At 53.1% G+C, this 55,557-nt stretch carries 68 protein-coding genes, 1 tRNA gene and 2 pseudogenes (1 of these 71 only partly in view); 1 reads left to right on the top strand and 70 read right to left on the bottom strand.

Annotated elements, in window-relative coordinates; genetic code table 11:
- From glmM to TCARDRAFT_RS07250, 16 genes are all read right to left on the bottom strand, one after another.
- On the bottom strand, positions 1-818 hold the 5' portion of the coding sequence (gene glmM / locus TCARDRAFT_RS07325) for a phosphoglucosamine mutase (protein ID WP_007289355.1). Its footprint begins 523 nt before the window's first position; only the first 818 of its 1,341 coding nucleotides appear in the window; it begins with the start codon at positions 816-818; its stop codon lies off the left edge, out of view.
- A gap of 32 nt (positions 819-850) precedes the next feature.
- Complete coding sequence (locus TCARDRAFT_RS07320; protein WP_007289354.1) at positions 851-2,443, bottom strand: NAD(P)/FAD-dependent oxidoreductase; 1,593 nt, start codon at positions 2,441-2,443, stop codon at positions 851-853.
- 15 nt (positions 2,444-2,458) lie between these two features.
- Positions 2,459-3,379 (bottom strand): CdaR family protein, encoded by a 921-nt coding sequence (locus TCARDRAFT_RS07315; protein WP_007289353.1) that lies wholly within the window; start codon positions 3,377-3,379, stop codon positions 2,459-2,461.
- Positions 3,369-4,193: a diadenylate cyclase CdaA gene (gene cdaA, locus TCARDRAFT_RS07310; RefSeq protein ID WP_007289352.1), complete on the bottom strand. Its 825-nt coding sequence runs from the start codon at positions 4,191-4,193 to the stop codon at positions 3,369-3,371. The genes TCARDRAFT_RS07315 and cdaA overlap by 11 nt, the downstream gene beginning before the upstream one ends.
- Before the next feature lie 189 nt (positions 4,194-4,382).
- Positions 4,383-5,456: a branched-chain amino acid aminotransferase gene (locus TCARDRAFT_RS07305; protein WP_007289351.1), complete on the bottom strand. Its 1,074-nt coding sequence runs from the start codon at positions 5,454-5,456 to the stop codon at positions 4,383-4,385.
- 42 nt (positions 5,457-5,498) lie between these two features.
- Positions 5,499-6,914 (bottom strand): argininosuccinate lyase, encoded by a 1,416-nt coding sequence (gene argH, locus TCARDRAFT_RS07300; RefSeq protein ID WP_007289350.1) that lies wholly within the window; start codon positions 6,912-6,914, stop codon positions 5,499-5,501.
- Positions 6,911-8,128: an argininosuccinate synthase gene (locus TCARDRAFT_RS07295; RefSeq protein ID WP_007289349.1), complete on the bottom strand. Its 1,218-nt coding sequence runs from the start codon at positions 8,126-8,128 to the stop codon at positions 6,911-6,913. Before TCARDRAFT_RS07295 ends, argH begins: the two co-directional genes overlap by 4 nt.
- Positions 8,129-8,148: 20 nt before the next feature.
- Positions 8,149-9,081, bottom strand: coding sequence for an ornithine carbamoyltransferase (gene argF / locus TCARDRAFT_RS07290; protein ID WP_040683173.1), 933 nt, complete (start codon positions 9,079-9,081; stop codon positions 8,149-8,151).
- 60 nt (positions 9,082-9,141) lie between these two features.
- A complete protein-coding gene (locus TCARDRAFT_RS07285; protein ID WP_007289347.1) occupies positions 9,142-10,341 on the bottom strand; it encodes an acetylornithine transaminase in 1,200 nt (399 codons plus the stop codon).
- 5 nt (positions 10,342-10,346) lie between these two features.
- Positions 10,347-11,234: an acetylglutamate kinase gene (gene argB / locus TCARDRAFT_RS07280; protein WP_007289346.1), complete on the bottom strand. Its 888-nt coding sequence runs from the start codon at positions 11,232-11,234 to the stop codon at positions 10,347-10,349.
- 18 nt (positions 11,235-11,252) lie between these two features.
- Positions 11,253-12,461, bottom strand: coding sequence for a bifunctional glutamate N-acetyltransferase/amino-acid acetyltransferase ArgJ (gene argJ / locus TCARDRAFT_RS07275; RefSeq protein ID WP_007289345.1), 1,209 nt, complete (start codon positions 12,459-12,461; stop codon positions 11,253-11,255).
- A gap of 48 nt (positions 12,462-12,509) precedes the next feature.
- Complete coding sequence (gene argC, locus TCARDRAFT_RS07270; RefSeq protein WP_007289344.1) at positions 12,510-13,544, bottom strand: N-acetyl-gamma-glutamyl-phosphate reductase; 1,035 nt, start codon at positions 13,542-13,544, stop codon at positions 12,510-12,512.
- Between the two features lie 307 nt (positions 13,545-13,851).
- Positions 13,852-14,841 (bottom strand): AmmeMemoRadiSam system radical SAM enzyme, encoded by a 990-nt coding sequence (amrS, locus tag TCARDRAFT_RS07265; protein ID WP_007289343.1) that lies wholly within the window; start codon positions 14,839-14,841, stop codon positions 13,852-13,854.
- A 9-nt stretch (positions 14,842-14,850) separates the two neighbouring features.
- Positions 14,851-15,366, bottom strand: coding sequence for an AmmeMemoRadiSam system protein A (gene amrA, locus TCARDRAFT_RS07260; protein ID WP_007289342.1), 516 nt, complete (start codon positions 15,364-15,366; stop codon positions 14,851-14,853).
- Positions 15,367-15,368: 2 nt separating this feature from the next.
- A complete protein-coding gene (gene amrB / locus TCARDRAFT_RS07255; RefSeq protein ID WP_007289341.1) occupies positions 15,369-16,208 on the bottom strand; it encodes an AmmeMemoRadiSam system protein B in 840 nt (279 codons plus the stop codon).
- A gap of 35 nt (positions 16,209-16,243) precedes the next feature.
- Complete coding sequence (locus TCARDRAFT_RS07250) at positions 16,244-16,960, bottom strand: N-acetylmuramoyl-L-alanine amidase (protein ID WP_007289340.1); 717 nt, start codon at positions 16,958-16,960, stop codon at positions 16,244-16,246.
- Between the two features lie 131 nt (positions 16,961-17,091).
- Here TCARDRAFT_RS07250 and TCARDRAFT_RS07245 point away from each other — a divergent pair, with 131 nt between their 5' ends.
- Positions 17,092-17,856: a transglycosylase domain-containing protein gene (locus tag TCARDRAFT_RS07245; RefSeq protein ID WP_007289339.1), complete on the top strand. Its 765-nt coding sequence runs from the start codon at positions 17,092-17,094 to the stop codon at positions 17,854-17,856.
- 44 nt (positions 17,857-17,900) lie between these two features.
- Here the strand turns inward: TCARDRAFT_RS07245 and TCARDRAFT_RS07240 are convergent, their stop codons facing one another.
- From TCARDRAFT_RS07240 to rpmG, 54 genes and pseudogenes are all read right to left on the bottom strand, one after another.
- A complete protein-coding gene (locus TCARDRAFT_RS07240; protein ID WP_007289338.1) occupies positions 17,901-18,548 on the bottom strand; it encodes a hypothetical protein in 648 nt (215 codons plus the stop codon).
- Between the two features lie 154 nt (positions 18,549-18,702).
- Positions 18,703-19,095: a 30S ribosomal protein S9 gene (gene rpsI / locus TCARDRAFT_RS07235; protein ID WP_007289337.1), complete on the bottom strand. Its 393-nt coding sequence runs from the start codon at positions 19,093-19,095 to the stop codon at positions 18,703-18,705.
- A gap of 23 nt (positions 19,096-19,118) precedes the next feature.
- Positions 19,119-19,558, bottom strand: a pseudogene (gene rplM, locus TCARDRAFT_RS07230) (50S ribosomal protein L13).
- Between the two features lie 147 nt (positions 19,559-19,705).
- On the bottom strand, positions 19,706-20,458 hold the full coding sequence (gene truA / locus TCARDRAFT_RS07225; protein WP_007289335.1) for a tRNA pseudouridine(38-40) synthase TruA: 753 nt from the start codon (positions 20,456-20,458) through the stop codon (positions 19,706-19,708).
- A gap of 9 nt (positions 20,459-20,467) precedes the next feature.
- Positions 20,468-21,265 (bottom strand): energy-coupling factor transporter transmembrane component T family protein, encoded by a 798-nt coding sequence (locus tag TCARDRAFT_RS07220; protein ID WP_007289334.1) that lies wholly within the window; start codon positions 21,263-21,265, stop codon positions 20,468-20,470.
- Positions 21,259-22,125 carry an energy-coupling factor transporter ATPase gene (locus TCARDRAFT_RS07215; protein WP_007289333.1) on the bottom strand — a complete coding sequence of 289 codons (867 nt, stop codon included), beginning with the start codon at positions 22,123-22,125 and terminating at the stop codon, positions 21,259-21,261. Before TCARDRAFT_RS07215 ends, TCARDRAFT_RS07220 begins: the two co-directional genes overlap by 7 nt.
- Positions 22,116-22,949 (bottom strand): energy-coupling factor transporter ATPase, encoded by an 834-nt coding sequence (locus tag TCARDRAFT_RS07210; protein ID WP_007289332.1) that lies wholly within the window; start codon positions 22,947-22,949, stop codon positions 22,116-22,118. Before TCARDRAFT_RS07210 ends, TCARDRAFT_RS07215 begins: the two co-directional genes overlap by 10 nt.
- 95 nt (positions 22,950-23,044) lie before the next feature.
- A complete protein-coding gene (rplQ, locus tag TCARDRAFT_RS07205; protein WP_007289331.1) occupies positions 23,045-23,383 on the bottom strand; it encodes a 50S ribosomal protein L17 in 339 nt (112 codons plus the stop codon).
- 15 nt (positions 23,384-23,398) lie between these two features.
- Complete coding sequence (locus tag TCARDRAFT_RS07200) at positions 23,399-24,358, bottom strand: DNA-directed RNA polymerase subunit alpha (RefSeq protein WP_007289330.1); 960 nt, start codon at positions 24,356-24,358, stop codon at positions 23,399-23,401.
- 100 nt (positions 24,359-24,458) lie between these two features.
- Positions 24,459-25,085 (bottom strand): 30S ribosomal protein S4, encoded by a 627-nt coding sequence (gene rpsD, locus TCARDRAFT_RS07195; RefSeq protein WP_007289329.1) that lies wholly within the window; start codon positions 25,083-25,085, stop codon positions 24,459-24,461.
- Between the two features lie 24 nt (positions 25,086-25,109).
- Positions 25,110-25,502, bottom strand: a complete 393-nt coding sequence (gene rpsK, locus TCARDRAFT_RS07190) for a 30S ribosomal protein S11 (protein ID WP_007289328.1) — start codon at positions 25,500-25,502, stop codon at positions 25,110-25,112.
- A 17-nt stretch (positions 25,503-25,519) separates the two neighbouring features.
- Positions 25,520-25,888: a 30S ribosomal protein S13 gene (rpsM, locus tag TCARDRAFT_RS07185; protein WP_007289327.1), complete on the bottom strand. Its 369-nt coding sequence runs from the start codon at positions 25,886-25,888 to the stop codon at positions 25,520-25,522.
- Positions 25,889-25,906: 18 nt separating this feature from the next.
- Positions 25,907-26,020, bottom strand: a complete 114-nt coding sequence (rpmJ, locus tag TCARDRAFT_RS07180; RefSeq protein WP_004092858.1) for a 50S ribosomal protein L36 — start codon at positions 26,018-26,020, stop codon at positions 25,907-25,909.
- A 41-nt stretch (positions 26,021-26,061) separates the two neighbouring features.
- The gene (infA, locus tag TCARDRAFT_RS07175; protein ID WP_007289326.1) at positions 26,062-26,280 is read right to left on the bottom strand and encodes a translation initiation factor IF-1; all 219 of its coding nucleotides are present in this window, start codon (positions 26,278-26,280) and stop codon (positions 26,062-26,064) included.
- 23 nt (positions 26,281-26,303) lie between these two features.
- Positions 26,304-26,588, bottom strand: a complete 285-nt coding sequence (locus tag TCARDRAFT_RS07170; protein ID WP_007289409.1) for a KOW domain-containing RNA-binding protein — start codon at positions 26,586-26,588, stop codon at positions 26,304-26,306.
- 16 nt (positions 26,589-26,604) lie between these two features.
- A complete protein-coding gene (map, locus tag TCARDRAFT_RS07165; protein ID WP_007289325.1) occupies positions 26,605-27,351 on the bottom strand; it encodes a type I methionyl aminopeptidase in 747 nt (248 codons plus the stop codon).
- Positions 27,348-28,001: an adenylate kinase gene (locus TCARDRAFT_RS07160; protein WP_007289324.1), complete on the bottom strand. Its 654-nt coding sequence runs from the start codon at positions 27,999-28,001 to the stop codon at positions 27,348-27,350. Before TCARDRAFT_RS07160 ends, map begins: the two co-directional genes overlap by 4 nt.
- Positions 28,002-28,014: 13 nt before the next feature.
- Positions 28,015-29,271 carry a preprotein translocase subunit SecY gene (gene secY, locus TCARDRAFT_RS07155; protein ID WP_007289323.1) on the bottom strand — a complete coding sequence of 419 codons (1,257 nt, stop codon included), beginning with the start codon at positions 29,269-29,271 and terminating at the stop codon, positions 28,015-28,017.
- Positions 29,272-29,712: a 50S ribosomal protein L15 gene (gene rplO / locus TCARDRAFT_RS07150; protein ID WP_007289322.1), complete on the bottom strand. Its 441-nt coding sequence runs from the start codon at positions 29,710-29,712 to the stop codon at positions 29,272-29,274.
- 18 nt (positions 29,713-29,730) lie between these two features.
- Positions 29,731-29,916, bottom strand: coding sequence for a 50S ribosomal protein L30 (rpmD, locus tag TCARDRAFT_RS07145; protein WP_007289408.1), 186 nt, complete (start codon positions 29,914-29,916; stop codon positions 29,731-29,733).
- Between the two features lie 13 nt (positions 29,917-29,929).
- Complete coding sequence (gene rpsE, locus TCARDRAFT_RS07140; protein WP_007289321.1) at positions 29,930-30,430, bottom strand: 30S ribosomal protein S5; 501 nt, start codon at positions 30,428-30,430, stop codon at positions 29,930-29,932.
- A gap of 17 nt (positions 30,431-30,447) precedes the next feature.
- Positions 30,448-30,816, bottom strand: coding sequence for a 50S ribosomal protein L18 (gene rplR / locus TCARDRAFT_RS07135; RefSeq protein WP_007289320.1), 369 nt, complete (start codon positions 30,814-30,816; stop codon positions 30,448-30,450).
- Between the two features lie 26 nt (positions 30,817-30,842).
- Positions 30,843-31,391 carry a 50S ribosomal protein L6 gene (gene rplF / locus TCARDRAFT_RS07130; RefSeq protein ID WP_007289319.1) on the bottom strand — a complete coding sequence of 183 codons (549 nt, stop codon included), beginning with the start codon at positions 31,389-31,391 and terminating at the stop codon, positions 30,843-30,845.
- Positions 31,392-31,416: 25 nt separating this feature from the next.
- Positions 31,417-31,815 carry a 30S ribosomal protein S8 gene (rpsH, locus tag TCARDRAFT_RS07125; RefSeq protein ID WP_007289318.1) on the bottom strand — a complete coding sequence of 133 codons (399 nt, stop codon included), beginning with the start codon at positions 31,813-31,815 and terminating at the stop codon, positions 31,417-31,419.
- Positions 31,816-31,843: 28 nt separating this feature from the next.
- Entirely contained in the window at positions 31,844-32,029 is a 186-nt protein-coding gene (locus tag TCARDRAFT_RS07120; protein ID WP_007289407.1) for a type Z 30S ribosomal protein S14, read from the bottom strand.
- A gap of 15 nt (positions 32,030-32,044) precedes the next feature.
- Positions 32,045-32,584 carry a 50S ribosomal protein L5 gene (gene rplE / locus TCARDRAFT_RS07115; RefSeq protein ID WP_007289317.1) on the bottom strand — a complete coding sequence of 180 codons (540 nt, stop codon included), beginning with the start codon at positions 32,582-32,584 and terminating at the stop codon, positions 32,045-32,047.
- A 26-nt stretch (positions 32,585-32,610) separates the two neighbouring features.
- Positions 32,611-32,943, bottom strand: coding sequence for a 50S ribosomal protein L24 (gene rplX, locus TCARDRAFT_RS07110; protein ID WP_007289316.1), 333 nt, complete (start codon positions 32,941-32,943; stop codon positions 32,611-32,613).
- Positions 32,944-32,965: 22 nt separating this feature from the next.
- The gene (gene rplN, locus TCARDRAFT_RS07105) at positions 32,966-33,334 is read right to left on the bottom strand and encodes a 50S ribosomal protein L14 (protein WP_007289315.1); all 369 of its coding nucleotides are present in this window, start codon (positions 33,332-33,334) and stop codon (positions 32,966-32,968) included.
- Positions 33,335-33,382: 48 nt separating this feature from the next.
- Entirely contained in the window at positions 33,383-33,640 is a 258-nt protein-coding gene (gene rpsQ / locus TCARDRAFT_RS07100) for a 30S ribosomal protein S17 (protein WP_007289314.1), read from the bottom strand.
- A 32-nt stretch (positions 33,641-33,672) separates the two neighbouring features.
- On the bottom strand, positions 33,673-33,876 hold the full coding sequence (gene rpmC, locus TCARDRAFT_RS07095) for a 50S ribosomal protein L29 (RefSeq protein ID WP_007289313.1): 204 nt from the start codon (positions 33,874-33,876) through the stop codon (positions 33,673-33,675).
- Complete coding sequence (rplP, locus tag TCARDRAFT_RS07090; RefSeq protein WP_007289312.1) at positions 33,866-34,321, bottom strand: 50S ribosomal protein L16; 456 nt, start codon at positions 34,319-34,321, stop codon at positions 33,866-33,868. The genes rpmC and rplP overlap by 11 nt, the downstream gene beginning before the upstream one ends.
- Positions 34,321-34,990: pseudogene (rpsC, locus tag TCARDRAFT_RS07085) on the bottom strand (30S ribosomal protein S3). Before rpsC ends, rplP begins: the two are co-directional and overlap by 1 nt.
- Before the next feature lie 21 nt (positions 34,991-35,011).
- Positions 35,012-35,344, bottom strand: a complete 333-nt coding sequence (gene rplV, locus TCARDRAFT_RS07080; protein ID WP_007289310.1) for a 50S ribosomal protein L22 — start codon at positions 35,342-35,344, stop codon at positions 35,012-35,014.
- Positions 35,345-35,364: 20 nt separating this feature from the next.
- Complete coding sequence (gene rpsS / locus TCARDRAFT_RS07075; RefSeq protein WP_007289309.1) at positions 35,365-35,652, bottom strand: 30S ribosomal protein S19; 288 nt, start codon at positions 35,650-35,652, stop codon at positions 35,365-35,367.
- A 24-nt stretch (positions 35,653-35,676) separates the two neighbouring features.
- Positions 35,677-36,504, bottom strand: a complete 828-nt coding sequence (rplB, locus tag TCARDRAFT_RS07070; RefSeq protein ID WP_007289308.1) for a 50S ribosomal protein L2 — start codon at positions 36,502-36,504, stop codon at positions 35,677-35,679.
- Positions 36,505-36,533: 29 nt separating this feature from the next.
- Positions 36,534-36,824: a 50S ribosomal protein L23 gene (gene rplW, locus TCARDRAFT_RS07065; RefSeq protein WP_007289307.1), complete on the bottom strand. Its 291-nt coding sequence runs from the start codon at positions 36,822-36,824 to the stop codon at positions 36,534-36,536.
- On the bottom strand, positions 36,824-37,450 hold the full coding sequence (gene rplD, locus TCARDRAFT_RS07060) for a 50S ribosomal protein L4 (protein WP_007289429.1): 627 nt from the start codon (positions 37,448-37,450) through the stop codon (positions 36,824-36,826). The genes rplW and rplD overlap by 1 nt, the downstream gene beginning before the upstream one ends.
- Before the next feature lie 48 nt (positions 37,451-37,498).
- Positions 37,499-38,152, bottom strand: coding sequence for a 50S ribosomal protein L3 (rplC, locus tag TCARDRAFT_RS07055; RefSeq protein ID WP_007289428.1), 654 nt, complete (start codon positions 38,150-38,152; stop codon positions 37,499-37,501).
- Positions 38,153-38,168: 16 nt separating this feature from the next.
- Positions 38,169-38,480 (bottom strand): 30S ribosomal protein S10, encoded by a 312-nt coding sequence (gene rpsJ / locus TCARDRAFT_RS07050; protein WP_007289427.1) that lies wholly within the window; start codon positions 38,478-38,480, stop codon positions 38,169-38,171.
- A 196-nt stretch (positions 38,481-38,676) separates the two neighbouring features.
- On the bottom strand, positions 38,677-39,879 hold the full coding sequence (gene tuf / locus TCARDRAFT_RS07045; protein ID WP_007289426.1) for an elongation factor Tu: 1,203 nt from the start codon (positions 39,877-39,879) through the stop codon (positions 38,677-38,679).
- 30 nt (positions 39,880-39,909) lie between these two features.
- Positions 39,910-41,988 (bottom strand): elongation factor G, encoded by a 2,079-nt coding sequence (gene fusA, locus TCARDRAFT_RS07040; RefSeq protein ID WP_007289425.1) that lies wholly within the window; start codon positions 41,986-41,988, stop codon positions 39,910-39,912.
- Positions 41,989-42,017: 29 nt separating this feature from the next.
- Positions 42,018-42,488: a 30S ribosomal protein S7 gene (gene rpsG, locus TCARDRAFT_RS07035; RefSeq protein ID WP_007289424.1), complete on the bottom strand. Its 471-nt coding sequence runs from the start codon at positions 42,486-42,488 to the stop codon at positions 42,018-42,020.
- Positions 42,489-42,529: 41 nt separating this feature from the next.
- Positions 42,530-42,904 carry a 30S ribosomal protein S12 gene (gene rpsL, locus TCARDRAFT_RS07030; protein ID WP_007289423.1) on the bottom strand — a complete coding sequence of 125 codons (375 nt, stop codon included), beginning with the start codon at positions 42,902-42,904 and terminating at the stop codon, positions 42,530-42,532.
- A 93-nt stretch (positions 42,905-42,997) separates the two neighbouring features.
- Positions 42,998-43,243, bottom strand: a complete 246-nt coding sequence (locus TCARDRAFT_RS07025; protein ID WP_007289422.1) for a L7Ae/L30e/S12e/Gadd45 family ribosomal protein — start codon at positions 43,241-43,243, stop codon at positions 42,998-43,000.
- A 182-nt stretch (positions 43,244-43,425) separates the two neighbouring features.
- Positions 43,426-47,376 (bottom strand): DNA-directed RNA polymerase subunit beta', encoded by a 3,951-nt coding sequence (gene rpoC / locus TCARDRAFT_RS07020; RefSeq protein WP_007289421.1) that lies wholly within the window; start codon positions 47,374-47,376, stop codon positions 43,426-43,428.
- Positions 47,377-47,398: 22 nt separating this feature from the next.
- Positions 47,399-51,229, bottom strand: a complete 3,831-nt coding sequence (gene rpoB, locus TCARDRAFT_RS07015) for a DNA-directed RNA polymerase subunit beta (protein WP_007289420.1) — start codon at positions 51,227-51,229, stop codon at positions 47,399-47,401.
- Positions 51,230-51,713: 484 nt separating this feature from the next.
- Positions 51,714-52,091, bottom strand: coding sequence for a 50S ribosomal protein L7/L12 (rplL, locus tag TCARDRAFT_RS07010; protein ID WP_007289419.1), 378 nt, complete (start codon positions 52,089-52,091; stop codon positions 51,714-51,716).
- Positions 52,092-52,198: 107 nt separating this feature from the next.
- Complete coding sequence (gene rplJ, locus TCARDRAFT_RS07005; protein ID WP_007289418.1) at positions 52,199-52,729, bottom strand: 50S ribosomal protein L10; 531 nt, start codon at positions 52,727-52,729, stop codon at positions 52,199-52,201.
- Positions 52,730-52,930: 201 nt separating this feature from the next.
- Positions 52,931-53,635, bottom strand: a complete 705-nt coding sequence (rplA, locus tag TCARDRAFT_RS07000; protein ID WP_007289417.1) for a 50S ribosomal protein L1 — start codon at positions 53,633-53,635, stop codon at positions 52,931-52,933.
- A 71-nt stretch (positions 53,636-53,706) separates the two neighbouring features.
- Complete coding sequence (gene rplK, locus TCARDRAFT_RS06995) at positions 53,707-54,132, bottom strand: 50S ribosomal protein L11 (protein ID WP_007289416.1); 426 nt, start codon at positions 54,130-54,132, stop codon at positions 53,707-53,709.
- A 107-nt stretch (positions 54,133-54,239) separates the two neighbouring features.
- On the bottom strand, positions 54,240-54,770 hold the full coding sequence (gene nusG / locus TCARDRAFT_RS06990; RefSeq protein ID WP_007289415.1) for a transcription termination/antitermination protein NusG: 531 nt from the start codon (positions 54,768-54,770) through the stop codon (positions 54,240-54,242).
- 40 nt (positions 54,771-54,810) lie between these two features.
- On the bottom strand, positions 54,811-55,026 hold the full coding sequence (gene secE, locus TCARDRAFT_RS06985; protein WP_040683169.1) for a preprotein translocase subunit SecE: 216 nt from the start codon (positions 55,024-55,026) through the stop codon (positions 54,811-54,813).
- 54 nt (positions 55,027-55,080) lie between these two features.
- Positions 55,081-55,156: transfer RNA gene (locus TCARDRAFT_RS06980), tRNA-Trp, on the bottom strand.
- A gap of 33 nt (positions 55,157-55,189) precedes the next feature.
- Positions 55,190-55,339: a 50S ribosomal protein L33 gene (rpmG, locus tag TCARDRAFT_RS06975; RefSeq protein WP_040683168.1), complete on the bottom strand. Its 150-nt coding sequence runs from the start codon at positions 55,337-55,339 to the stop codon at positions 55,190-55,192.
- Positions 55,340-55,557 lie beyond the last annotated feature (218 nt).

Here is a 55,557-nt window from a genome sequence, read left to right as displayed (position 1 = left end):
CCCCGCCGCAGGAGGTCAAGGGCACAGATGACCATGATTTGGTCGCCGTCCACTACTTCGCCGTTCTCGTCTACGGCCAGGCAGCGGTCGGCGTCACCGTCATGGGCGATGCCCAGTTGAGCACCGTGGGCGGTTACCGCCTGCTGCAGGCCCCCGATGTGGGTTGAGCCGCAATGATCATTGATGTTTATGCCGTTCGGTGTGGCGTTTAAGACGATAACGTCCGCCCCCAGCCGTCTGAGCACCATGGGAGCCGTCTCGTAGGCCGCCCCGTTGGCACAGTCAAGCACAATCTTCAGCCCGCAAAAATCGGTATCAACGGTACTAGCGACATAGTCAACATATGCTTGGATAAGGTCATGACGGTACGTAATCATTCCTACCTTGTCCCCCGTCGGGCGCGGCAGGTTGTCTTCATGGGTCAGCACCAGCTCTTCCAGCCGGTCTTCTACGGCATCAGGCAGTTTGTAACCAGTTCCGGCGAAAAATTTAATGCCGTTATCCGGATAGGGATTATGGGAAGCCGAAATAACAACGCCGGCTTGGGCGTTTAATTTCCGAGTAAGATAAGCGACCGCCGGCGTAGGAACTACGCCAAGCAGCACGGCTTCGCCGCCGGCCGAGCAGATCCCGGCTGCCAGGGCGGCTTCCAGCATATGCCCCGAAATGCGGGTATCGCGCCCAATTAAAACAGTAGGACGTTCATGTTCTTCGCCAAACAGAAAAGTAGCCGCCCGCCCCAGGCGGAAGGCCAGTTCCGGCGTAAGCTGCGTGTTGGCGACGCCGCGCACGCCATCGGTGCCAAATAGTCTTGCCATGTATACTCTTGCTCCCTTCATCCTAGCGAAACTTAATTGGGACTGTAGCGGCTGATAACGGCCAGCGCGGCATTTAAGCCGTCCAACGCGGCGCTCATGATGCCGCCCGCATAGCCGGCGCCTTCACCGACGGGGTACAGCCCGCCAATGTTGACGGAGACAAAGTCTTGGCCGCGGAGGATGCGCACCGGCGCCGAAGTCCGCGTCTCCACGCCGGTCATAAGGGCGCCGGGGTGATCAAACCCTTTAATCTTGCGGCCAAAATCAAATAGGGCCCTGGCCAGGGTATCGGTCACAAAGCGGGGCAGACACTGCCGGAGGTCGGCCGGCGCTACACCCGGCCGGTAGGTAGGCGCAACCAGGTAGTGGGCGCTTTGGCCAGTTAAAAAATTGCCAACCGTTTGCGCCGGCGCGCGGTAGCCGCCGCCACCCGCACGAAAAGCCAACGTTTCACAATGCCGCTGCAGTTCGATGCCGCTTAAAACATGACTGCCACAATCCTCAGGATTCACATTGACCACCAGGGCACTATTGGCTACCCCCGAATCACGCCGGTAGTAGCTCATGCCGTTGGTGACCACTCCGCCTGCTTCCGAGGCAGCGGCCACAACCACGCCGCCCGGACACATGCAGAAAGAATAAGCGGTGCGTCCGCACTTTTTATCGTGGTAAACCAGGGCGTAATCAGCCGCCCCCAACTTAGGATGGCCGGCCATGGGACCATATTGGGCCCGGTCAATAAGCGGCTGAGGATGTTCGATGCGTACGCCGATGGCAAACGGTTTGGCTTCCATCGCCACCCCGCGGCGATATAACATTTCGTAGGTATCCCGGGCGCTGTGGCCGATGGCAAACAGCGCCACATTGCAGGAAAAGTGGCGGCCATCGCCCACCGTCAGCCCGGTCAGGCGACCTTGCTTTACCGTGATGTCAATTACCGGTGTCTCAAATTGCACCTGGCCGCCAAGCTCAATAATCCGCTGACGTAGGTTCCTCACCACTTCCCGCAGCCGGTCGGTACCCACATGCGGTTTATGTAGATAGCGGATTTCCGGCGGCGCGCCAGCGGCAACAAGGGCATCCAGCACCTGGCGCATCCGCGGGTCGGTCACCCGTGTCGTCAGTTTGCCGTCGGAAAAAGTGCCGGCCCCGCCTTCGCCAAACTGAACGTTCGACACCGGATCAAACTCACCTGTTTCCCAAAAACGGGCCACATCGGCCGTGCGGCGCACCACGTCACGCCCCCGCTCGAGAAGCAGCGGCCGGTACCCGTGCTCGGCCAGGGTCAAGGCAGCGAACAGCCCGGCCGGCCCGGCGCCCACCACGATGGGCGGACTGTCCAGTTTATGTGGGCCAGGAATGACCGGTTCGGGTACACTTTGAGCCACGCTGGCCACGTCACGGTCGCCGCCCAACCGGGCCAACACCTGGCCCTCGGGGATACCGACCCGTACATCCAAGGTATACACAAAATTAATATTATTTTTTCGGCGGGCATCAAGCGCCCGCCGAAAAATGACCACCTCTTCAATATGCTCAGCTGGCAGCTTGAGCCGCTGCGCCACAATCCGGGCCAGCGGCCTGTCATCATTTAGCGCAACACGAAGGTTGGTTATGCGTAGCAACGTCATTTTCTCCTTCTATTGTTTAGTTCCTACTATAATATGCACGGTAACGGCATCTTGCGATGCAACAATACCTTCTTTCAGCTGCAGTTTAGCTTCCCGTGTTGTCTCCCGGTTGATGCCGGCCAGATTAACCGGTTCGGTATAGATAAAATCAATCTTTTCAATTTCCCGGCTGTCACCCGTTATTTCCACTTTGGCCGGTTCAGTCGTAATCCGCGCCAGTTGCACGCCGCTGGCCAGTTCACCGTAGATGATTGGTTTGACGTCAACGGTCTTTTTGCTCGGACCCTTGACCAGGGTAGCAGTAACCGTCGCCTTATCGGAATAAACAGTCAAACCCTGTACTTCTTTACCGCTTTGGTTAAGGAGCTTGAGCGGCACATCGACGGTGAAGTCGGCCTGCCTGCCGCTAAGGTCCACAATGGCAACCACCCTTTCCACGGCATTAACGGCGCTTTTCGGCCCTTCAATCGTAATCTGCTCCGGCCGCGCCGTCACTTTGCCGACGGCTACGCCGGCCGCCGCCGAGCCGGTCAGCCTTACTTCCACCGGCACCTGTCGGCTAATGGACGTGTCAAGGCGCACGGTAACTTTATCCGGCGAGACTTCCACTAAATTAAGGCTGCTGGGAATGGCCGCCGCTACCCGGACATTATGCTGCCCTTCCCCGAGCCCTCGCAAATCAATATACGACTTAAGGTCCTTGGTCATTACCCCGGCTATGATGCTGCGCGGTCCGCGCACCTTGACCCGCACCGTGTCAGGCGCATCTTCCACAACCAAACCGCTCATCACATTGCGCACTTCCAGCGGCACAGTGAACGTGGCCTCAACTGGCGGATTCTGTTCGTTCATTACATATAACCATAAGATGATGGCCAAGATAACGGCTAAAATTTTTGCCGTAAGATTCCGTCCCTGCTCACCGGCCATAAGGCCACCTCCAGTTCAGAAAATCGGTTAGCGCCGAACTTTTGGTGGCGAAGAGGGGTTTTAGTTTTTCTTTGAGCGTTTCCGTATCCAGATAGCGGATAAGATGCCCGCCGCGGGCCAGCGAAACGGTTCCCGTTTCTTCGCTCACCACGACGACGACGGCGTCGGTCTGCTCGGTGATACCGATGGCGGCGCGGTGACGGGTACCCAGTTCCTTGCTGAGGGACAAATCCTCCGTCAGCGGCAATAAACAGCCGGCGGCCATTATGCGGTTGCCGCGAATGATGACCGCGCCGTCGTGTAAGGGCGTATTCGGGATAAAAATATTGATAATAAATTCGCTTGATACCAGGCCATCTACTTTCAGGCCTGTCTCGATATAGTCATTAAGGCCGATTTCCCGTTCAATAACAAGGAGGGCGCCAATTTTGTTTTTGGCCAGCACCTTAACGGCCTTAGCCAATTCCTCCAGGAACCGCTCGGTTTCTTCCTCGTTAAGAAAGGCGCGTTTACGCAAAAAACCGCCCCGACCAAGCTGCTCTAGGGCCCGCCTGAGCTCAGGCTGAAAGACGATGGGCAGCGCAACAAGCAAGACCGAAAAGGTCTTCTGCAGCAGCCAGTTAATGACATTGAGCCCCAGCCACTTGCTAACCAGCGTGGCAAACAGCAGTACAACCAGACCCTTAAGCAGCGCTACTGCCCGCGTGTCTTTAATCATAAAATACAGTTTATAGAGCACAAATGCGACAATCAAAATGTCCACGATGTCCAGCAGGGTAATCGTGGAAAGAATGCCCCTGATCTGCAGCAACATGAAAAAATTACCTCACCTAAAAGTCCTTTACGTTTTATTCTACCCCACATTCGGTAAAACCTTTTATAAATTACGACCAGGTATAAAAAAAATTAAAAGATTTGCCCATCAATAACGGATACTGAAAAATCCTCCCGCCAAACGGGAGGATTTTCGTGGATCGTAATAACGATGGGAAAAACTAGCCGGTTACAGTTTGGTGACTTCCGCCACCCAGCCATGCTTGTCAGCAATTTTGCCGTACTGCAGGCCGGTAACATATTCAAACAATTTTTGCGAAATTTCACCGGTCTTATTGTCGTTAACGACGATGGTCTGCCCTTTCCAGGTAAGCTGGCCGACCGGCGAAATGACCGCGGCGGTGCCGGAACCGAATACTTCTTCCAGTTCGCCTTTGGCATGGGCCGCAAAGACTTCATCAATGGAAATACGGCGCTCAACAGCCGGAATACCCAGTTCTTTCGCGATTTCAAGCACCGTTCTGCGGGTAATGCCGGCGAGAATGCTGCCATTAAGCGCCGGCGTAATAAGCTCGCCCCGGATCTTAAAGAATATGTTCATGGTGCCCACTTCTTCGATATAGCGGCGCTCGATGCCGTCCAGCCACAATACCTGGTCGAAGCCTTCCTTCTTGGCTTCGACGCCGGCGCGGAGGGAGGCGGCGTAGTTGCCGGGGGTCTTGGCTTCGCCGATGCCGCCGGGAACGGCGCGGACATATTTGTCCTCGACCTTGATCTTGACCGGGTTAAACCCGGCGGCATAATAGGCGCCGACCGGCGAGGTAATAATGAATAATTTGTAGGTGTCAGACGATTTAACGCCTACATAAGCGTCAGTGGCAATGATAAAGGGGCGAATGTACAGCGCGGTGCCCAGACTGCCCGGTACCCAATGCTTGTCAATTTCGATGAGCTTGTTAAGGCCTTCATGTACTAAATCGACATCAATTTTGGGAATGCAAAGAATTTCGGCGGAACGGTTAAAGCGATTAAGATAGTCTTTGGGGCGGAAAACAACGATGCGGTTATCCACCGTCCGGAAAGCCTTCATTCCCTCGAAAATGGCCTGGCCATAGTGGTAAACCATCGCCGCGGGATAAAGCGGAAACTGGGCATAAGGCTCAATGCGCGGATTATGCCAGCCTTTGCCTGTCTCATAGTCCATAACGAACATATGATCAGCAAAAATTTTCCCAAAGCCAAGTTTTGATTCGTCCGGCAACACGCCAGGCTTGTCAACCCGGTGTACGGCAATGTTGCTCATGGTGACAGCCTCCTCACTGTTAGTTGGAATCCATTACCATAATTATACATTGCCTTTTGTATACAAGTCAAGCACGGCTTGCTGTTTTGCCATCACTTCTTTAGCTGTTTGCAGCTGATGTTTTACCTGAGTGGACGAAGTGCCACCGTAGGAATTACGGGCTGCCACGCATGTCTCGATTTGAATGGCGTCAATGATGTCGGCTTCAAATAACGGCGAAAATTGTTTAAATTCGGCCAGCGACAGATCAGTCAGCCTTTTGCCGGCGTCAAGGCAGTAACGCACGCACCTCCCCACTACTTCATGGGCCTGGCGGAACGGTAGCCCTTTTTTAACCAGGTAATCGGCCATATCGGTGGCGTTAGCATAGTCCTGTCGGGCGGCTTCGCTCATCCGCTCGCCTAAGACGCGCATGCCGCGCAGCATGGTGGCATACACCCGAAGACTGAATTTGACGGTGTCAATGGTATCGAACAGGGCTTCCTTGTCTTCCTGCAGGTCCTTGTTATAGGCCAGCGGCAGACCTTTGACCACCGTCAGCAGCGCCATCAGATGGCCATACACGCGCCCGGTCTTGCCCCGCACCAGTTCGGCCACATCAGGATTTTTCTTTTGCGGCATGATGCTGGACCCGGTGCAGTGAGCGTCGTCAAGCTCGATAAACGCAAATTCGGCCGTCGACCAGAGGATAATTTCCTCGCTGAGGCGGCTGAGGTGAAGCATGAGCAGAGAAGCGAAGGCCAGAAACTCGATGATATAGTCCCGGTCACTGACCGCGTCAAGGCTATTATCGTACACTTTGGCGAATTTAAGCTGCTCGGCCACATAGAAGCGGTCAATGGGAAAAGTCGTGCCGGCAAGAGCCCCGGCCCCGAGCGGCATGAGGTCGGTCCGCTCCCACACGCCCTGCAGGCGACTGAAATCGCGGGCCAGCATGAAAAAATAGGCCAGCATATGGTGGGCGAACAGGATGGGTTGGGCCCGCTGCAGGTGAGTATAGCCAGGCATGATGACATCAGGATGATTGGCCGCCGTTTCGACTAAAGCCGCTTCCAGATCCCACAGCAAACGGGCGATGGCGGCGATTTCCCGTTTCAGATACATGTGCGTGTCCAGTGCTACCTGGTCGTTGCGGCTGCGGGCGGTATGCAGCTTGCCGCCCACCGGACCGATGCGCTCGATCAGCCGCCGTTCGATATTCATATGGATATCTTCCAGCGCCGTCTCAAAGCTGAAGTTGCCTGCCTCAATATCGGCGAGAATGGACTTAAGTCCGGCGATAATCTGGTCAGCCTCATCCGCGGTGATAATCCCGCATTTAGCCAGCATGCGCGCATGGGCGATGCTGCCGGCAATATCCTCGCGGTACAGGCGCCAATCAAAGGAAATGGAGGAGGTAAACTCCTCCACGGCGACATCGGTATTTTTGGTGAAACGGCCACCCCACAGTTTGCTCATGCCTTGTTCGCCTCTTTCTGTTGCATCAGGGCCCGGATTTTCAGCGGCAGGCCGAACAGATTGATGAAGCCTTCGGCATCCTTTTGGTTGTAAACCTCGTCCCGGCCAAAAGTGACAAACCCTTCGTGATAGAGCGAATAGGGCGATTTAGCGCCGGCGCTCATGATATTGCCTTTATATAGTTTGAGGCGAACCACGCCGCTGACCGTCTGCTGGGTAGATTCCACAAAAGCGTCAAGCGCTTCCCGCAGCGGTGAATACCACATGCCGTCATATACCAGTTCGGCATAGCGGATAGCCACTTGTTCCTTAAAGTGCAGGGTAGCCCGGTCGAGAGTAAGGTATTCCAGTTCACGATGAGCATAATAGAGAATAGTGCCGCCCGGTGTCTCATAGACCCCCCGCGATTTCATGCCTACCAGCCGATTTTCCACAATGTCAGCGATGCCAATCCCGTTAGCGGCGCCCAACGCATTTACTCTTTCCAGCAGGGCCACCGCATCAAGTTTCTCGCCATCTACCGCCACCGGCACCCCCTTTTCAAAAGTAATCTCGACATAGGTCGGTTTATCAGGCGCTTTTTCCGGCGTAGTGGTTACAAGATAAACGTCGTCCTTGGGCTCGTTCCAGGGGTCTTCCAGGTCGCCGCCTTCATGGCTGAGATGCCAGATGTTGCGGTCCATACTGTAGGGGCGTTTTTTCGTCACCGGTACGGGGATGCCATGCTTTTCGGCATAGTCAATGGCGTCTTCCCGCGACCGAATGTCCCACAGCCGCCAGGGAGCGATGATTTTGAGGTGCGGCGCCAGCGCCTTGACGGTGAGTTCGAACCGGACCTGGTCGTTGCCTTTGCCGGTAGCGCCGTGGGCTACTGCGTCTGCCCCTTCTTTCAGCGCCACATCCACCAGCGCCTTGGCAATGATGGGGCGGGCGAAAGAGGTTCCCAGCAGGTATTTGCCTTCATACACCGCGCCGGCCTTCAGGGTCGGCCAAATGTAGCCTTCGATAAACTCTTTTTTCAGGTCTTCAATGTAGACCTTGCTGGCGCCCGATTTAAGAGCTTTTTCCCGAATGGGCGCCAGTTCGTCGCCTTGCCCGACGTCGGCGCACATGGCAATGACTTCACAGCCAAAGTTTTCTTTCAGCCACGGAATGATGACGGAGGTGTCGAGGCCACCGGAATAGGCCAGCACCACTTTTTTGATTTCGCTCATGCTAATGCCTCCTCTAAATTCTAATCTCCCATCAACAACGCCAAAATCGCTTTTTGCACATGAAGCCGGTTCTCTGCCTGGTCAAAAACTACCGATTGCGATCCTTCCATTACTTCATCGGTAATTTCTTCACCCCGGTGAGCCGGCAAACAGTGCATGACAATCGCGTCCGGTTTGGCCACCTTCAATAGTTCGCCGTTTACCTGATAACCGGCAAAAGCGGCCCGCCGCGCGGCCTGTTCCTTTTCCTGCCCCATGCTGGCCCATACGTCGGTATACAGTACGTCTGCATCATAGGCCGCGGCAAAGGGATCAGACACAATCTCCAGCCGACTGCCGGTAACCAGAGCATCGTCGGCCGCTTCGGCCAGTACGGCGGCCGGCGGCTCATAGCCAGGCGGTGTGGCAACAGTCATGTGCATGCCCACTTTGGCGCAAGCATGCAGGAGCGCGTTAGCCATATTGTTCCCATCACCAATATAGGCCAGTTTTCTGCCTTGCAGATCGCCTTTAAACTCCCAAACAGTGAAAATATCGGTCAGGGCCTGGCAGGGATGGTAAAGGTCGGTCAGGCCGTTGATGACGGGGACGGTGGCGTAACGAGCCAGTTCCACTACCTCGTCGTGGGCAAAGGTGCGAATCATGATGCCGTCCACATACCGGGACAAAACCCGGGCTGTGTCTTTCACCGGCTCGCCACGGCCAATCTGCAAATCGTTGGCGTTTAAGAACAAGGCTTTGCCGCCAAGTTGCCACATCCCTACCTCAAATGACACCCTGGTCCGGGTAGACGCTTTTTGGAAAATCATTGCGAGCGTTTTACCCTTAAGCAGATGATGTTCTTCACCTTGCTGCTGTTTGCTTTTAAGGGTTTTTGCCAGGTCAAAAATCCGGTTTATTTCAGCCTGGGACAAATCATGAACAGACAGTAAATCTTTCCCCTTCATGACCATTGGCCTCCCCCATTTTATAATAATACAATTGCATGCATATTTATATCAAAAATATTTTTCCTATAAATTGTCAATTACTTTATCCAAAATGCCAATCATTTCATCAACATGCTTCTCATTAATGATCAGCGGCGGAACAAACCGGAGCACATCGCCGGCCGTGCAGTTAATTAACGCGCCATGTTCCAAGCACCGGTTAACAATTTCGCGGCCAGGTTGATTTAACTTTACGCCAATCATCAAGCCTTTGCCGCGTACCTCTTTGATGACGGTCGGGTATTTAGCCTGCAATTTAGCCAGCTCGCCCAGCATATACCGGCCTATCCGCTCTGCATTGCCTGGCAAGTCTTCCGCCGTAATAACGGCTAACACGGCATTAGCAGCGGCGCAGGCGAGCGGATTGCCGCCAAAAGTCGAACCATGATCGCCGGGGCCGAACGCTGAAGCCACTTTGTCGGTCGCCAATATCGCGCCGATTGGCACGCCGCCGCCTAATCCTTTGGCGATGGTGAGAATGTCGGGTTTAACATCTGTATGCTGGTAGGCAAACATTTTACCGGTACGGCCCATCCCGGTTTGAATTTCGTCAAAAATCAGTAGGGCACCGCAAGCATCGCACAATTCGCGTACCCCTTGCAAGTAACCGTCATCAGGGATGTTAATACCACCCTCACCCTGAATTGGTTCCACCATGACGGCACACGTCTTGTCGGACATGGCGCGCTTTAGCGCCGCCAAGTCATTGTACGGCACGTATTTAAACCCTGGCGGCAGCGGCTCATAGCCATGCTGGTATTTAGGCTGGGCCGTCGCCGTCAAGGTAGCCAGCGTGCGGCCATGGAAAGAATTTTCGGCAGTGATAATTTCTACCCGGTCAGCGTTTAACTGTTTGGCATATTTACGGGCCAGCTTGATCGCTCCTTCGTTGGCTTCCGCGCCGCTATTGGCCAAGAAGACCTTATCCAGGCCGCTAAGCTGGGCCAAGGTTTGGACAAGCTTTGCCTGTTCTTCCGTATAATAGAGATTTGTGCAATGAATAAGTTTGCCGGCCTGAGTCGTAATGGCGGCCACTAACGCCGGGTGGGCATGCCCTAGCACGTTCACCGCAATACCGGCCAAAAAGTCCAGGTATTTTTTCCCCTCGGTATCAAACACATACGGCCCGTCACCATGGGACAACACCACATCATAACGACTAAACACCGGCATATAATGCCGTTTATCAATAGCTTGCACTTCGGCTTTATCCACAGCGCTCACTCCTTTTACCCTCTGACAATTTCGGTACCGGCGCCCCTGTCAGTGAAAACTTCCAGCAGTAGGGAATGGGGTTGCCGGCCATCAATAATGTGCGTTTTCCGCGCCCCTCCGGCCAGTGCTTTAAGGCAGGCCTCCACCTTGGGAATCATGCCGCCGTCAATTGCTCCTTGCTTAATCATCGTCTGCGCTTCGGCTAAGGTAAGAGTGGAAATAAAAGTAGCTTTATCATGATAGTCCCGGTAAATCCCTTCAACGTCTGTAAGCAACAGCAATTTCTCGGCTGCCAGGGCGCCGGCAATTTCCCCGGCTACGTAATCGGCATTAATATTGTAGCTTTCGCCGCCTGCACCTACGCCAATCGGGGCAATTACCGGGATATAATCCTGTTCCAGCAGGGTAAACAAGATACCGGGATTAATTTGGGCTACATCGCCAACAAAGCCAATATCAACTTCTTTGACCTCGTCTCCTTCATAGACCTTGGCCAAATGTTTTTGCGCCACAATTAGACTTGCATCCTTGCCGTTTAATCCTACCGCTTTGGCGCCATATTTGTTTAATAGACTGACGATCTCGGTATTGGTTTTGCCAACAAGGACCATTTCCGCGATAGCCATTGTCTCCGCGTCTGTTACCCTGAGCCCGCTGACAAAGGTAGACTGCTTGCCCACCTGTTTCAGCATCGCCGTGATTTCCGGTCCCCCGCCGTGCACGACGACCAGGCGCATACCCACGGCCTTCATCAGGATAATATCCTGGATAACCTTAGCTTTCAACTGTTCATTAATCATGGCATTACCACCGTATTTTACGACGATGGTTTTGCCGGCAAACTTTTGGATATAGGGCAGTGCTTCGATAAGCACCGCTGCTTTTTCCACAGAATTGATCATGCCGTGCTCCTTTCCGGCTTAAGTATGATACTCGCCGTTGATTTTTACATACTCGTATGAAAAGTCACAAGTCCAAACCGTGGCCGCCGCCGGACCTAAACCCAAGTCAATTTCAATGGCAATATCCCGCGCGCTCATTACTTTTCTTAAAGCCTGCTCGTCAAAGCTGGTCGCCATACCGCTTCTAACGACGGAAATGCCGCCGATCGCCAGCGCTGTTTTTTCGCTTTTTACCGGTACCCCCGAATAGCCGACAGCACACAGAATCCGGCCCCAGTTGGGATCCTCCCCGAAAAACGCCGTTTTCACCAGCGGCGATTTCGCTACGGCCATCGCTGCCTGTTTCGCTTGCGAAAAGGTTTCAGCGCCGGTTACGGTAATCTCGAGAAATTTGGTCGCCCCTTCGCCGTCGCGAACGATTTGTTTCGCTAAATTGGTGCAGACGGCCTTTAACGCGTCAGCAAAAATGCGATATTCCTCGCTATCAACGGTATCGATCACCGGAGCGCCGGCCTGGCCGTTGGCCAGCACGCTCACCATATCGTTAGTACTGGTGTCACCGTCAACCGAAATCATGTTGAAGGAAAGATTTACGGCCTCGGATAATGCGTTTTTCAATACAGGCGCGGCAACTGCCGCATCGGTTGTAACAAAGGCCAGCATGGTCGCCATATTGGGATGGATCATGCCTGCCCCTTTCGCCATGCCGGCGATGCGTACCGGTACGCCGCTGAGCATAAACTCATATGCACAAGATTTAGGGAAAGTATCTGTCGTCATAATGGCCTGCAACGCTTTTTCATGGCCGGTTTCTGACAACTCGGCCGCCGCCTGTTTAATGCCGGCCGCTATTTTATCCATCGGCAGCTGAACGCCGATGATACCGGTCGACGCCACCAAAACCTCGTGAGTGGCTACACCCAGCACCGTTGCCGTTAACTCCGCCATTGCCCGTGCATTGGCAAGCCCTTGCGGCCCGGTGCAGGCATTGGCACAGCCGGAGTTGACGACAATCGCCCGGGCTGTCCCGTGCTTTACCGCCTGGCGGGACACAATAACCGGGGCGGCAGCCATGGCATTGGTAGTAAACATGGCGGCAACACTAGCCGGTGTTTTGCTGTAAATAAGGGCGATGTCCTCTTTGCCGCTCTTTTTAATGCCCGCCTTTACGCCGGCAGCCATGAACCCCTTGGGGGCGGTAATTCCTCCATTTATTTCTTTTAACATATAATCGCCTCCATTTAATCGCGCGTGATAGTGAATAATACTAAAATGCTATGGATAAAGCGGCGCCTGGGTCAGGCCGGTTTGCTCCTCAAACCCAAACATGACATTCATGTTTTGAACGGCCTGACCGGCCGCACCTTTGACCAGGTTGTCAATAGCCGCTACCGCGATAACCCGGCCGGTGCGGGTATCGATATGCCAACCAAGGTCGCAGAAATTCGAGCCCCGGGTATTCTTGGTGGCCGGATAACCACCCCGGCCCAATAGGCGGATGAAGTACTCCTGCCCGTATAAGTCATGGAACGCCTCGTCAACCATGTTAGCCGTTACCCCGTCAAGGAGGCGGGCATAGCAGGTGCTTAGTATTCCCCGTGACATAGGAATAAGATGGGGCGTAAAACTGATTAACACCTGGCTGCCGGCTAATTCAGACAAAGCCTGTTCGATTTCCGGCGTATGGCGATGACCAGCAATGTTATAAGCCTTAACATTTTCAAATGCCTCCGGTAGATGGTGGGTTAAATTTAACCCCCGACCTGCTCCCGATATGCCGGATTTGGCATCAACAACAATGGAGGTCAGGTCAATCAGCTTATTTTTAACAAGCGGCGCCAAAGCTAAGATGCTGGCCGTCGTGTAGCAGCCGGGATTACCGACTATATCGGCCGTACGCACCGCGTCGCGATACAGTTCTGTCAGGCCATATACGGCTTTGGCATCGGGATGAACGTGGGGTATTTTATACCATTTCTCATAAACGGTTATATCTTTAAATCGATAGTCAGAGCCTAAATCAATCACTTTGACGCCCTGGCCGCTTACCTTCTTCCCTATCTCCATGGCATGGCCATGAGGCAGGGCGATAAATAAAACATCGCTTGCGGCGACAATTTTATCCAAGTCGGCCATACTTACCAGTGCCTGGTTATAAAAGCGGTTTAAATGGGGATATATGCTGTCTACCTCCGTCCCTGTCTGACTTTCTGAGGTAAGGTATTTAATTTCGGCCGCCGGATGGTTGGCCAAAATTCGTAGCAGTTCTTCACCGGTATAACCGGTTGCCCCAATAATACTGACCTTCATATGCTGACCTCCCGTGTCGGTTTATTTATAATTATACATTCATTCCGCATATTAATTCAATACTTTTTTCCAGCTAACGAAAATAAAAAAGCGCATACGCGCCTACTCCGAAAATGGCAACTTCAAAACGGAATATATAGAACCGCAGAGGACGCGGAGGTATATTTTTTTTACTTTAATCTTTAGCGCGATGAATACGCGCCTCTGTGTTCTCCGTGGTTAAAAATCGGTTTTCATGCTGTGTTGCGCCAATTTATTGTCTATATCCCCGCGGTTATAAACTTATACTTTCTAAAAAAGAGATCTTCTAGAAGAAGAACTCGCCAATAATGGCAATCATGCTCCCGCATTGGGGGCACTTTTTATCGGATGTAAGGTGACTATCCCGCTGCTGGCGGTCAATCACCAACTTACCGCAGACAGGGCAGTGTGTATTTATACCGCTGTCACCGATATTCCCCAGATAGACATAATGCAAATACTGCCTGGCCAGTTCATAGGCGCGCCGGAGAGTCGTCAGCGGCGTTGGCGGCGCCGTCATTTTATACCGGGGAAAGTAACGGGAAAAGTGCAGCGGTATATCTTTACTGATACCCCCCAGCCACTTGGCCAATTCGGCCAGTTCTTCCTCCTGGTCATTAAGTCCCGGAACAATGAGCGTTGTAATCTCCACATGACAGGACGCAGCGGCCAATTCTACCGTGCGTTTTACATGGGCCAATTCCCCGGTGCATACTCGGTGGTAAAACTCACTGTTAAAGGCTTTCACATCAATGTTCATGGCATCAATATAGGGTAAAAGGCGGCGTAGGGGTTCAGGATTGATAAAGCCGTTGGTTACCAATACATTTTTGAGCCCTGCCGCACGCGCCGCCTGAGCGGTATCGAAAATATATTCATACCACACGCTGGGCTCGGAGTAAGTATAAGCAATACCGATATTGCCGTGTCCAGCCCGCACGGCCATGGCCACCGTTTTCTCCGGCGCCAGTTCGAGTGTCGCAGGAGTTGCTTGCGCAATTTCCCAGTTCTGGCAAAATTGGCAGGCAAAGTTGCAACCCCAGGTACCGATGGAAAAAATCATACTGCCCGGATAGAAGTGATAAAGCGGCTTTTTTTCAATTGGATCTAAGGCATATGACGAAACGCATGCGTAATTGGCAGTATACAGTTTGCCGCCAATATTTTTCCTTACACGGCAAAAGCCGGTCCGTCCGGCGGGTATAATGCACTGCTTCGGGCACAACCGGCAGGCGACGCCGCTGGGATGAGCTTCATAATACAGCGCTTCCCGCATGCCAATAACCTACTTGTACCGGGTTACGGTAAACCGGTAGAGCTCGATTTCTTCGCCCGGCTTAATCCCTGCTTTTTGCATGGCAATGGCCACTTGTTCTTCCACCGTATCGACCCCTTCCAGCATCGGCAGCAATAGGCCGCTGCGACGTCCCCGCCGGACAATTACGCCATATTTGTGCGGGTCTAACTCAGCCAAACTGTCCACCCGTTCCGGCTCTGACAAAATATCGACCGAAATATCAAGCTCGGGCAGTTCGTCAAGCTCAACCGGCCAGAACCGGGGGTCACCCGTTCCGGCACTGATGGCATTTTGAATAATTTCGGCGGCAATGGTAGGCTGCGTCGGAACAAAAGTACCAATGCAGCCACGCAGCTCGCCCCGCTTTTTTAGCGACACGAAGACGCCCGCCTGACCGCGCAGCTCAGCTGGCATGTCGGCCGGTTCAGGCATTGGGCGCCCATGCTGCAGATAGTATTCCAAACTCTTTCGCGCCAGTGCTACCGGCGCACTTTCTTCCGGCATCTTTATTCCCCCCTGCTTTCATTAGGAGTAAACAAGGCTACGGCGTAGCCCACCCCGAACGGGCCCTCGTAGGACAGCACGTCGGCTGTCATATCGAGTCCCCCCATCACGCCCATGAGAAAGAAGATAGGCCGCAGGCCGCATTCTCCGGCCTCTTCGATAAGGCCGCGGTCAAGGTTGAGCAGGGCTTTGACATCCATATTTTTCAATGCTGCAACCACCGCCTGGTCAAATTGGGCACCGTACGGGCTGTACCCGGCCGGAGCATCGGACGTAAGCCGGTGCGACAAGTCGCCGGAAGCAATGACGGCTACCCGCTTGTCCACTATGCCAATCGCCGCCTGCACGGCTTTGCCGAAGGTATACATCTCCTCATAAGGCAACATGCCCATTGACAGATGGACCAACTGGCCTTTAAACCCGGCTTTTTGCAAATAATAGAGCGGGACAACGGCGCCATGGTCAAGCTGTAGACTGAGCCGGTACATCTTGGCCACATCGTCGGTAAGCTCCACCACATTAACGCCGAGGCGTTCGCATTTTTTCAGGATGTAACGGACTAAAAGGCCATCCGTTTCAAAGGCGACGACCGCATCCGGCGCGCCAAAAGTCGCCAGACTTCCCTTCATTCGGGGATGAATACTGATGCTGGCGGCATCTTCAAAGACCGGTCCGTGCGGCGAAATTAGCACCACGGTCTGCGGATTTGCATCTTTCAGCGTTTGGGCCGCCTTTTCCGCCGCCGCCACCGTCGCTTTAATGCGGGCCAATTCCCCCTTACCCACTTCCGGCACCATAATCGGCGGATGGGGCATAAGGGCGCAGCCAACCAGTTTATGCATGACACCACTCCCCTTTCGGTGCTTTACAAGCGTTTTTATCTTCCCACATTTTGGCTGAAATGATGCGCCAGTGCCTTGGCAATATGTTCTGCCAGTTTTTGCTGGTAAGCGGCATCTACAAGACGCGCCGCCTCGCCCGGGTTGCTGAGAAAGCCTGTCTCAACCAGCACGCCGGGAATATTGGTGCGATTCAATATCAGGATGTCCTTATCCTGCTTGGCTTGGTGCTTGTTTCCGGGCGGAAAACTTTTCAGCGCGCGCTGGACAAGTTCGGCCAGCGGCTTGTTGGCTACCAGATTGGGGCTGTAGAAAACCTGCGCTCCCGACCATGCTGCCGAGCCCCGGATGGAATTGACATGGATGCTGATAAATACTTCGGCCCCTGAACTATTAATCATTTCCACCCGGGTAAGGAGGTCATTGCGTTTGCCGCCCTTGCCGCGGGTATAATAGTCGGTATCGCTGTCGCGGGTCAGCACAACCTCGGCGCCATACCGCCGCAAAATATCGGCCAATTTCAAAGCGATAGCGAGTGTTACCTCTTTTTCCACGACCCCGTTGCCGCTCGCCCCGTTGTCAACACCGCCATGGCCCGGGTCAACGGCAATTTTGTGGCCGGCCAGCGCCCACAAATTAACATTTTCCCAATCTTCGGCCGCCAAATACCGTATGGTCAGCAGATTAAGAACTACCACCGCAACGCTGAACATGACCGCGAGCATCAGACGCCGCCGAATTGCGAAAATGCGCATACCAAACCCCTCCCGCTTATGCTATCCTTAAATCGTTATGCCGCGTCGCCGCCAGGTATGTCGGCCACTGACATGGTAAGTATAGCCAAAGGGGAACAAGTTGGGCTACAATAATAGCGGAGGAGATAATCATGCGGACAGGGCGTTTTCTTGCTTTTCTACTTTTGTTATTCTTAGCCGCCTTTTGGTGGGCCGGCGGCAGCAGCATCGTTAAACCCTATTCTCTGTCTGTGGAAAAGGTGCTCGCGGTAGGCCACGACGCAACCGGCGCCTGGGACCGCCTGTACCGTCTCGTTGCCTTAAAAAGCGCCGTTGAAGCTAGGCTGGACAAAAAGCGCTATGTCAAACTGGCTGATATTCCTCTGCCACTCCAGCAGGCCGTCATTGCCGTGGAAGACAGCCGTTATTACCGGCACTTTGGTTTCGATATTGAGGGCATCCTCCGCGCGGCCCTTGTCAACCTCCAGGCTGGCGAAGTGCGTGAAGGCGGCAGCACAATTACCCAGCAGTTGGTGAAGAACCTTTTCCTGTCGCAAGAGCAGTCCGTCGGCCGCAAATTGGAAGAAATAATCCTGGCGGTCGACATGGAACTGCACTACTCCAAAGAAGAGATCCTTGAAATGTACCTCAATACCATCTATTTTGGCGCCGGCGCTTATGGCATCCAGGACGCCGCCCGTGTTTACTTTGGCAAAGAGCCGGCGAATCTCAATCTGGCCGAATGCGCTCTGCTGGCCGGCCTACCCAACGCGCCGTCGGTATATTCGCCCTACGAAAACTTAACCGCTGCCAAACAGCGCCAGGCAGTAGTCCTGGCCGTCATGGTCAAACAGGGTTATATTGGTCCTAACCAGGCCGAGGAAGCCAAGCGCCAACCGCTCCGCCTGGTTCGCTAGCGTTAACCTAGGCAAAATCCCGGGCAAAAATCCCGGGATTAATTCTAAAAATATTTTTTTATTGGCACCCAGTCGCCATTACCAAAAGCTTCCTGGGCAGCAGAGCGGAAAACCCGCTCAATGGTAAACTCGCGAATATAGGTATTTTCATTAATATACTTTGCATCTTTAAGTAACCGGCCTTCGTCTTGTACGTTAAAGGCGATTAGGGTGTAATAGCCCCCTTTTCCCGGCGCCGGCGGCGTTTTTACCACCACGCCCATGGTCACCGGCGATTTAGCTTCCTGGAAGTTACGAGTAAGTTCGCGGTAGGTAGCAAAAGCCTCAGCCTTTGGGGAAACGATCAGCTCATAGATTTCGGGAAAATAGTACTTGAAATCTTTAACTTTGATCGCCATGTCGGGAGTAAAACGTTGGGCTTTGACCAAGGCGGCGGGACTATTATTTTCATACTGCACTTCCATCTGAATATGTAGCCCCTGACGCTCAAAGGCATGCAAAAAGGAAGCGGCTTTGGCTTTCTTATGGCCGGTTGCTTCCCACTCCGCTTTGGTCCAGAGCTGATTATCGGTGTCAATCACCAGCCGGTATTCGCTGTAGCGTGCGGCAATGGTAGCGCGCGTATCGTCCAGGTTAGCAAACGCCGTTCCCGCCGTCGCAAAAATTAGCGCGGCCAATACCGATGCTGTCATTTTTTCATGAAGATGCCTCCTGTCCTATTCTCCAATTAAAATTTATTAATAAATTAAACTCTTACCGCTATTTTCCTGCTGTTGCAGCATGAATAATCCAAAAGAGCCCGAAAAGGATAAACCTTTTCGGGCTCTGCTTGCGCCAAACAAAATATTAACGTTTGGAGAATTGGGGCGCCTTGCGGGCCTTTTTGAGACCATACTTGCGGCGTTCCTTTTCCCGTGGGTCGCGAGTCAGGAAGCCGGCCTTTTTCAGCGCTGGACGGAAATCGGCATCTACTTTGAGCAAAGCGCGGGCAATGCCATGACGGACTGCGCCAGCTTGGCCGCTGGGGCCGCCCCCATTTACCCGGGCGATAACGTCATATTTGCCAAGGGTGTCAGTCAGGTGGAGGGGTTGTTTTACGATCAGTTCAAGGGTCTTGCGCCCAAAATAATCATTGAGATTACGGCCGTTAATTATGATTTTGCCTTCGCCGGGGATCAGCCGGACGCGGGCAACAGCGGTTTTTCTGCGGCCGGTGCCGTAGTATTGAACCAGTGCCATCTCCTGTTCCTCCTTTCCGGTGCCTATCTCACGTTGATTTCAAGCTTTTCCGGTTGTTGCGCTGCATGGGGGTGCTCAGGGCCGCGATATACCTTGAGCTTGCGATACATTTGCCGGCCTAGACGGTTCTTGGGCAGCATGCCTTTGACCGCGAGTTCAATAACCCGTTCGGGCCTTTCCGCCAGCATCTTCCCGGCAGGCGTAAAGGTCGTGCCGCCAGGATAACCGGAATGACGGAAGTAGGTTTTTTGCGTGAGCTTTTTACCGGTCAGTACCACTTTGTCCGCATTAACGACGATGACATGATCACCGGTATCCACATGCGGAGTATAGATAGGTTTATGTTTGCCGCGAAGGATTTTCGCCACTTCAGCGGCCAGTCTGCCAAGGGTCTTACCTTCTGCATCAATGACATACATTTGCGCTGCACATCGGCTGGTTTAGCCATGTATGTTGTTTTCATGCGCGTCCCTCCTTGCCTAAAAACTACAAGACGTGATTTTTATCCGATGAGTTCCGGGGCTAAGGAATCATGGCAAAAATCTCATAAGCATATTTTAATAAAAGGGCTTGTCAATGTCAAGGACTTCGCCTTGTCTGCCGCCGCTTTTCAGTAAAAAATTTCTTTGAGATAAAGGCCCTGCGGCGGCGCGGTAATGCCCGCCCGGGTACGGTCACGCCCGGCCAAAATGCGGGTAAAACCGTCCCTGGTCAGCCGTCCCAGGCCCACATCCACCAACGTGCCGACCAAGTTGCGCACCATATGATACAAAAAACCGTTGCCCCAAAAGCGAAATTCAAGCATGTCGCCTTCACGAGTGCAGCCAGCCTCGTATATGGTTCGTACCGGGCTGACCGGCGGACCGCCGGCGGCCCGAAAAGCGGAAAAGTCATGGGTGCCCACCACAGTTTGGACGGCAGTGTCCATCGCTGCCTCATCCAAGGGCTGCGTCACATGCCAGGCGTAATTGCGCCGAAATGGGTCGGCTACGGCAGCGTTGTAGATGCGGTACAGGTAAATTTTGCTCCGGGCCGAAAACCGGGCGTGAAAATCGGCGCTCACTTCTTCGGCCTTGACGACCACAATGTCGGGCGGCAATACACTTTTGGCGGCCCGGACGATATTGGCCGCCGGTATGGTCCCGGATGTGGCGAAACCGACAACTTGACCGTAGGCATGCACACCGGCGTCGGTGCGGGCCGCCCCCGTTACTTTCAGCGGGTGACCGAAAATGGTTGCCAGCCGTTCTTCCAATACTTGCTGCACCGTGATTGCATTGGCCTGTCGCTGAAATCCGTGATAGGCTGTTCCGTCATAGGCAACCGTCAGTTTTAGATAGCGCTGCTCAGCCATATCGTTCATCGTTCCCTCCTAGTAGTAACGCAGCACGACTAAAATACCAAGCAGCGCCGCCACCGACACAAGGGCGATATAATCACGACCCGCCAGGCGCAGCTCCTTCATGCGCGTCCGGTGCTGACCGCCCCGATAGCACCGCGCTTCCATTGCTGTCGCTAGTTCGTCAGCCCGCCGGAAAGCGCTGATGAAAAGCGGCACTAAGAGCGGCACCATATTTTGCGCCCGCCGGAGGATATTACCGGAAGCAAAATCGGCCCCCCGCGCCATCTGGGCCTTCATAATCCGGTCCGTCTCTTCCAGCAGCGTTGGAATGAAGCGAAGCGCTATCGTCATCATCATTGCCAGTTCATGGGCCGGCAGGCCAAAGCGCTTGAAGGGAGCAAGCAGCCGTTCAATACCGTCCGTCAAGGCGATGGGTGATGTCGTGAAAGTGAGCAGTGAGGAAACGGCAATAAGAAATACCAGCCGCGCCGTCATTAGTAGTCCTTGCCGCAGGCCTTCCTTAGTTGCCGTTAGCGGGCCGATTTGATAAATAACATTGCCCGGCGTCGTAAAAATATGAATACCCAGAGTTAAGACAATAATAATCCACAGTGGTTTAAGCGACTTAAGCACCAGCCGGACAGGCACACCGGACACGACAATCAGCGCAGCCGTCCACAGCGCAAGGATGCTATAAGCAAGATAGCTTTCGGCAAAAAAAATAGCGGTAATAAATAACAGCGTGCCGATAAGCTTTGTGCGGGGATCGAGGCGATGCAGCAGCGACCGGCCCGGAAAATATTGACCGATAGTTATATCGTTCAACATGGTTTTTTCTCCCTCCAGGCTGCAATAATGGCCCGCGCCGCCGCTTGGGGAGTAAGCGCCGTATCGTCCACAGGCAGGCCACGCTGCCGTAGCGCCAAAAGCAGCGCCGTCACCGGCGGTACGTCGACACCGGCGGCCCGTAGTATTTCCCGTCCCTCCCGAAATAGGTCAAGGGGCGGCCCGTCCAGTACTACCTTGCCATGATCCATTACCAGGAGCCGGCCCGCCATGCGTGCCACGTCCTCCATATTGTGGGAAACGAGGATGACGGTTATCCCCGTCGCCCGGTGCAGCTCGACGATGCGCCCAAAAATGTCGTCCCGGCCCCGTGGATCCAGCCCGGCCGACGGTTCGTCAAGGATGAGAAATTCGGGCTGGAGGGCAATGACGCCAGCGATTGCGACTCGCCGCATTTGGCCGCCGCTCAGGCGGAAGGGCGAACGGCTCGCATAAGTTTCATAATCCAGGCCGACGAAGGCCAAAGCACGCCGCACCCGCTGCTCTACTTCCTCCTCAGCCAGCCCCAGGTTGCGCGGCCCGAAGGCAATATCGTCGTAAATTGTTTCTTCGAACAGTTGATGTTCCGGGTACTGAAAAACCAAACCTACCTTGCGCCGCGCTTGTCGGGCCGCGTCCGTTTTGGCATGCAAACTCACGCCGTCAAGCGCCACTTCCCCCTGCGTAGGCGCCAATAGGCCGCTGAGATGTTGCACCAGGGTAGACTTGCCAGAGCCGGTATGGCCAATGATACCAACAAACTCCCCCCGGTTAATTTCCAGGGAAATATTTTTAAGCGCCGTTTGCTCATAAGGGGTGCCTGCCATATACGTATAGGTGACATTCTTTAATGTCAACGACATAATGCCACCGCCAATTCGTCATCAGTAATAACCTGCTCCGGCACGGACACGCCGCTGCGGCGGAGATAATGGGCTACTTCGGCTGCTACCGGCACGTCAAGGCCGATGGCCTTCAGCCGCTCAACCTGGCTGAAAATCGCCCGCGGCGGACCTTCCATGACAATTCGGCCCCGCTCCATCACTACTACGCGGTCAGCCGTTACCGCTTCTTCCATGAAGTGAGTAATGTAGACGACAGTGATCCCTTCTTCTTTATTCAGCCGGCGCACCGTCGCCAATACCTCCTGCCGCCCCTGCGGGTCAAGCATAGCGGTAGGTTCGTCAAGTACCAGGCAGCGCGGCCGCATGGCCAGAACCCCGGCAATGGCGATCCGCTGCTTTTGCCCACCAGAGAGGAGATGGGGCGCGTGATAACGGTATTCCTCCATCCCTACCGCTGCTAGGGCCTCTGCTACCCGGCGGGCAATTTCCGGCGGTGCAACACCGAGGTTTTCCGGTCCGAATGCCACGTCTTCCTCGACAATGGCGGCCACAATCTGATTATCAGGGTTTTGAAAGACCATCCCCACTGTTTGCCGGATGTCCCAGAGATGTTCACTCATCTTTGTATCCATGCCGGCAACCAGGCAGCGTCCGCTGGTCGGCAAGAGTAGCGCGTTAAAATGTTTGGCGAGGGTGGATTTGCCCGAGCCATTGGCGCCAATGACGGCAACAAACTCGCCGTGCCGGACGGTTAGATTAATGCTATCCAGGGCGCGCACTTCGCCCTCGTCCGCATCTGTATACACATGGCTAAGGTTTTCAGCGTAAATGATGTGCTCCATAACACTCCCCCTGTGCGGTGGAGCAGACAATCACAACATAAGGGCGACCAAGCGGCCGCCCCTAGCGCGTTGTGCTGCAAAATCAGGCTATGGATTTATACTAACTCAATAATGGCCATCGGCGCGGCATCGCCTTTGCGCGGCCCCAGTTTGAGGACGCGAGTGTAGCCACCTTGACGGTCGGCATATTTGGGCGCAATAGTGTCAAAGAGTTTTTTCACCACATCTTCGTCCAAGAGAAATGCGAGAACTTGACGGCGGGCGTGCAAGTCGCCCCGCTTGGCCAAGGTGATGAGTTCATCAGCAAGGCCGCTGATTTCCTTAGCCTTTGCTTCTGTCGTTTCAATACGACCATGGGCAAAGAAGGAAGTCAGGATGCTGCGCAGTAGCGCACGGCGGGCGCTTGTATCACGTCCCAACTTTCTATAGGCCATGTTCTTCCCTCCTTTTTATTCTTCCGGTTCAGCCAGCGACAATCCGAGTTCTTCCAGCTTCTTCTTTACTTCTTCCAGCGATTTGCGGCCAAGGTTGCGGACTTTCATCATCTCTTCTTCCGTCTTTTGCGTGAGCTCTGCTACCGTGTTTATGCCAGCCCGCTTCAAACAATTGTAAGAGCGGACCGAGAGATCGAGATCCTCGATGGTCATTTCCATTGTCTTGGGTCCGGTCTCTTCCGGCGTTTCGGCAAACGGGCCGTCGCCCGCCTCATCTTCCGCCGGCGTACCGGTAATGTTTTGGAATAACTTCAGATGCGCCACCAAGATGCCAGCAGCTTTGCTTACCGCTTCTTCCGGCCGCATGCTGCCGTCGGTCCATACTTCCAGCGTCAGCTTATCGTAATCGGTGACGTTACCGACCCGGGTATCGGTCACGGTGTAGTTCACCCGCAGGACAGGTGAGAAAATAGAATCGACCGGGATGACGCCAATAACATGGTCCGGCTTTTTATTCTTATCGGCCGGTACATAACCGCGACCGCGCTCTACCGTGATTTCCATTTTCAGCGAACCACTGGCATCGAGGGTCGCGATGTGCAGCTCGGGGTTTAAAATTTCAACATCAGCGTCGGTAATGATATCACCGGCCTTAACGTCGCGCTCACCCTGAGCCTCAATCCGCAAAACCTTGGGTTCATCGCTGTGCATTTTCAGGCACAGCTCTTTCAGGTTGAGAATAATGTCGGTAACGTCTTCCCGAACACCGGGAATTGTGGAAAACTCGTGAAGCACACCGTCGATCTTGACCGAAGTAACAGCCGCCCCGGGCAGCGATGAAAGGAGTACCCGGCGCAGACTGTTGCCTAGCGTAATGCCAAAGCCCCGCTCCAGCGGTTCCCAGACAATTTTGCCATACCGGTTATCTTCACTAATTTCCACAATCTCGATCTTCGGTTTTTCGATTTCGATCATCCGGGAAAAACCCTCCTCTTTGCGCAAACTATCGGTAGTTACGCTATTCCCACGATATGAGGGTGATGGTTAAGCTGCCTGCTTGCCAACATCTGTGGCGTTATCTGGAGTACAACTCGACGATAAGATGCTCTTGGATGGGCACATCGATTTCCTCGCGGGTGGGGTAGCGTACCACTTTACCGCTCATGTCATTGGCCGAAAGTTCGAGCCAGGCCGGAACGGTTTTGTGGGCCAGCCCTTCGGCGATTTCTTTGAATAAGGGGGAGTCTTTGCTGGACTCACGCACTTGGATAACGTCGCCCACTTTAACTTGGAACGACGGAATATCCACCCGGCGACCGTTCACGGTGAAATGGCCGTGACGCACTAATTGTCTGGCTTGGGTACGGTTAGCCGCCAGACCAAGACGATAGACTACATTGTCCAGGCGTCTTTCCAGCATAATTAGCAGGTTTTCGCCAGTAATACCTTTTTGCCGGTCAGCCTTCTCGAAATAATTGCGGAATTGTCCTTCCAAAATGCCATAAATCCGACGGGCCTTTTGTTTTTCCCGAAGCTGGAGGCCGTACTCAGAAAGTTTCTTACGGGCTTGGCCGTGCTGACCAGGCGCATAACCCCGACGGGAGAAGGGGCATTTATCACTGTAACACTTGTCGCCTTTGAGGTACAGTTTCAAACCTTCGCGGCGGCATTGTCTGCAAACAGGTCCTGTATAACGAGCCATTCTTGTTCAACACCTCCCAAAATCTTATACTCTTCTCCGCTTGGGCGGACGGCAGCCATTGTGAGGAATGGGAGTCACATCCTTAATCAGGTTGACTTCCAGCCCGGCGGCCTGCAGCGAACGGATGGCAGCTTCGCGACCAGCGCCCGGTCCTTTTACATAAACCTCAACTTGTTTCATGCCATGCTCCATAGCGGCTTTGGCCGCTTGCTCAGCAGCCATTTGGGCAGCAAAAGGCGTGCTCTTGCGTGAGCCCTTAAAGCCAAGGGCGCCGGCGCTGGCCCAGGAAACGGCGTTCCCTTTGCTGTCGGTAATCGTAACGATTGTATTATTAAACGTCGAGCGGATATGCGCTACGCCATGCTCTATATTCTTACGCTCTTTTCTTTTAGGTCTGGCAACTTTTTTGTTAGCCAAGCTTTATCCCTCCCTTACTACTTCTTCTTGCCGGCAACGGTGCGCTTCGGACCTTTGCGGGTACGCGCATTGGTTTTGGTACGCTGGCCACGGACGGGCAGGCCGGCGCGATGCCGTTTACCCCGGTAGCAGCCAATCTCAATGAGACGCTTAATATTAAGCTGCTCTTCGCGGCGGAGGTCGCCTTCGACTTTATAATTCTTGTCGATAGTCTCACGGAGTTTGGAAATTTCCTCTTCTGTCAAGTCACGCACACGGGTATCGGGATTAATTTTGGTGGCAGCCAAAATCTCCCGGGAAAGCGTAAGACCGATGCCATAAATGTATGTCAAAGCAATCTCGATGCGTTTGTCACGCGGTAAGTCTACCCCGGCAATACGAGCCATAGTTTATAGTCCACCCCCTTAGCCTTGCTTTTGTTTATGTTTGGGATTTTCGCAAATTACCATGACATGGCCTTTGCGTTTAATGACTTTGCATTTTTCACAGATGGGCTTGACCGACGGTCTGACTTTCATAATTAAACCTCCTTTTTGCGTCTGGCGCCCGTAAAATGACCTTATTTGAACCGATAGGTGATGCGGCCCCGTTTCAAGTCGTAAGGCGTAAGCTCAACCGTCACTCTGTCTCCGGGAAGGATCCGGATAAAATTCATCCGGATTTTGCCGGAAACATGCGCCAAAACAACATGCCCATTTTCCAATTGCACCTGAAACATCGCATTAGGCAGAGCTTCAATAACCGTACCTTCTACTTCTATAACGTCTTGCTTGGACATGACATCTCCCTCCTCGTCCGCTCTCACTGTTTATCCGGTGAACCTATGGTGGCGAGGGCTTGCCGCAAATCTTCATCGGTGACTTTGGCCCCGCTCGCAAATTTGTCGGCAAGATGAGTGACAACAGGCTGCACGCGCTTGACGTGCCGGACATTCTTCTTCTTGGGATTGGCGATACGGCGGCCCCGGCCGTCTGCCAACAGTAGGAAGTTAGGCGGGACAATCCCGACGACTACATAAACATGGCCCGCATCACGTCCGGACGTAGACGCAACGATTTGGCCGAGAATTGTACCTGCAGCTGTCATCAGGCCATTGTCCCCCTTACAGTTTTGTCAAAATTTCCGGTCCATCCGGCAGGATAGCAACGGTATGTTCAAAATGCGCCGACGGTTTTCTGTCAAGCGTGACAACCGTCCAGCCGTCATCCAAGGCTTTCACCTCATGCGTCCCCATGTTGACCATCGGTTCGATTGCCAGCGTCATGCCTGCTTTTAGACGCGGGCCGCGGCCAGGAGGGCCGTAGTTAGGTATTTGCGGGTCTTCATGCATGTTCCTGCCGATGCCATGGCCGACATAGTCGCGCACAACACCGTAGCCGTGCGCTTCGGCATGTTTCTGAATGGCATGGGAGATATCGCTTAGACGGTTACCCGCCACAGCCTGCTCAATGCCTTTATATAACGCTTCCTCGGTCACGTCCAGAAGTTTTTGCACTTCGGCATCAACTTCCCCCACCGGTACGGTAATGGCAGCATCGCCGTAATATCCATTAATTACCGCTCCGATGTCAATACTAACATTATCCCCATTTTTAAGTTTTCTTAATCCCGGTATGCCGTGCACCACCTCTTCGTTCACGGAAGTGCAGATATTACCGGGAAAGCCGTGGTACCCCTTGAAAGCAGGGGTAGCCCCACAGCCTTTAATATATTCTTCGGCGATTCGGTCCAGTTCGAGTGTCGTTACGTCCGGTTTAACCGCCTTCTTGACTTCTGCCAGCGTCTTGGCCACGACTTTGCCAGCATCGCGCAGATAGTTAAGTTCCCGGTCGGACTTAAGAATAATCATACCTGCTCGCCCCGCAGGCTGGCTACGATATCGGCAAAAACTTTGTCAATGTCCTGCTGACCGTCGATTTCGGTATAAAGCCCTTTATCCTGGTAATACTCAATCAACGGCTGCGTTTGGGCGCTGTACACGGCTAACCGCTTGGTTACCGTTTGTTCTTGGTCATCGGCGCGTTGATACAGCTCGCCGCCGCACTTATCACAGATTCCCGCCTGGGCCGGCGGGTTGAAATGAATATGATAGGTGGCGCCGCAGCTGCGGCAGATGCGCCGTCCCGTCATCCGCCTAACTAATTCCTCAGCTGGCACACTGATGTTTATAACCCGGTCGAGCCGGATGCCCAGTTCGCAGAGGGTGCGGTCCAAGGCATCAGCCTGGTCGAGGGTGCGGGGAAAACCGTCGAGAATGAAGCCGCGCTCACAGTCGGGTTTGGTCAGCCGTTCTTTGACAATGCCGATGGTTACGCTGTCAGGGACCAACTGTCCGGCATCCATATACTCTTTCGCCTGTTTGCCGAGCGGCGTGCCTTCTTTCACCGCCGCCCGGAACATATCCCCGGTGGAAATATGGGGAATGTTAAACGCTTCGACAAGCTTGACCGCTTGCGTACCTTTGCCCGCACCAGGCGGGCCCATAAGCAAAATATGCAATCTGGCCAACCTCCTACTTCATGAAACCTTGATAGTGCCGCATCAACACCAGGGCTTCAATTTGTTTCATCGTGTCCAGCGCGACGCCAACCACAATCAGGAGGGCGGTGCCGCCGAAATACACGCCTTGAATGTTGGTGGCCCAGACCACGAAGTTGGGCAGGATGGCAATAATGGCAAGGAAGATGGCGCCGGCAAGGGTAATACGGGTCATAATGCGGTCCAGATAATCAGCAGTCGGTTTGCCCGGTCGCAGTCCCGGAATAAAACCACCGTATTTTTTCATATTCTCTGCCATATCCGAGATGTTCATGGTAACCGCAGTATAGAAGTAAGTGAAAAAGATAATCAACAGCGCGTACAGAGTAGTTTGCAGCGGCGTGCCCCACGCAAACCAACCAGCCACCGTTTTCACCCAATCTACATTTATAAACTGGGCGATCGTTACCGGGAACATGAGCACGGATGACGCAAAGATTATCGGAATAACCCCCGCCTGATTAACCCTCAGCGGGATGTGGGTGCGGTGACCGCCATACATCCTGTTGCCGACCACACGCTTGGCATACTGCACGGGAATTTTGCGCTGACCTTGCGAAATGGCGATTACGAACACGACCATTGTCACCGCGATAATCGCAAACAACGCAACGTTAAAAATCGTAATGGTCCCAGCTTTGAGGTACTGGTAAATGACAAACAGCCCGTTCGGCAGGCGGGAAACAATACCGGCAAAAATAATGAGGGAAATGCCATTACCAATGCCTTTGTCGGTAATTTGCTCGCCCAGCCACATCAGGAAGGTTGTTCCTGCCGTCAGAGTCAGGGCAATTAAAAGGATGGAGGCGATACCCGGATTAATAATCGCCACCTTTAAGCCGTAAGCCATGCCGAGGGCCTGGATAAAGCCCAGCAGCACCGTACCATACCGGGTAACCTGGGTGATCTTTTTCCGTCCTTCTTCGCCTTCTTTCGCCCATTGCTCAAACTTGGGCACTACGACCGTCAACAGTTGCATGATAATTGACGCGTTAATATAAGGCGTGATACTCATAGCGAATACGGAAAACTTGCTCAGTGCACCGCCAGAGAATAAGTCCAGGAACCCAAAAAGGTTGCCTGTGGTGAACAGCTGTTCGATAACGGCAGGATTGACACCAGGAACGGGAATGTGCGTGCCGGCCCGGAAAACGAGAAACATCGCCAGAGTAAACAGCACCTTCTGCCTTAGTTCCGTAATCTTGAGTACATTGGACAGGGCCGACAGCACCTAGATCACCTCAACTTTTCCGCCAGCGGCTTCGATTTTTTGCACCGCAGACTTGGTGAAGCCATGAGCCTTTACGGTGAGGGACTTCTCTAGTTCGCCATTGCCAAGAATGCGGACACCATCACGAACATTTTTCAAAATGCCTGCTTCGACAAGAGCGACCGGGTCCACTACTGCGCCGTTTTCAAAGCGGTTAAGTTGATTGACATTGACTTCTGCGTATTCTTTAGCAAATTTATTGTGGAAACCGCGCTTCGGCAACCGGCGGTAAATGGGCATTTGGCCGCCTTCGAAACCGGGACGAACACCGCCGCCGGCGCGGGCTTTCTGACCTTTATGGCCTCTGCCGGCAGTTTTACCGAGGCCCGACCCCAGACCACGGCCGACACGGGTGCGTTTATGCTTAGAGCCAGGCGCAGGAGACAGTTCGTGTAATTTCATAGTTCGCACCTCCTTAATCTATTCTTGTACTTCTTCAACCGTAACAAGATGCGCGACTTTGCGGATCATGCCCCGAATAACAGGAGTATCGTCTTGAATGACCGAGCTGTTGGTCTTCCGTAATCCCAGGGCCCGCACGGTAGCGCGCTGGTCTTCAGGCCTGCCAATCAGGCTGCGGGTGAGTGTAATTTTGAGTTTTGCCATGACCTAATCCTCCTTAGCCCAAAAGTTCCTGGACGGTTTTTCCGCGGAGCGCCGCCACGTCTTCCGCCCGCTTGAGCTGCTTCAGGCCCTCGATCGTGGCCCGCACCATATTGTTGGCGTTAGATGAACCTAAGGACTTGGTCAGGATGTCATGAATACCGGCCAGTTCAAGAACGGCGCGGACAGGACCGCCGGCGATAACGCCAGTACCCTCGGAGGCGGGTTTGAGAAGGACTTTGCCTGCTCCGAATTCGCCGATAACTTCATGGGGAATGGTGGTGCCAACAATCGGCACTTTAATCAGGTTTTTCTTGGCGTCTTCCACACCTTTGCGAATAGCTTCAGGCACTTCGGCGGCTTTACCCAGGCCGGCGCCGACATAACCGTTGCCGTCGCCAACTACGACAAGCGCACTGAAGGAGAAACGCCGACCACCCTTTACCACCTTGGCAACACGGTTTATAAATACGACTTTCTCTTTGAGATCAAGATTGGAGTAGTCAATTCTGGCCATTGTTTTCCCTCCTTTGCTTAAAACTCAAGGCCTGCTTCGCGCGCCGCTTCGGCAAGAGCCGCGACCCGGCCGTGATAGACATAGCCGCCGCGGTCAAACACCACTTGCTTAATGCCTTTTTCCAGCGCCCGTTTGGCAATGGCGGCACCGACAACTTTCGCTGCTTCGATGTTGCCGCCGTATTTTACTTGCTCACGGATTTCTTTATCCATCGTGCTGGCGGAAACCAACGTCGTACCGGTCTGGTCGTTGATAATCTGGGCATAGATGTGGTTAAGGCTGCGAAATACGTTCAGACGCGGTCTGGCGGCGGTGCCGACGATTTTTTTCCGTAGTCTGAGGTGACGCTTTTTACGCAGCACGTTCCTGCTTTCTTTACGCAGCAAGGTTGTCACTCCTTTCGCTTAAAGTGTTACTTCTTGCCTTTACCGCCGGCTTTACCCATTTTGCGGCGGATAACTTCCCCTTCGTATTTGATGCCCTTGCCTTTATACGGTTCAGGTTCACGATATGAACGGATTTTCGCGGCAAGCGCGCCGACAGCTTCTTTGTCAATGCCGGAAACAACAATTTTGTTCGGAGCCGGTACATCAATCGTGATACCAGCCGGCGGCACTACTTCTACCGGATGGGAGAAACCAAGGGTAAGGCTAAGTTTATTGCCTGCTTTGGCCGCACGATAACCGACACCGGCAATTTCGAGCGTTTTGGAAAAGCCCTTGCTTACGCCCATAACCATGTTGGCAATCAGCGTCCGGGTCAGTCCGTGCAGGGCTTTGTGCTCTTTTTCGTCGGAAGGCCGTTTAACAACAACCTTGCCGTCAGCCACTTCCACCATCATATCCTTGTGTACGACGCGGCTTAGTTCGCCTTTAGGGCCCTTAACCGACACGACGTTGCCGTCCACTTTCACAGTAACGCCTTCGGGAATGGCGATCGGCATTCTACCAATTCTGGACATATTTGCACCTCCTAGTTGACCAGTGTTACCAGACGTAAGCGATAACTTCGCCGCCCAGTCCTTGATGACGGGCTTGCTTATCGGTCATAATGCCTTTGGATGTAGAAATGATGGCGATTCCCAGGCCACCCAACACGCGGGGCAGCTGGTCTTTTTTCGCGTAGACCCTAAGTCCCGGCTTGGAAATACGTTTAATCCCGGTGATAACTTTTTCCCGGTTAGCGCCGTACTTTAGGCTAACCCGCAAAATACCCTGCTTGCCATCGTCAATTACTTCATAGTCCTTGATAAAGCCTTCTTCCTTGAGAATACGGGCGATGGCCTCCTTGATCTTGGAAGCCGGAATATCAACTTTATCATGATAAACCGAGCTGGCATTGCGGATGCGGGTCAGCATGTCAGCGATCGGATCGGTCATTACCATACGACAAAACCTCCTTCCAGTCAAATTACTACCAGCTTGCCTTGGTTACCCCTGGAATGGCACCCTTGTAGCTAAGCTCTCTGAAGCAAATACGGCACATTTGGAACTTGCGCATATAACCACGCGGACGGCCACAAATTTTGCAGCGGTTGTATTTGCGCACTTTAAATTTCGGTTCACGCTTCCACTTTTCAATTAACGCCTTTTTGGCCACAGGTGTCCCTCCTTCTTATGCGCTGAACGGCATGCCCATCAGCCGCAAGAGTTCGCGGGCTTCTTCGTCCGTCTTGGCGGTAGTTACGACAACAATGTCCATGCCGCGGATTTTTTCAACTTTATCATAATCGATTTCCGGGAAAATGAGCTGTTCTCTAATACCCAGGGTATAGTTGCCACGGCCATCAAAAGCGCGGGGACTTACGCCGCGAAAGTCACGCACACGGGGCAGCGCCACGTTGAAGAGCTTGTCAAGAAACTCATACATGCGGTCGCCGCGCAGAGTAACTTTCGCGCCAATGGCCATACCTTGACGAATTTTGAAAGCGGCGATGGATTTTTTGGCTCTGGTAATTACCGGGCGCTGGCCGGCAATAGTCATCAGATCATTTACCGCGGCGTCCAAGGCTTTGGGGTTGCCAACGGCATCACCTACGCCCATGTTGATAACCACTTTTTCGATTTTCGGAATTTCCATGACGTTCTTGTAGCCGAACTTCTCCATGAGCTGTTTGGCTACTTCGTTATAATATTTATCTTTCAGTCTCGGCACGTGCAGTTACCTCCTTTCGGCGGGAATTACTTGTCTTTGTCGATAATTTCACCGCATTTTTTGCAAGTCCGGGCCATAGCCCCGCTCGCCAAAGCCGTCTTTTTAATCCGAGTGGGTTTATCACACGCGGGGCAGACAAGCATTACTTTGGAAGCATGCAGCGGCGCTTCTTTCACCAGAATACCGCCTTGGGGCATCTTCTGGCTAGGCTTGGTGTGCCGCTTGACCTTGTTAACGCCTTCCACGACTACCTTGCCTTTTTTCGGCAGTGCTTCTATAACTTTACCTTTTTTGCCCTTGTCCTTACCGGACAGAACAATTACGGTGTCGCCTTTCTTAACATGCAGCTTCGGTTGCATCCTTTCGGCCACCTCCTTAAACCTAGATTACTTCCGGGGCCAGCGAGATAATTTTCATAAAGTCCTTATCACGCAGTTCTCTCGCTACCGGTCCAAAGATACGGGTGCCTCGCGGGCTCTTATCTTCTTTAATAATAACTGCGGCGTTATCGTCAAAGCGGATATAGGAACCGTCCGGACGGCGCAGGCCTTTGGTGGAACGAACAACTACGGCCTTGACAACGTCGCCCTTTTTCACTACACCGCCGGGCGTAGCATCCTTGACGGAAGCGACGATAATATCACCAATGTTGGCATATTTGCGGTACGAACCGCCTAATACCCGGATGCACATGATTTGTTTGGCACCGGAATTGTCAGCGACATTCAGCATTGTTTGCTGCTGGATCATCCTTATCCCTCCTTCTCGGAATACGTGAGGCGAGAATGTTGGCGGCAATTATTTGGCCCGTTCGAGAATTTCAACTACTCTCCAGCGTTTTTCTTTGGAAAGCGGACGGGTTTCCATAATTTTGACGATGTCGCCTTCGCGACATTCGTTATTTTCATCATGGGCCTTAAACTTCGAGGTCTTTTTCACGGCTTTGTTGTACAGCGGGTGCTGCTCCAGCCGTTCAACGGCAACCACAACTGTTTTATCCATTTTATCGCTGACCACTTTGCCGATACGGGTCTTGCGCTCGTTGCGTTCGGTCACGCTGTTAGCCTCCTTCCTTCAATGAATCGGCGTTAGGCCTCTTTAGCCTTGAGTTCGCGTTCGCGCTGAATGGTTTTGATGCGGGCGATGGTTTTCTTTACTTCCCGGATGCGCATCGGGTTTTCCAGCTGGCCGGTAGCGAGCTGGAACCGCAGGTTAAAAAGCTCATCCTTCAGGCTGCTCAGTTTTTGGTCGAGCTCGGCCGAGCTCATTTCACGGATGTCTTTAGCCTTCATCTACTTCACCACCCACTTCCTGCTGAACTTCCGGAGCGTCCTCCCGCTTGACAAACTTGGTTTTAATCGGCAATTTGTGCGCAGCAAGACGCATGGCTTCTTTAGCGACTTCTTCGGTCACGCCGTCCATCTCGAACATGACGCGACCGGGTTTTACGACCGCTACCCAGTATTCAGGCGAACCTTTACCGCTACCCATCCGGGTTTCAGCGGGCTTGGCGGTAATGGGTTTGTCAGGGAAAATTTTAATCCAAACTTTGCCGCCCCGTTTGATGTAACGGGTCATCGCGATACGAGCGGCTTCGATTTGGCGGTTGGTAATCCAGGCCGGTTCCAGCGCCACCAGGCCATACTGTCCATGGGTAACCTTATTGCCTTTATTGGCTTTGCCGGTCATGCGGCCACGGAATTGCTTACGATGCTTTACACGCTTCGGAATTAGCATTATTTATCGCTCCCTTCCGTTACGGCAGCGGGCTTCTTCGCCTCCGGCAACACCTCACCTTTGTAAATCCACACTTTAACACCAATGCGGCCATAGGTGGTGTGTGCCTCAGCCGTTCCATAGTCAATGTCGGCGCGCAGGGTATGCAGAGGGATGCTGCCTTCACGGTATTGCTCCGTGCGGGCAATCTCGGCGCCGCCCAGGCGGCCGCTAACCATGACTTTGATACCCTTAGCGCCCATGCGCATGGTGCGGGTTACCGCCTGCTTCATCGCCCGGCGGAACGCAATGCGCCGCTCGAGCTGGGCGGCAATGTTTTCCGCTACCAAAGTGGCATCCAACTCCGGCTGCTTTATTTCCGCAATGTTGATATCGATATTACGGCCCACAAGTTTGCGCAGCTCTTGCTTCAGTTCTTCGATGCCGGCGCCACCACGGCCAATAACCATACCGGGCTTGGCAGTGTGGATGGTGGCTTTTACCCGGTTAGCAGCCCGCTCTATTTCAATACGGGATACGCCCGCCGTGTACAATTTTTCTTTTATGAAATCACGGATTTTAATATCTTCATGCAGCAGTTTTGCATAATCTTTGTCAGCATACCCATTTAGCATCCCAGGTCTTGATAATACCGATCCGCAGACCATGGGGATTAACTTTTTGACCCACTAGTTTTCCCTCCTTTGCCTCTTATCTCTCTTTCACAACAACCGTCACATGGCTGGTGCGCTTCAGGATTTTGAAAGCCTGTCCGCGGGAGCGGGGATGGATGCGCTTCAGCGTCGGCCCTTGGTCGACATAGGCTTCCGCAACGTACAGGTTGTCGGCATTCATATCAAAGTTGTGCTCGGCATTGGCCACTGCCGATTTGAGCACTTTGGCGACCACTTCGGATGCGACTTTCGGGGTATGTTTCAAAATCGCAAAAGCTTCGCCTACGTTTTTGCCGCGGATCAGGTCGATGACAATGCGAACCTTGCGCGGCGCAATGCGGATATATTTGGCTACTGCCCTGGCTTCCATGGTGTTACCCCCTCTCGAGACTATTTCAATGATGTGGAGCGCTCGACCTTGCCGCCGGCATGACCCTTAAAAGTGCGGGTTGGTGCGAATTCGCCCAATTTGTGGCCGACCATATCTTCAGTAATATATACCGGCACATGCTTGCGTCCGTCGTGAACGGCAATGGTGTGGCCAACAAAGCTGGGAAGAATGGTGGAAGCACGCGACCAGGTTTTAATTACTTTTTTCTCATTTTTTTCATTCATAGCCTTAATCTTTTTGAGCAGGCTTTCATGAACATACGGTCCTTTTTTAACCGATCTGGACACTTAGATTAGCCTCCCTTCGTAAGCCTACTTTCTTCTCTTGACAATCAAGCGGTCAGAAGCCTTCTTCTTCTTGCGGGTCTTAACACCCATAGCCGCTTTGCCCCAAGGCGTAACCGGGCGCTTGCGACCGACCGGCGAACGACCTTCGCCACCGCCATGGGGATGGTCGACAGGGTTCATCGCTACACCGCGGTTGGCAGGACGGATGCCCAGCCAACGGGAACGGCCGGCTTTACCGATCGTAATGTTTTCATGTTCCAGATTGCCCACTTGGCCTATGGTGGCCCGACAGTTGACATGCACTTTACGCAGTTCGCCGGACGGGAGACGCAAGAGGGCATAGTCGCCTTCCTTAGCCATAAGCTGTGCGGCAGCGCCAGCGGAGCGGACCAATTGGGCGCCTTTGCCGATTTTTAGCTCAACATTGTGGACCAGAGTACCAACAGGGATGTTTTTCAGCGGCAGCGCGTTGCCGGTTTTGATATCAGCGTCCGGGCCGCTCATGACGACATCGCCGACTTTAAGGCCGTTGGGAGCAATGATATAGCGTTTTTCGCCGTCCGCATAGTGCAGCAGCGCGATACGGGCCGAACGGTTGGGATCGTACTCAATGGTGGCGACTTTGGCGGGAATACCGTCTTTATTGCGCTTGAAGTCAATAATGCGGTACAGGCGCTTGTGGCCGCCGCCCTGATGTCTTACAGTAATACGGCCTTGCTGGTTGCGGCCGCCGTGTTTTTTCAGATGCTCAACAAGCGAACGCTCCGGTTTGTCGGTGGTAATTTCTTCAAAGCTGGCCACCGTCATGAAGCGCCGGCCGGGAGCATAAGGTTTAAAAGTTTTTACTGGCATGTGTTACCCTCCTTTACCCCAAATGTTGATTACACACCTTCAAAGAACTCAATGCGTTCACCGGGAGCCAGCTTGACGATCGCTTTTTTGTAATCCGGACGCTTGCCCTGGGTGCGGCCAAGACGCTTAACCTTGCCGCGCACGCGGATGGTATTCACATCAAGAACTTTTACTTTGAAGATTTGCTCAATGGCTTGGCGGATTTCAACCTTGTTTGCTTTAGGCGATACGATGAAAGTATATTTGTTATCCTGCATGAGACTGCTGGATTTTTCGGTAATAACCGGGCGGATAATAATGTCGCGCGGATTGGCAGCCATTACGCCAGCACCTCCTCTATTCTGGCGACAGCGCCTTTGGTTACGAGCACTTTGTCATGATACAGCAGATCATACACGTTGATGCCCGTGGACGCGATGGCTTTGACGCCAGGAATGTTGCGCGCCGACTTAATTACGTTCTCATCGGCTTCCGAAAGGATAATCAGGGCTTTGTCATCGGCAACCTTCAGGTTGTCGAGCATTTTCACCACATTTTTGGTCTTAGGCTCAGCAAAAGTAAAGTCTTCGAGCACGACCATTTCGCCGCTTTGCACTTTAGCGGAAAGGGCCGACTTGAGAGCCAAACGGCGGGCTTTCCGGGGCATGGAGATGGCATAGCTGCGGGGCTGAGGGCCAAAAACGGTGCCGCCGCCAACCCACAGCGGCGAGCGGATGCTGCCGGCGCGGGCGCGACCGGTGCCTTTCTGTCTCCAGGGTTTCTTACCGCCGCCACGCACCATACCTCTGGTCTTGGTGGCATGGGTACCTAAACGCTGATTCGCGAGCTGCATCACAACAGCCTGATGCAGTACCGCTTTGTTCACTTCGACGCCAAATACGCTGTCACTGAGCTCAATCTCACCGGTTTGCGCGCCGGTGATGTCATATACTGCTACTTTTGGCATAGAACGCATCCTCCTTTCCTTGCGGGCGCCGCGCGCCCATACACGGTTTTACTTTTTCGCCGGTTTTACGGTATTTTTAACCATTACCAGGCTGCCTTTTGCGCCGGGAATGGCACCCTTGATCAGCAGCAGGTTGCGGTCTTTGTCAACTCTGACGACAGTCAGGCGTTGTACGGTAACTCTATGACCACCCATCCGGCCGGGGAGTTTTTTGCCTTTGAATACTTTACCGCCGCCACCGCTCATCCGAGGACCCATGGAACCAGGTTCACGGTGCGATTTGGAGCCGTGCGCCATCGGTCCGCGTTTGAAATTGTGGCGCTTGATGCCGCCGGCGAAGCCTTTGCCTTTGCCGGTGCCGGTAACGTCAACCAGTTCACCGTCACTAAAGATGTCGACGCCGATTGTTTGGCCCACCTGGAACTCAGGCTCACTGGGCAGGCGGAGTTCGCGGATAAACCGGACAGGTTTCACACCAGCCTTGGCAAAGTGGCCTTTCATCGGCTTGGTTACTTTTTTATCTTTAACGGCGCCAAAACCAAGTTGCACCGCATTATAGCCGTCAGTTTCAACAGTTTTTCTTTGCACTAACACGTTGGGAGCAGCTTCCACCACCGTTACAGGCACTAAGTGGCCTTCGGCGGTAAAAATTTGCGTCATTCCGAGTTTTTTGCCCAAAATTGCTTTCGTCGTTGCAGCCATTCTGCCACACCTCCTCTTACAGCTTGATTTCGATATCCACGCCAGCCGGCAGGTCCAGGCGCATTAACGCGTCCACCGTCTTGGACGTCGGCTCGAGGATGTCGATGAGACGCTTGTGCGTCCGCATTTCAAACTGCTCACGGGAATCCTTGTTGACGTGAGGTGAACGCAAAATGGTAAAGATATTTTTTTCGGTAGGAAGGGGAATGGGACCAGAAACGATGGATCCGGTTCTTTTCGCCGTTTCGACGATGCGAGCCGCGCTTTGGTCAAGCGCTTTATGGTCGTAGGCTTTCAAACGGATACGGATTTTTTGCTGTTTAGCCATAAAAGTTTAAATCCTCCTTATCGCCCAGTTTCGTTGAACGGACATTTCTCCGCGGAAATTTCCCCGCCAAGCGCGGGCAACCTTCCGCGTCATCGCTTGGGGGATGGTACTCATCCCAGGGAATTATTGATGAAAAAGTGCTGTCGTTGATTATTTTGGGCGGGGACGGCGAACAATCGCCCCCCGCCAAATAACCTTAAGCTTCGATGGCAGTTACAACACCGGCGCCAACGGTACGGCCGCCTTCACGGATCGCGAAACGCAGCCCTTCCTCAATCGCAATCGGGGTGATGAGTTCAATCGTCATTTGGATATTGTCGCCAGGCATGCACATTTCGACGCCTTCCGGCAGTTTGACCACGCCGGTCACGTCAGTGGTGCGGAAATAGAACTGCGGACGGTAGCCGTTGAAGAACGGAGTGTGACGGCCGCCCTCTTCTTTGGACAGAACATACACCTCGGCCCGGAACTTGGTGTGCGGCTTGATGCTGCCGGGCTTCGCCAAAACCTGGCCGCGCTCGATTTCTTTGCGCTCAATGCCGCGCAGCAGGCAACCGATGTTGTCGCCAGCCACCGCTTGGTCGAGCAGCTTGCGGAACATTTCTACACCGGTTACGACGGTGGACTTGGGCTTTTCGTTCATACCGACGATTTCGACGGTGTCGCCTACTTTGACCGTACCGCGCTCCACACGGCCGGTGGCAACGGTACCGCGGCCGGTGATGGTGAACACGTCTTCGACCGGCATCAGGAAGGGCTTGTCGGTATCCCGCTGGGGCGTCGGAATGTACTCGTCCACGGCATCCATCAGTTCAAGAATTTTGCCGCACCAGGCGCATTCGCGCTTGCCGCAGCCGCACTCAAGGGCTTTGAGCGCCGAACCGCTGATAACCGGGATGTCGTCGCCGGGAAACTCATAGCTGGAGAGAAGTTCGCGCACTTCCATTTCGACCAGTTCCATCAGCTCGGCGTCGTCGACCATGTCGGCCTTGTTCAGGAATACCACCATGGCGGGAACGCCTACTTGACGGGACAGAAGGATATGTTCACGGGTTTGGGGCATCGGACCGTCTGCAGCGCTTACAACCAGGATGGCACCGTCCATCTGGGCAGCGCCGGTGATCATGTTTTTAACATAGTCGGCGTGGCCCGGGCAGTCAACGTGGGCATAGTGCCGCTTTTCGGTTTCGTACTCGACGTGGGCAGTGTTGATGGTAATGCCGCGCTCTCTTTCTTCCGGCGCCTTGTCGATTTGGTCATAAGCCATGAATTCGGCTTTACCCTGCTTGGACAAGATCAGGGTGATCGCGGCGGTCAGCGAAGTTTTGCCATGGTCAACGTGACCGATGGTGCCGATGTTGCAGTGGGGTTTCGTTCTTTCAAACTTTTTCTTGGCCATTTCTTTTTACCTCCTTAAGACTAGAAAGAATTAAGCGCCTTTAACTTTGGCAACAATCGCGTCTGCGATGTTTTTGGGAACTTCTTCGTAGTGGTCGAATTCCATTGAGTAGTTGCCCCGGCCCTGAGTCTTGGATCTGAGGTCAGTGGCATAACCAAACATTTCCGCCAGCGGTACAAATGCCCGGATAGCTTGAACACCGGCACGGGCTTCCATACCTTCGATGCGGCCCCGGCGCGAGTTGAGATCGCCGATAACGTCGCCCATATATTCTTCCGGCACGGTAACTTCGACCTTCATGTACGGCTCGAGGAGCACCGGGTCGGCTTTCTGTGCGCCAGCCTTGAAGCCCATCGAACCAGCAATCTTGAAGGCCATTTCCGAAGAGTCTACATCATGGTACGAACCATCATAGACGGTAACTTTGATGTCCACCATCGGATAACCGGCCAACACACCGTTTTCCATTGCTTCTTTGACGCCGCTCTCGATTGCTGGGATATATTCTTTCGGAATAACACCACCGACAATCTTGTTTTCGAAGATAAAACCTTTGCCAGGCTCAAGGGGCTCGATTTCCAGCCAGCAGTGGCCATACTGACCGCGGCCACCGGACTGACGGACGAACTTGCCTTCCGCCTTGACTGCCTTGCGGATGGTTTCACGGTAAGCAACCTGGGGTTTGCCAACGTTGCAATCGACCTTGAACTCGCGCAGCATGCGGTCGACGATGATTTCCAGGTGCAGCTCGCCCATACCTTGGATAATGGTCTGACCGGTTTCCTGGTCAGTATACATCCGGAAAGTCGGGTCTTCTTCCGCCAACCGCTGGAGAGCGATGGACATTTTCTCCTGGTCAGCCTTGGTTTTCGGTTCAACGGCTACCGAAATAACCGGCTCGGGGAAGACCATCGACTCGAGAATGATGGGGTTTTTCTCATCGCACAGCGTATCGCCGGTCGTGGTATCTTTAAGACCGACGGCAGCGGCGATGTCACCGGTGCAAACTTCGTCAATTTCTTCGCGGTGATTGGCATGCATCTGGAGGATGCGGCCAATCCGCTCTTTTTTGCCCTTAGTAGAGTTGTATACATACGAACCGGACGTCAGCTTACCGGAATAAACGCGGAAGAAAGTAAGCTTGCCCACATAGGGGTCGGCCATAATTTTGAAGGCCAACGCCGAAAAGGGCAGGTCATCTTTTGCCTCACGGTAGTCTTCCGCACCAGTATCGGGATTAATCCCGCGAATAGCCGGGATATCAGTCGGCGCCGGCAGGTAGTCGACAACGGCGTCGAGCAGCGGCTGTACACCCTTATTGCGGTAAGACGAACCGCACAGCACCGGCGTCATCTTGCACGCAATCGTCGCTTTGCGGATACCGGCTTTAATTTCCTCGACGGTGAGCTCTTCCCCTTCCAGGTATTTCATCATCAGCTCATCATCGCTCTCGGCCACGGCATCCAGCAGGTTCTGCCGGTACAGTTCAGCCTGCTCGCGCATGTCTTCCGGAATATCGGTAGCCTCACTGGTCTTGCCGAGGTCATCGGTGTAAACGATGGCCTTCATTTCAATCAGGTCAATAATACCTTTGAAGGTATCCTCAAAACCAATGGGCAGCTGGATAGGCACCGGATTGGCGCCCAACCGGGTTTTCATCATTTCTATAACCCGATAAAAATCGGCGCCGATTATGTCCATTTTGTTTACATAGGCAATACGAGGAACACCATATTTATCCGCCTGGCGCCATACCGTTTCGGACTGGGGCTCAACACCACCCTTGGCGCAAAATACCGCAACCGAACCATCAAGCACTCTGAGCGAGCGCTCTACCTCAACCGTGAAGTCCACGTGCCCTGGTGTGTCAATAATGTTGATCCGGTGACCCTTCCATTGACAAGTAGTGGCCGCCGAGGTAATGGTAATACCTCTCTCCTGCTCCTGGACCATCCAGTCCATCGTCGCAGCGCCATCATGGACTTCACCAATTTTGTGCACTCTGCCTGTATAGAAGAGGATGCGTTCAGTTGTCGTGGTCTTACCGGCGTCAATGTGTGCCATGATGCCAATGTTCCGCGTCTTTTCGAGAGGAAACTGTCTGGCCACTATCATCACTCCTTACAGTACATCCGGAATTACCACCGATAATGCGCAAAAGCCTTGTTGGCTTCAGCCATCTTATGGGTATCCTCTTTTTTCTTGACCGCGCCGCCCGTGTTATTGGCAGCGTCCATCAGTTCGGCCGCCAGTCTTTCCCGCATGGTCTTTTCACCACGCAGGCGGGCGTAGTTAACCAGCCAACGAATTCCCAGCGACAGACGACGGTCAGGGCGCACTTCTACCGGCACCTGATAGTTAGCGCCACCGACCCGGCGGGCACGCACCTCCAGGACAGGCATGACGTTTTTAAGCGCTGTTTCAAATACTTCAACCGGGTCTTTACCAGTCTTAGCCCGGATAATATCAAACGCATCATATACAATCTTTTCGGCAATGCCTTTTTTGCCGCTTAACATGACCTTGTTAATGAGCCGGGTGATCAACTTGGAGTTGTACACCGGATCAGGCAAGACGTCGCGCTTCGGCACAGGACCCTTTCTCGGCATCGATTTCCCTCCTTCATCCATTTTTGCTATTATCGCGCGCTTTATTTCTTCGGACGCTTAGCGCCGTATTTGGAACGCCCTTGGTTGCGTTTCGCGACACCGGCCGTGTCCAGCGCGCCACGGATGATGTGGTAACGCACACCCGGAAGGTCCTTAACCCTGCCACCCCTGATAAGCACTACCGAGTGTTCTTGCAGGTTGTGACCAATCCCCGGAATGTAAGCGGTTACTTCAATGCCATTGGTCAGCCGCACACGCGCCACTTTCCGCAGCGCCGAGTTCGGCTTCTTCGGCGTAGTAGTATATACCCTGGTGCAGACGCCGCGCTTTTGGGGACATTCTTTCAAAGCAGGCGCCGTGGATTTTTTCTCTACTGTTTCTCTGCCTTTGCGCACTAATTGGTTAATTGTCGGCATAAATACACCTCCTTCCCTAAAAATGTGGATTTATAAATAATTTTGCCCCTCGCGCATAGCAAGGGGCAAAACATTAACACCCTTGACGTATGGCTAAGACACAATGGCCACCGCGGCTGCACCGACTTCGATGCCGCACGCTCGGCCCAGCTCGTCCATTGTGAGTCCTTCTTCCACCGGCAACCCTTTCTGCGCGCACAACGTGCGTATGGGCTGCACAATACGATGATCAGCGTCGGTCGCCAGGTACACCCGCAGGGCCATACCTTTTTCGATCGCCCGTGTTGTCTGCTTGGCGCCGATGACCTTTTTAGCCTTTTTTAAAGTCTCCAGCGACACGGAAATCACTCCCCAACTTAACAAACGAATCCAATTTCACCGCAGACACTCTAATATTTTAGCATTACTAACTAATGATGTCAATAAAATTAAGCTCTTACGCTAAATTTTCATGTACACGGCGCCGGGAGTGTCACATGGCAAAGGCACTTGCGGCAAAAACTGCCGCAAGTGCCGAAAGCTTATCGTTGTTCACTGCTATTAACTTCGTCAAGGCGCCGCACTTTGATGTTGCGGTAGCGGCTCATCCCGGTGCCAGCCGGCACCAGTTTGCCAATGATGACGTTTTCCTTGAGTCCCAGCAGCGGGTCAATTTTCCCTTTAATGGCCGCTTCCGTCAGGACGCGGGTCGTTTCCTGGAAGGAAGCTGCCGATAGGAAAGAGTCGGTCGCCAACGATGCCTTGGTAATACCGAGGAGGATGGGACGAGCCACGGCAGGTTCGCCGCCTTTCTCAATGGCCCGGGCGTTTTCACTTTCAAAAGTATTAATATCAATGTACTCGCCCGGCAGGAGATCGGTATCGCCAGGGTCTTCGACCTTGACCTTGTGCAGCATTTGCCGCACCATAACCTCAATGTGCTTGTCATTGATCTCAACGCCCTGGGATTTGTAAACCTTCTGTACTTCATGGACCAGGTAGCGCTGCGTCGCCCGCAAGCCACTAACGCGCAGAATGTCATGCGGATTGACCGAACCTTCGGTGAGGCGGTCGCCGGCCTGGACGACGTCGCCGTCCTTGACAAGTAGTCTTGCCCCGTATGGGATTTGGTATACCCGTTCTTCGCCCATCGGCGGCTTAACGGTAACCTTGCGCATACCTTTGACTTCTTTGACTTCCACCGTTCCGTCGATTTCGCTAATGATCGCCTGGCGTTTTGGCTTGCGGGCTTCAAACAATTCTTCGACCCGCGGCAAACCTTGGGTGATGTCGTCACCGGCAATACCACCGGTATGGAAGGTACGCATGGTAAGCTGGGTGCCCGGCTCGCCAATCGACTGGGCGGCGATGATGCCAACCGCTTCGCCAACATCGACCATATGCCCGGTAGCCAGGTTGCGACCATAGCATTTTATGCAGACGCCATATTGCGATTTGCAGGTGAGAACCGACCGAATGGATACCTTTTTGCGAAACTGAACGATGCGATCGGCTTTTTCTTCCGTAATTTCCTCGTTAAGCCGGACGATAACTTCCCCGGTATTTTCATCAATGATATCCTCGGCAGCCACCCGGCCCACGATCCGGTCGCGCAGCGATTCAATCACGCTCGCCCCTTCAGTGATAGCCTCCACTTCGATGCCTTTGATATTATTGTTGCGGACCTTGACTTCCCGCACATCGCTCGACAGGATGGCTTCAATGTGGTCTTCCGTAAGCGGCGTGTCGGCCGGAACGATTTCCTCGCCGGCGCTATTATAGACCGCCTCAACGGTATTTTTGCCGAGCATCTCCCGCACCATCGCTTCTTTGAGCGTCTGGCGCATTTTCTCTTCCGGCGCACCCAGAGTGATGATTTCGGTAGCGGCGCTGCCCACATCTTCTTCGGTTGATACCGCCAGCCCGCGCACCACAATCTCAAATACGCCGTGTTCGCCGATGGTTTTCAAGTGGTCATCGTCGAGGGCAGTATCCTTAGCTATCAACACATCGCCTGTCTTGGGGTCCAGGACGTCCTGCGCCAAAACGCGGCCGAGGAGCGTGTCGCGCAAAAAGCCGATAGCGCTGGCGCTTGACTGGGCAAGCCGGGCCCGTTCTTTGACGAGGTTAATGCCGATAACATCGCAGTCTTCCTCACGAACAATGACATCCTGGGCCACGTCGACCAGACGGCGGGTAAGATAACCCGAGTCGGCCGTCCGCAGCGCCGTGTCAGCCAAACCTTTCCGGGCGCCGTGTGTCGAGGTGAAGTAGTCAAGTACAGTTAGGCCCTCGCGGAAGTTGGCCTTAATCGGTACGTCGATAATTCTTCCGGAAGGATCGGCCATAAGGCCCCGCATGCCGGCAAGCTGGCGGATCTGCTGGATGTTGCCGCGGGCGCCGGAGTTGGCCATCATGTAGACAGGATTAAATTTATCCAGGGCATTCATGAGTGCGGCCGTGACTTCCTCGGTCGCCTTAGTCCAGAGGTCGATAATCTTCTTGTACCGCTCGTCTTCGGTAATCAGACCACGGCGGTACTGTTTATCAATAATGTCGACCTGCGCGTCGGTCCGAGCCAAAATCTCCTTTTTCTCCGGCGGAATGACAATATCGGAAATAGCGATGGTGACGCCCGCCTGGCGAGCGAACGTAAAGCCCATCTTTTTGATATTGTCCAAAATCTCCGCCGTTTTCGCGTTGCCGAAGCGGCGGTAGGCTTTATCCACCAGTTTCGCCAGCTGCTTTTTGTCCATCAGGATGCCGAGATACCATTCGCCGTTTTCCTGTCGGTATTCCCGCAGTTCTTCCGGCAGCGGCTCATTGAAGATCAACCGGCCAACGGTGGTGTTAACCAGGCCCTTGCCCGGCATCCGTACTTTAATCTTGGCATGGAGAGACACTTCTTTATGATCATAAGCGAGGAGCGCCTCGTTAACATTGGCAAAAATCTTGCCTTCGCCTTTGTCGCCGTCTCGTTCAATGGTCAAGTAGTAGGAGCCAAGAACCATGTCCTGAGTCGGAGTGGCAATAGGTTTACCGTCCTTAGTGGAAAGGATGTTATGCGCCGACAGCATGAGCATGCGGGCTTCCGCCTGGGCCTCCGCCGACAGCGGCACATGCACGGCCATTTGGTCGCCGTCAAAGTCGGCGTTGTAGGCGGTGCAAACAAGGGGGTGGATCTTGATGGCTCGGCCTTCGGACAACACCGGTTCAAAGGCCTGAATACCAAGGCGGTGCAGCGTGGGGGCCCGGTTAAGGAGTACCGGATGCTCTTTGATGACCTCTTCGAGGACGTCCCAAACCTCGGGTCTGACCCGTTCGACCATCCGTTTTGCACTCTTGATATTGTGGGCATGGCCGGCGTTAACCAGCTTTTTCATGACAAAAGGCTTGAAGAGTTCTAACGCCATCTCCTTAGGCAAACCGCACTGGTGCAGTTTGAGCTCCGGGCCGACGACGATAACCGAACGGCCTGAGTAGTCAACCCGCTTGCCCAGCAGGTTCTGGCGGAACCGCCCCTGCTTACCTTTGAGCATATCGCTCAGCGACTTGAGCGGACGGTTGCCGGGGCCGGTGACCGGCCGGCCGCGGCGGCCGTTGTCGATGAGAGCGTCGACCGCTTCCTGGAGCATCCGCTTTTCATTGCGGACAATGATATCAGGCGCTCCCAGGTCGAGAAGACGCTTAAGGCGGTTGTTGCGGTTGATGACGCGGCGGTACAGGTCGTTGAGGTCAGAGGTGGCAAAGCGGCCACCGTCAAGCTGGACCATGGGGCGCAGTTCGGGCGGAATGACGGGAATTACGTCGAGGATCATCCACTCCGGCCGGTTGCCCGACTTACGAAAAGCCTCCACAACTTCCAGACGGCGGATGGCCCGGATTTTGCGCTGACCGCTTACTTCCTTGAGTTCCTGCCGCAGTTCGCGACTCATCTTATCAAGGTCAAGTTCTTCGAGGAGTTTCTTTATGGCCTCGGCCCCCATGCCAACCTTAAACGCGTTGCCATATTTTTCCCGGTATTCGCGGTATTCGTTCTCCGTCAGCAACTGTTTTTTCATGAGGGGAGTATCGCCGGGATCGAGGACAATGTAGGAAGCAAAATAAAGCACCTTCTCGAGCGACCGGGGCGATATGTCAAGAATAAGGCCCATCCGGCTGGGGATGCCTTTAAAATACCAAATATGGGAGACCGGCGCCGCTAGTTCGATATGGCCCATCCGGTCGCGGCGCACTTTGGAGCGCGTAACTTCAACGCCGCAGCGATCGCAAACAATACCTTTATAGCGGATGCGTTTATATTTGCCGCAATGACATTCCCAGTCGCGGGTGGGACCAAAAATTTTCTCACAGAACAACCCGTCGCGCTCAGGCTTAAGGGTGCGGTAGTTAATAGTTTCAGGTTTTTTAACTTCGCCGTACGACCACTTACGAATCTGATCCGGTGACGCCAAACCGATACGGATGGAGTCAAAATTATTTACGTCCAACAAGGGGGTATCGCTCCCTTCTCATTTACTCGTAGTCGTCTTCAAGCTCATCAAGATAATCGCGAGGATTGATTTTCTTTTGTTTAGCAAGCTTGGCCTTCTTGCCGGCTTTACCGCGTGGCACGACAAATTCGTCATCTTCGTCGTCGATTGCAGTCGGGGGAAGGTCAAACTTATCACTGTCCATCTCGCCGATTTCAGCAATAATATCCAATTCTTCATCAAGCGGCTCGGCAGCGCTACCTGCTTCCATCTCGTCCACCATATCGGGTTCAATGTCGTCAAGTTTTCGCTCATGCGGCAGCGGCCGATGCGGTTCTTCGCCGCCAAGGCTGAGTTCCAATTCCTTGGCTGTTTCATGGATATCCTCGTCTGACTCGCGAATGAGGATTTCCTGAGCATCCTCGCTAAGCACCTTAACGTCTAGACCGATGCTCTGCAATTCTTTGATGAGTACCTTAAAGGACTCGGGCACCCCCGGTTCAGGCACATTTTCGCCTTTTACAATGGCTTCATAGGTTTTTACGCGGCCGACCACGTCATCTGACTTAACCGTCAAGAGCTCCTGCAGCGTATAAGCGGCGCCGTAGGCTTCCAGCGCCCAAACCTCCATTTCGCCGAACCGCTGACCGCCGAACTGGGCCTTGCCGCCCAGCGGCTGCTGGGTAACAAGCGAGTAGGGCCCGGTAGAACGGGCATGAATTTTGTCGTCCACCAAGTGGGCCAGTTTCAGCATATAGATATAGCCTACGGTGACCGGATTGTCAAAAGGCTCGCCGGTGCGGCCGTCATATAGGATGCTTTTGCCATTTTCTGGCAAGCCGGCCATTTTCAGTGTTTTAAACACGTCTTCTTCGCGGGCCCCGTCAAAAACGGGCGTCGCCAGGTGAACCCCGGCTTCCCCTGGTTTGAGCATGCCGTGTTTATCCACATCATAGCCGACTTCCCGCAAACGCTGCTCTACATTAGGATCCATATTTTTAATCTGGAGGCCGAGGGCGTGAGCAGCCCAACCAAGGTGCGTTTCCAGTACCTGACCGATGTTCATCCGAGACGGTACGCCCAGGGGATTGAGCACGATTTGCACAGGACGGCCATCGGGCAGGAAAGGCATATCTTCTACCGGCATGATGCGCGACACGACACCCTTGTTGCCGTGGCGACCAGCCATCTTGTCGCCTTCCGAAATCTTCCGTTTTTGGGCAATGTAAACGCGGACCAGCTGGTTTACACCGGGCGGCAGCTCGTCGCCGTTCTCCCGGGTAAAGACTTTTACATCGACGATTTTGCCGGCTTCACCGTGCGGCACGCGCAGCGACGTGTCACGCACTTCCCGCGCCTTTTCGCCAAAAATGGCCCTGAGTAGCCGTTCTTCTGCCGTCAATTCCGTCTCGCCTTTCGGCGTTACTTTGCCAACCAAAATGTCGCCGGGGCGAACCTCGGCACCAACCCGGATAATGCCGCGTTCGTCCAAATCGCGGAGCACATCCTCTGACACGTTGGGAATATCGCGGGTTATTTCTTCCGGTCCCAATTTGGTGTCGCGGGCATCGCACTCATATTCTTCAATGTGGATCGAAGTAAAAATATCTTCCTTCACCAGCTCTTCGCTGAGTAGGATGGCGTCCTCGTAGTTGTAGCCCTCCCACGGCATAAACGCTACCAGGACGTTGTAGCCAAGGGCGAGTTCACCGTTGTTGGTGGACGGCCCGTCGGCCAGGGGCTGACCTTTTTCCACCCGCTGGCCCTTGTAAACGATGGGCTTTTGATTGATACAAGTTCCTTGGTTGGAACGCATATATTTGAGCAGTTTATATGTATCCAAACTGCCCTTGTCAGTACGAACCTGAATTTCGGTAGCCGTCACCTTTTCGACCACGCCGGCATTTTTGGCGAGAACGACCACGCCGGAGTCGCAAGCCGCTTTATATTCCATGCCGGTGCCAACGAGCGGGGCCTGCGTTTTGAGAAGCGGTACAGCCTGACGCTGCATGTTGGCACCCATCAGGGCTCGGTTGGCGTCGTCGTTTTCCAGGAAGGGAATCATGGCAGTAGCGATAGACACTACCTGTTTGGGGGAAACATCCATGTAGTCGACCTGCTCGGCCGGGACAACCAGAATATCATGTTTGTAGCGGACGGTAACCCGTGGTTGGACAAACCAACCGTCTTCACTGATCTCTTCGTTGGCCTGGGCAATAACCACTTCATCTTCTTCGTCGGCGGTAAGATAGTGGACCTCATCAGTAACCCGGCGGTTCTCTTTATCAACTTTGCGGTACGGCGTCTCAATAAAGCCAAACTCATTAATCCGGGCAAAGGTGGACAGTGAGCCGATCAGACCGATGTTAGGACCTTCCGGCGTCTCAATTGGACACATACGGCCATAATGGGAGTGGTGCACGTCGCGCACTTCGAACCCGGCCCGTTCCCGGCTCAGACCACCCGGGCCAAGGGCGCTCAGCCGGCGTTTATGGGTAAGCTCGGCCAGCGGATTTGTCTGGTCCATGAACTGTGACAACTGGCTGGAGCCGAAGAATTCTTTAATGGCGGCCACTACCGGTCGGATGTTGATGAGCGCCTGCGGGGTAATGACATCGATATCCTGGATGGTCATGCGCTCTTTGACAACCCGCTCCATCCGCGACAAGCCGATGCGGAACTGGTTTTGCAATAGTTCGCCTACCGAGCGGAGACGGCGGTTGCCAAGGTGATCGATGTCGTCAACTTTGCCGTGGCCATCCATCAGGTTAAGCAGGTAGCTGATAGCAGCGATAATGTCCTCACGGGTGATGGTGCGATGCGAATAGGGTAAGCTGGGATTGGCGATTACCTTGATAACCGCGCCGTCTTTCTGGCGGATTTTGAATTCAATAAGGCCTTCGTGGTTGAAAACACCGCTTGCCTCGATGCGGGCGGCGACTTTTTCGTCCACTACCGTGCCTTCGGGAACAATAATCTCGCCTGTTTCTTTATTAATAATCGGCTCATGCAGCGTCTTGCCCATAATCCGGCGCCGCCAGCCCAGTTTTTTGGTCAGTTTATAGCGTCCTACCGCCGCCAAGTCATAGCGCTTGGGATCAAAAAACAGTGACTCTAAAAGTTGGGTCGCATTCTCTACTGTCGGCGGTTCGCCCGGCCGTAGACGCTTATAAATTTCTACCAGCGCCTCTTCCTTGGAAGAGGTGCTGTCCCGTTCCAGCGTGGCCCGGATGCGAACATCATCGTTGAAAAGGTCAAGAATGGCGCCATTAGAAGCCCACCCTAACGCCCGGATGAGGACAGTAACCGGCAATTTACGGGTACGGTCAACCCGCACGGACACAACGTCATTAGCGTCAGTTTCGAGCTCAAGCCACGCGCCGCGATTCGGGATGATGGTGGCATTATACAGCTTCTTACCGCTTGTATCGATCGTCTCACCGTAGTAGGCGCCCGGTGAGCGCACTAACTGACTGACAATAACGCGTTCGGCGCCGTTGATGATAAAAGTACCGTTTTCCGTCATGAGCGGGAAATCGCCCATGAAGACTTCTTGTTCTTTAATTTCGCCGGTTTCCTTGTTGATAAGGCGTACACTAACGCGCAAAGGGGCGGAATAGGTGACATCCCGTTCTTTGCACTCTTCCACCGAATACTTCGGCTCACCGAGCGTGAAGCCTTCAAACGACAAGACGAGATTGCCGGTGAAGTCTTGAATTGGCGAGATGTCGCGAAATATCTCCTGCAAACCTTCCTTGAGGAACCAGTTGTAGGAGTTTTTCTGGATTTCGATGAGGTTGGGCATGTCCAGAACTTCGTTAATCTTGGCATAACTATAGCGGACCCGAGTGCCCACCTGTACAGGCTTGAACATTTACATCCTTCACCCCTTAGCCCAATTTCACTAACCCTACATAAGAGCATAAAATAATGGATACTATAAATACGAAAAAGAAGCAAGGTTCTTCCGTTATTGAGGACCCTTGCTTTTTTCAGCACGATGAAATAAATGTTTCATCCTCCACTATATTACTATTTCCTGGCAATACACAAATTATACCAGCCATAGCAACATAAAATAAGAAAATTGGCGCCTGTGTATTGCATCGCATTTTAGAATGATAACATATGTAAAATATGTTGTCAAGAAAATTTATCCACTGAAAAAAAATTAGTGCCGCAAATTGCCACAGAGAATTGCCACAGGGACAGTTCTGGTGACAACCAAGCAAGAAAATGGGTTAGGGTTTCAAAAACAATTAATGCATCATTGTCAGGCGTTGTCACAATAACCGTCCCTCTGACAATAAAGCAAAAAGGGTGCCCGCGTAGAGCACCCTTTCATGCTTTGCCAGTCGTTATTTAATTTCAACAGTAGCGCCGGCTTCGACAAGCTTAGCTTTGATCGCTTCGGCATCGGCTTTGGAAACTTTTTCTTTAACAGGCTTGGGAGCGCCATCCACCAGGTCTTTGGCTTCTTTGAGACCCAGGCCGGTGATTTCGCGCACAACTTTGATAACGTTGATTTTGCCGGCGCCAGGGTTGGTGAGAATAACGTCGAATTCGGTTTTTTCTTCGGCAGCAGGAGCAGCAGCAGCGCCGGCGGCCGGAGCAGCAGCGACGGCTACAGGAGCGGCAGCGCTAACACCGAATTTTTCTTCGAGGGCTTTTACGAGCTCAGCGAGCTCCAGCACAGTCATTTTCTCAATAGCTTCCATAATTTGTTCTTTCGTCATATTTCAATACCTCCAACTTTCTAATTGTTTTATGCTTTGCTTTAGGTATGTGTTAACTTGGGAAACCAGGCTGCATTATTCATGCGGAACGTTTCACGCCGCACTGCTTACGCAGATTCTTTTTGTTTGCGGACAGCCTCCAGCACATATACGAAGTTGCGGATGGTGCCCTGGAGAACATTGACCAAGCCGGCAATGGGCGCCTGCATGCCTGCCAGCACCTGAGCGATAAGGACTTCGCGCGGGGGCAGGTTTGCCAAGGCTTTAACACCGTCGACGTCAATAACCTTGCCCTCGACCAAACCGGCTTTGATTTCCATGACTTGCAACTTGTTTTCTTTGATGAAGTCGGAAATCACTTTTGCCGGTGCTACCGGGTCATTGTAAGACATGGCAATGGCCGTCGGCCCTTCTAAATAGGGCTCTAACCCTTCCAGCCCCACTTCTTTGGCAGCAATGCGGGTCAGTGTATTTTTTACTACGCGGTACTCAACGCCAGCTTCGCGGAGCTTACGGCGCAGTTTGGTGTCCTGAGCCACCGTAAGGCCGCGGTAGTTGGTAATAACCGCCCCTTTGGTATTTGCCAGTTTTTCTTTCAATTCAGCGACAATAGCTTGTTTCTCCGATGTTACTGCCACTTACATTCCACCTCCTTTATAGGTTTCAACCAAACACCAAAATAAAAGCGACCTCGCGGCAGCAGAAAACCGGAGGTCGCTTACACACAGGTTTAGTGTGCAGTACCGTTTGCCCGGCCTCGGCAGGCGGACTTCATCATCCATTAAAGAAACTACCTGCTTTCTACAGCCTACTAGCTATAAGCTATAAGATTTATGCTATTAGTCTTTTTTGCCGGGAGCGCGCAGCGTGCTCACTTTTACGCCAGGCCCCATAGTGGTGCTCAGGGTAATGCTGCGCAGGTACTGACCCTTGGCTGCAGCCGGCTTAACGCGAATCAAGGTGTCGATGAGCGTATAGAAGTTCTTAAGCAGCTTCTCGTTGTCAAACGAGACCTTGCCGATCGGCGCATGAATATTACCGGCCTTATCGGTGCGGTACTCGATCTTACCAGCCTTGATCTCTTTAACGGCACGGGCTACATCCATGGTTACCGTGCCGACTTTGGGGTTCGGCATTAAGCCTTTGGGACCGAGGATTTTACCAAGACGGCCGACCATGCCCATCATATCGGGCGTAGCCACGGCCACATCAAAATCGGTCCAACCTTCCTGAATTTTCGCCACCATATCTTCAGCGCCCACAAAATCAGCGCCGGCTTCTTCGGCTTCCTTGGCTTTTTCACCTTTGGCGAAGACGAGAACCCGTTTGGTTTTGCCGGTGCCATAGGGCAGAACAACGGCGCCGCGCACCTGCTGGTCGGCGTGTTTGGGATCAACGCCCAGTTTTACGGCCACTTCCACCGTTTCGTCAAACTTGGCGCTGGCCGTTTTCTTTACCAGCTCAACGGCCTCTTCTGGATCATACAGCTTGCCCCGCTCAATCAGCTTGGCCGCTTCTTGATATTTCTTACCGTGTTTCGGCATTGACAATTTCCTCCTTTGTGGTAGTAGCGGAAAATCCTCCCACACGCGGCTGATGCCGCACCATACTAGTGTTAGTCGATAATGTCGATACCCATGCTGCGGGCAGTGCCCTCAATCATGCGCATTGCCGCTTCGAGGCTGGCAGCATTCAAGTCCTGCATCTTGAGTTCCGCAATCTCGCGAACCTTGGCGCGAGGAACCTTAGCAACCTTTTTCTTGTTAGGCTCACCCGAAGCAGTCTCAATTCCTGCGGCCTTTTTCAGCAGTACGGCTGCAGGCGGGGTCTTGGTGACAAACGTGAAAGATCTATCTTCAAAGACGGTGATTTCAACCGGAATAATCAAACCGGCTTGTTGCGCCGTTCTTTCGTTAAATTCCTTAACGAAAGCCATTATATTGACTCCAGCCTGACCGAGCGCAGGCCCAACCGGAGGCGCCGGAGTAGCTTTGCCAGCAGGAACTTGCAGTTTCACAACTTTCACTACTTTTTTAGCCATTGGTTTACACCTCCTTACATGCAAAATGTGGTCTACGGGCCTTTAAACCCTCCCACGTTGGCGGCCGCAGCGCAGTCGCCAGATTAGGAAAGTCACAACAATAATGGTTATATTTTTTCAACTTGTACGAAATCCAATTCTACCGGCGTCTCGCGGCCAAAAAGATTGATCAGCACTTTCAGTTTACCCCGATCGGGGTAAACTTCCAGGACGGAGGCCGTCCAGTTTTCAAAAGCGCCGGAAGTAATCCGCACAAGTTGCCCTATGCTAATATCAACTTTGGGCTTAATTTCTTCAATCCCCATAGCTTTGAGGATGTGTCTGACTTCGGCATCGCTAAGCGGAATGGGTTTGGTTCCTGAGCCCACAAAGCCGGTCACACCCGGCGTGTTGCGGACAACATACCAGGACCGGTCATTCACAATCATCTCTACCAGCACATAGCCGGGAAAAACTTTGCGTTTGGCGACTTTTTTCTTGCCATCCTTAATTTCCACTTCGTCTTCCATTGGCACTAAAACACGAAAAATCTCGTTTTCCATGCCCATGGAACGAACTTTTTTCTCAAGGTTGGCTTTCACTTTGTTTTCATAACCGGAATAAGTATGGATAACATACCACTTTTTTTCGGACTCCATGCAACAAGAGAGGCGCTCAGCGCCATCCCCCACCCCCTAGCTACTTAATGAATAACCGAAGCAGTTCGCTGAAACCGGTGTCAATAACCCAAATAAGCAGTGCAACCACCAATACGGAAACAAAGACAACACCCGTGTAGGATACCAGTTCCTGCTTATTGGGCCAAGAAACTTTCTTGAGCTCGGCTCTTACGTCGCGCAAAAACCGTTTCCAGCGTGCTGTATTGGTTGGGATTGCCGTTTCTTGGGCAGCCACTTTCTCACATCCCCATTTCATACTGCCAATTTAGCATTAACACACAATAATAATTGGCAGGGGCGGCAGGACTTGAACCCGCAACCAACGGTTTTGGAGACCGCTACTCTACCAATTGAGCTACACCCCTACAGCCTTATGTTAATACAAATTCAATTATAAATTACTTGGTTTCTTTGTGTAAAGTGTGTTTTTTGCAAAACTTGCAGTATTTATTTAATTCGAGTCTATCGGGGTCGTTTTTCTTATTTTTATTGGTTTGGTAATTGCGTTGCTTGCATTCAGTACAAGCCAGCGTAATAGCGTTGCGCATCCTGTACACCTCTTTCTAAATTCCAACTAAGCATGACAAGCCGTCAGCATTCGCTAATACAATTTATCACACTTATTTCGCCCTGTCAATAGTCCACGCGTCCGGGTATGCAATTAGGGACAGAAATAAACAGGGGTGGAGTACCCCATTCCCCTGTTTATTATTCATTTCCATTTATGATAATTTTATACACGCGTGGGTAAATGTCAGATAGTTTT

Source organism: Thermosinus carboxydivorans Nor1, assembly GCF_000169155.1.
Lineage (GTDB): Bacteria > Bacillota > Negativicutes > Sporomusales > Thermosinaceae > Thermosinus > Thermosinus carboxydivorans.
Note: the sequence above shows the minus strand (reverse complement) of the source record. Positions and strands in the feature narration are given on the sequence as shown.

Bases quoted from the DNA above. Each gene is read 5' to 3' on its own strand.
- truA (WP_007289335.1), bottom strand. From the start codon at position 20,458: ATGAACGATATGGCTGAGCAGCGCTATCTAAAACTGACGGTTGCCTAT.
- rplV (WP_007289310.1), bottom strand. From the start codon at position 35,344: ATGGAAGCCAGGGCAGTAGCCAAATATATCCGCATTGCGCCGCGCAAG.
- TCARDRAFT_RS07315 (WP_007289353.1), bottom strand. From the start codon at position 3,379: ATGGCCGGTGAGCAGGGACGGAATCTTACGGCAAAAATTTTAGCCGTT.
- TCARDRAFT_RS07240 (WP_007289338.1), bottom strand. From the start codon at position 18,548: ATGACAGCATCGGTATTGGCCGCGCTAATTTTTGCGACGGCGGGAACG.
- TCARDRAFT_RS07295 (WP_007289349.1), bottom strand. From the start codon at position 8,128: ATGAGCGAAATCAAAAAAGTGGTGCTGGCCTATTCCGGTGGCCTCGAC.
- rpoB (WP_007289420.1), bottom strand. From the start codon at position 51,229: ATGTTCAAGCCTGTACAGGTGGGCACTCGGGTCCGCTATAGTTATGCC.
- rpsD (WP_007289329.1), bottom strand. From the start codon at position 25,085: ATGGCTCGTTATACAGGACCTGTTTGCAGACAATGCCGCCGCGAAGGT.
- rplN (WP_007289315.1), bottom strand. From the start codon at position 33,334: ATGATCCAGCAGCAAACAATGCTGAATGTCGCTGACAATTCCGGTGCC.
- rplX (WP_007289316.1), bottom strand. From the start codon at position 32,943: ATGCAACCGAAGCTGCATGTTAAGAAAGGCGACACCGTAATTGTTCTG.
- rplB (WP_007289308.1), bottom strand. From the start codon at position 36,504: ATGCCAGTAAAAACTTTTAAACCTTATGCTCCCGGCCGGCGCTTCATG.
- rplW (WP_007289307.1), bottom strand. From the start codon at position 36,824: ATGGCTGCCAATCCGCGCGACATTATTATCCGCCCGGTTATTACCGAA.
- rplC (WP_007289428.1), bottom strand. From the start codon at position 38,152: ATGGCTGCAACGACGAAAGCAATTTTGGGCAAAAAACTCGGAATGACG.
- rplL (WP_007289419.1), bottom strand. From the start codon at position 52,091: ATGACGAAAGAACAAATTATGGAAGCTATTGAGAAAATGACTGTGCTG.
- rpsH (WP_007289318.1), bottom strand. From the start codon at position 31,815: ATGGTAATGACCGATCCGATCGCTGACATGCTGACCCGCATCCGCAAT.
- rpmJ (WP_004092858.1), bottom strand. From the start codon at position 26,020: ATGAAAGTCAGACCGTCGGTCAAGCCCATCTGTGAAAAATGCAAAGTC.
- rpsG (WP_007289424.1), bottom strand. From the start codon at position 42,488: ATGCCGAGAAAGGGTCCTGTGCCGAAGCGCGACGTCTTGCCTGATCCG.
- rplF (WP_007289319.1), bottom strand. From the start codon at position 31,391: ATGTCCAGAATTGGTAGAATGCCGATCGCCATTCCCGAAGGCGTTACT.
- rpsL (WP_007289423.1), bottom strand. From the start codon at position 42,904: ATGCCGACAATTAACCAATTAGTGCGCAAAGGCAGAGAAACAGTAGAG.
- rpsJ (WP_007289427.1), bottom strand. From the start codon at position 38,480: ATGGCTAAACAGCAAAAAATCCGTATCCGTTTGAAAGCCTACGACCAT.
- infA (WP_007289326.1), bottom strand. From the start codon at position 26,280: ATGTCCAAGCAAGACGTTATAGAAGTAGAAGGTACGGTTATTGAAGCT.
- amrA (WP_007289342.1), bottom strand. From the start codon at position 15,366: ATGCCGGAAGAAAGTGCGCCGGTAGCACTGGCGCGAAAGAGTTTGGAA.
- rpmG (WP_040683168.1), bottom strand. From the start codon at position 55,339: ATGCGCAACGCTATTACGCTGGCTTGTACTGAATGCAAGCAACGCAAT.
- tuf (WP_007289426.1), bottom strand. From the start codon at position 39,879: ATGGCCAAGAAAAAGTTTGAAAGAACGAAACCCCACTGCAACATCGGC.
- argJ (WP_007289345.1), bottom strand. From the start codon at position 12,461: ATGTTAAAAGAAATAAATGGAGGAATTACCGCCCCCAAGGGGTTCATG.
- TCARDRAFT_RS07250 (WP_007289340.1), bottom strand. From the start codon at position 16,960: ATGCGCATTTTCGCAATTCGGCGGCGTCTGATGCTCGCGGTCATGTTC.
- rpmC (WP_007289313.1), bottom strand. From the start codon at position 33,876: ATGAAGGCTAAAGACATCCGTGAAATGAGCTCGGCCGAGCTCGACCAA.
- rpsE (WP_007289321.1), bottom strand. From the start codon at position 30,430: ATGGCCAGAATTGACTACTCCAATCTTGATCTCAAAGAGAAAGTCGTA.
- argF (WP_040683173.1), bottom strand. From the start codon at position 9,081: ATGGTCATGAAGGGGAAAGATTTACTGTCTGTTCATGATTTGTCCCAG.
- TCARDRAFT_RS07220 (WP_007289334.1), bottom strand. From the start codon at position 21,265: ATGTTGAACGATATAACTATCGGTCAATATTTTCCGGGCCGGTCGCTG.
- TCARDRAFT_RS07170 (WP_007289409.1), bottom strand. From the start codon at position 26,588: ATGACAGCTGCAGGTACAATTCTCGGCCAAATCGTTGCGTCTACGTCC.
- TCARDRAFT_RS07200 (WP_007289330.1), bottom strand. From the start codon at position 24,358: ATGATCGAAATCGAAAAACCGAAGATCGAGATTGTGGAAATTAGTGAA.
- rpsI (WP_007289337.1), bottom strand. From the start codon at position 19,095: ATGGCACTGGTTCAATACTACGGCACCGGCCGCAGAAAAACCGCTGTT.
- rplO (WP_007289322.1), bottom strand. From the start codon at position 29,712: ATGAAATTACACGAACTGTCTCCTGCGCCTGGCTCTAAGCATAAACGC.
- TCARDRAFT_RS07245 (WP_007289339.1), top strand. From the start codon at position 17,092: ATGCGGACAGGGCGTTTTCTTGCTTTTCTACTTTTGTTATTCTTAGCC.
- map (WP_007289325.1), bottom strand. From the start codon at position 27,351: ATGATTATTCTTAAGTCCGACCGGGAACTTAACTATCTGCGCGATGCT.
- amrB (WP_007289341.1), bottom strand. From the start codon at position 16,208: ATGCATAAACTGGTTGGCTGCGCCCTTATGCCCCATCCGCCGATTATG.
- rplP (WP_007289312.1), bottom strand. From the start codon at position 34,321: ATGCTAATTCCGAAGCGTGTAAAGCATCGTAAGCAATTCCGTGGCCGC.
- rplA (WP_007289417.1), bottom strand. From the start codon at position 53,635: ATGCCGAAACACGGTAAGAAATATCAAGAAGCGGCCAAGCTGATTGAG.
- rplK (WP_007289416.1), bottom strand. From the start codon at position 54,132: ATGGCTAAAAAAGTAGTGAAAGTTGTGAAACTGCAAGTTCCTGCTGGC.
- rpsM (WP_007289327.1), bottom strand. From the start codon at position 25,888: ATGGCTCGTATTGCCGGGGTAGACTTACCGCGTGACAAACGCATCGAG.
- cdaA (WP_007289352.1), bottom strand. From the start codon at position 4,193: ATGTTGCTGCAGATCAGGGGCATTCTTTCCACGATTACCCTGCTGGAC.
- TCARDRAFT_RS07305 (WP_007289351.1), bottom strand. From the start codon at position 5,456: ATGAGCAACATTGCCGTACACCGGGTTGACAAGCCTGGCGTGTTGCCG.
- rplD (WP_007289429.1), bottom strand. From the start codon at position 37,450: ATGCCAAAAGTAGCAGTATATGACATCACCGGCGCGCAAACCGGTGAG.
- TCARDRAFT_RS07210 (WP_007289332.1), bottom strand. From the start codon at position 22,949: ATGGAGCACATCATTTACGCTGAAAACCTTAGCCATGTGTATACAGAT.
- argC (WP_007289344.1), bottom strand. From the start codon at position 13,544: ATGAAGGTCAGTATTATTGGGGCAACCGGTTATACCGGTGAAGAACTG.
- argB (WP_007289346.1), bottom strand. From the start codon at position 11,234: ATGATCAATTCTGTGGAAAAAGCAGCGGTGCTTATCGAAGCACTGCCC.
- nusG (WP_007289415.1), bottom strand. From the start codon at position 54,770: ATGGAGTCCGAAAAAAAGTGGTATGTTATCCATACTTATTCCGGTTAT.
- argH (WP_007289350.1), bottom strand. From the start codon at position 6,914: ATGAGCAAACTGTGGGGTGGCCGTTTCACCAAAAATACCGATGTCGCC.
- rpmD (WP_007289408.1), bottom strand. From the start codon at position 29,916: ATGGCAAAACTCAAAATTACACTCACCCGCAGCCTGATTGGCAGGCCT.
- rplQ (WP_007289331.1), bottom strand. From the start codon at position 23,383: ATGGCCTATAGAAAGTTGGGACGTGATACAAGCGCCCGCCGTGCGCTA.
- TCARDRAFT_RS07215 (WP_007289333.1), bottom strand. From the start codon at position 22,125: ATGTCGTTGACATTAAAGAATGTCACCTATACGTATATGGCAGGCACC.
- amrS (WP_007289343.1), bottom strand. From the start codon at position 14,841: ATGCGGGAAGCGCTGTATTATGAAGCTCATCCCAGCGGCGTCGCCTGC.